Source organism: Silvania sp. (assembly GCF_051656365.1).
In the GTDB taxonomy this organism is placed as follows: domain Bacteria; phylum Pseudomonadota; class Gammaproteobacteria; order Enterobacterales; family Enterobacteriaceae; genus Enterobacter; species Enterobacter hatchlandensis.
This window is the reverse complement of sequence record NZ_JBOGBT010000095.1, coordinates 1-56,886: the sequence shown is the minus strand read 5'-3', so window position 1 is coordinate 56,886 and position 56,886 is coordinate 1. Positions and strand designations below refer to the sequence as shown.

56 protein-coding genes and 1 tRNA gene (1 of these 57 only partly in view) are annotated in these 56,886 nt (G+C 55.9%); 14 read left to right on the top strand and 43 right to left on the bottom strand.

All coding sequences use genetic code 11. From position 1 onward, the window contains the following. The 7 genes from nuoG to lrhA form a co-directional block, all read right to left on the bottom strand. Nucleotides 1-1,921, bottom strand: partial view of an NADH-quinone oxidoreductase subunit NuoG gene (nuoG, locus tag ACRDD5_RS19110; protein ID WP_438677683.1) — the 5' portion only. It extends 806 nt beyond the left edge of the window; 1,921 of the gene's 2,727 nt are visible here — the first part of the coding sequence; its start codon is at nt 1,919-1,921; its stop codon lies beyond the left edge, outside the window. A 57-nt stretch (nt 1,922-1,978) separates the two neighbouring features. Beyond that, the gene (nuoF, locus tag ACRDD5_RS19105; RefSeq protein WP_271282834.1) at nt 1,979-3,316 is read right to left on the bottom strand and encodes an NADH-quinone oxidoreductase subunit NuoF; all 1,338 of its coding nucleotides are present in this window, start codon (nt 3,314-3,316) and stop codon (nt 1,979-1,981) included. Then, the gene (gene nuoE / locus ACRDD5_RS19100) at nt 3,313-3,813 is read right to left on the bottom strand and encodes an NADH-quinone oxidoreductase subunit NuoE (protein WP_271268867.1); all 501 of its coding nucleotides are present in this window, start codon (nt 3,811-3,813) and stop codon (nt 3,313-3,315) included. Before nuoE ends, nuoF begins: the two co-directional genes overlap by 4 nt. Before the next feature lie 2 nt (nt 3,814-3,815). Next, a complete protein-coding gene (gene nuoC, locus ACRDD5_RS19095) occupies nt 3,816-5,618 on the bottom strand; it encodes an NADH-quinone oxidoreductase subunit C/D (RefSeq protein ID WP_438677682.1) in 1,803 nt (600 codons plus the stop codon). A gap of 88 nt (nt 5,619-5,706) precedes the next feature. Further along, on the bottom strand, nt 5,707-6,381 hold the full coding sequence (gene nuoB, locus ACRDD5_RS19090) for an NADH-quinone oxidoreductase subunit NuoB (protein ID WP_032612787.1): 675 nt from the start codon (nt 6,379-6,381) through the stop codon (nt 5,707-5,709). Nucleotides 6,382-6,396: 15 nt separating this feature from the next. Beyond that, on the bottom strand, nt 6,397-6,837 hold the full coding sequence (gene nuoA, locus ACRDD5_RS19085) for an NADH-quinone oxidoreductase subunit NuoA (RefSeq protein WP_438677681.1): 441 nt from the start codon (nt 6,835-6,837) through the stop codon (nt 6,397-6,399). A gap of 633 nt (nt 6,838-7,470) precedes the next feature. Beyond that, on the bottom strand, nt 7,471-8,409 hold the full coding sequence (lrhA, locus tag ACRDD5_RS19080; RefSeq protein WP_438677680.1) for a transcriptional regulator LrhA: 939 nt from the start codon (nt 8,407-8,409) through the stop codon (nt 7,471-7,473). A gap of 942 nt (nt 8,410-9,351) precedes the next feature. Between lrhA and ACRDD5_RS19075 the strand changes: the two genes are divergently transcribed. Next, nucleotides 9,352-10,566 (top strand): pyridoxal phosphate-dependent aminotransferase, encoded by a 1,215-nt coding sequence (locus ACRDD5_RS19075; RefSeq protein ID WP_271282838.1) that lies wholly within the window; start codon nt 9,352-9,354, stop codon nt 10,564-10,566. Between the two features lie 93 nt (nt 10,567-10,659). After that, nucleotides 10,660-11,259, top strand: coding sequence for a 5'-deoxynucleotidase (yfbR, locus tag ACRDD5_RS19070; RefSeq protein WP_271282839.1), 600 nt, complete (start codon nt 10,660-10,662; stop codon nt 11,257-11,259). 28 nt (nt 11,260-11,287) lie between these two features. Here the strand turns inward: yfbR and ACRDD5_RS19065 are convergent, their stop codons facing one another. From ACRDD5_RS19065 to yfbV, 4 genes are all read right to left on the bottom strand, one after another. Further along, on the bottom strand, nt 11,288-13,120 hold the full coding sequence (locus tag ACRDD5_RS19065) for an SLC13 family permease (RefSeq protein ID WP_271282840.1): 1,833 nt from the start codon (nt 13,118-13,120) through the stop codon (nt 11,288-11,290). Between the two features lie 77 nt (nt 13,121-13,197). Beyond that, nucleotides 13,198-13,857, bottom strand: a complete 660-nt coding sequence (locus ACRDD5_RS19060) for a sugar phosphatase (RefSeq protein ID WP_438677679.1) — start codon at nt 13,855-13,857, stop codon at nt 13,198-13,200. 11 nt (nt 13,858-13,868) lie between these two features. Then, entirely contained in the window at nt 13,869-14,363 is a 495-nt protein-coding gene (locus ACRDD5_RS19055) for a YfbU family protein (RefSeq protein WP_271282842.1), read from the bottom strand. Between the two features lie 93 nt (nt 14,364-14,456). Continuing rightward, the gene (gene yfbV, locus ACRDD5_RS19050; RefSeq protein WP_271282843.1) at nt 14,457-14,912 is read right to left on the bottom strand and encodes a terminus macrodomain insulation protein YfbV; all 456 of its coding nucleotides are present in this window, start codon (nt 14,910-14,912) and stop codon (nt 14,457-14,459) included. 336 nt (nt 14,913-15,248) lie between these two features. Between yfbV and ackA the strand changes: the two genes are divergently transcribed. Both ackA and pta read left to right on the top strand, forming a co-directional pair. Continuing rightward, complete coding sequence (ackA, locus tag ACRDD5_RS19045; RefSeq protein WP_271282844.1) at nt 15,249-16,451, top strand: acetate kinase; 1,203 nt, start codon at nt 15,249-15,251, stop codon at nt 16,449-16,451. 76 nt (nt 16,452-16,527) lie between these two features. Beyond that, a complete protein-coding gene (gene pta / locus ACRDD5_RS19040; protein ID WP_271282845.1) occupies nt 16,528-18,666 on the top strand; it encodes a phosphate acetyltransferase in 2,139 nt (712 codons plus the stop codon). A gap of 57 nt (nt 18,667-18,723) precedes the next feature. Here the strand turns inward: pta and yfcD are convergent, their stop codons facing one another. Genes yfcD through yfcF form a run of 3 tightly spaced genes read right to left on the bottom strand, consistent with a single transcriptional unit; the run spans nt 18,724 to nt 20,573 of the window. Then, nucleotides 18,724-19,266, bottom strand: coding sequence for an NUDIX hydrolase YfcD (gene yfcD, locus ACRDD5_RS19035; protein WP_271282846.1), 543 nt, complete (start codon nt 19,264-19,266; stop codon nt 18,724-18,726). A 55-nt stretch (nt 19,267-19,321) separates the two neighbouring features. Continuing rightward, nucleotides 19,322-19,873, bottom strand: coding sequence for a phosphodiesterase (gene yfcE / locus ACRDD5_RS19030; protein WP_438677678.1), 552 nt, complete (start codon nt 19,871-19,873; stop codon nt 19,322-19,324). 55 nt (nt 19,874-19,928) lie between these two features. Then, nucleotides 19,929-20,573: a glutathione transferase gene (yfcF, locus tag ACRDD5_RS19025; protein WP_438677677.1), complete on the bottom strand. Its 645-nt coding sequence runs from the start codon at nt 20,571-20,573 to the stop codon at nt 19,929-19,931. A 137-nt stretch (nt 20,574-20,710) separates the two neighbouring features. Between yfcF and yfcG the strand changes: the two genes are divergently transcribed. From yfcG to ACRDD5_RS19005, 4 genes are all read left to right on the top strand, one after another. After that, nucleotides 20,711-21,340, top strand: coding sequence for a GSH-dependent disulfide bond oxidoreductase (yfcG, locus tag ACRDD5_RS19020; protein ID WP_271282849.1), 630 nt, complete (start codon nt 20,711-20,713; stop codon nt 21,338-21,340). A gap of 61 nt (nt 21,341-21,401) precedes the next feature. Further along, on the top strand, nt 21,402-21,770 hold the full coding sequence (gene folX / locus ACRDD5_RS19015) for a dihydroneopterin triphosphate 2'-epimerase (protein WP_271282850.1): 369 nt from the start codon (nt 21,402-21,404) through the stop codon (nt 21,768-21,770). Between the two features lie 13 nt (nt 21,771-21,783). After that, nucleotides 21,784-22,677 (top strand): TIGR01777 family oxidoreductase, encoded by an 894-nt coding sequence (locus tag ACRDD5_RS19010; RefSeq protein WP_271282851.1) that lies wholly within the window; start codon nt 21,784-21,786, stop codon nt 22,675-22,677. Between the two features lie 57 nt (nt 22,678-22,734). Then, the gene (locus ACRDD5_RS19005; protein ID WP_438677676.1) at nt 22,735-23,244 is read left to right on the top strand and encodes a GNAT family N-acetyltransferase; all 510 of its coding nucleotides are present in this window, start codon (nt 22,735-22,737) and stop codon (nt 23,242-23,244) included. Nucleotides 23,245-23,283: 39 nt separating this feature from the next. On the opposite strand, the gene hisP is transcribed toward ACRDD5_RS19005, so the two are convergent. From hisP to pdxB, 15 genes are all read right to left on the bottom strand, one after another. Further along, complete coding sequence (hisP, locus tag ACRDD5_RS19000; protein ID WP_271282853.1) at nt 23,284-24,057, bottom strand: histidine ABC transporter ATP-binding protein HisP; 774 nt, start codon at nt 24,055-24,057, stop codon at nt 23,284-23,286. An 8-nt stretch (nt 24,058-24,065) separates the two neighbouring features. Further along, complete coding sequence (hisM, locus tag ACRDD5_RS18995) at nt 24,066-24,779, bottom strand: histidine ABC transporter permease HisM (RefSeq protein ID WP_271268886.1); 714 nt, start codon at nt 24,777-24,779, stop codon at nt 24,066-24,068. Next, nucleotides 24,776-25,462: a histidine ABC transporter permease HisQ gene (locus ACRDD5_RS18990; protein WP_438677675.1), complete on the bottom strand. Its 687-nt coding sequence runs from the start codon at nt 25,460-25,462 to the stop codon at nt 24,776-24,778. The genes hisM and ACRDD5_RS18990 overlap by 4 nt, the downstream gene beginning before the upstream one ends. 83 nt (nt 25,463-25,545) lie before the next feature. Then, nucleotides 25,546-26,328, bottom strand: coding sequence for a histidine ABC transporter substrate-binding protein HisJ (hisJ, locus tag ACRDD5_RS18985; protein WP_271282855.1), 783 nt, complete (start codon nt 26,326-26,328; stop codon nt 25,546-25,548). 242 nt (nt 26,329-26,570) lie between these two features. After that, nucleotides 26,571-27,353: a lysine/arginine/ornithine ABC transporter substrate-binding protein ArgT gene (argT, locus tag ACRDD5_RS18980; protein ID WP_271282856.1), complete on the bottom strand. Its 783-nt coding sequence runs from the start codon at nt 27,351-27,353 to the stop codon at nt 26,571-26,573. Nucleotides 27,354-27,647: 294 nt separating this feature from the next. After that, the gene (locus ACRDD5_RS18975) at nt 27,648-28,217 is read right to left on the bottom strand and encodes a UbiX family flavin prenyltransferase (RefSeq protein ID WP_271282857.1); all 570 of its coding nucleotides are present in this window, start codon (nt 28,215-28,217) and stop codon (nt 27,648-27,650) included. Nucleotides 28,218-28,306: 89 nt separating this feature from the next. Continuing rightward, entirely contained in the window at nt 28,307-29,824 is a 1,518-nt protein-coding gene (purF, locus tag ACRDD5_RS18970) for an amidophosphoribosyltransferase (RefSeq protein ID WP_271282858.1), read from the bottom strand. 36 nt (nt 29,825-29,860) lie between these two features. After that, nucleotides 29,861-30,349, bottom strand: coding sequence for a colicin V production protein (gene cvpA / locus ACRDD5_RS18965; protein ID WP_271268892.1), 489 nt, complete (start codon nt 30,347-30,349; stop codon nt 29,861-29,863). 199 nt (nt 30,350-30,548) lie between these two features. Next, nucleotides 30,549-31,247, bottom strand: a complete 699-nt coding sequence (gene dedD / locus ACRDD5_RS18960) for a cell division protein DedD (protein WP_438677674.1) — start codon at nt 31,245-31,247, stop codon at nt 30,549-30,551. Further along, entirely contained in the window at nt 31,237-32,505 is a 1,269-nt protein-coding gene (folC, locus tag ACRDD5_RS18955; protein WP_438677673.1) for a bifunctional tetrahydrofolate synthase/dihydrofolate synthase, read from the bottom strand. The genes dedD and folC overlap by 11 nt, the downstream gene beginning before the upstream one ends. A 69-nt stretch (nt 32,506-32,574) precedes the next feature. Next, nucleotides 32,575-33,480: an acetyl-CoA carboxylase, carboxyltransferase subunit beta gene (gene accD, locus ACRDD5_RS18950; RefSeq protein ID WP_271282861.1), complete on the bottom strand. Its 906-nt coding sequence runs from the start codon at nt 33,478-33,480 to the stop codon at nt 32,575-32,577. Nucleotides 33,481-33,634: 154 nt separating this feature from the next. Further along, on the bottom strand, nt 33,635-34,294 hold the full coding sequence (locus ACRDD5_RS18945) for a DedA family protein (protein WP_271282862.1): 660 nt from the start codon (nt 34,292-34,294) through the stop codon (nt 33,635-33,637). Nucleotides 34,295-34,330: 36 nt separating this feature from the next. Beyond that, complete coding sequence (gene truA / locus ACRDD5_RS18940) at nt 34,331-35,143, bottom strand: tRNA pseudouridine(38-40) synthase TruA (RefSeq protein ID WP_271282863.1); 813 nt, start codon at nt 35,141-35,143, stop codon at nt 34,331-34,333. Further along, the gene (locus ACRDD5_RS18935) at nt 35,143-36,156 is read right to left on the bottom strand and encodes an aspartate-semialdehyde dehydrogenase (RefSeq protein WP_438677672.1); all 1,014 of its coding nucleotides are present in this window, start codon (nt 36,154-36,156) and stop codon (nt 35,143-35,145) included. The genes truA and ACRDD5_RS18935 overlap by 1 nt, the downstream gene beginning before the upstream one ends. 67 nt (nt 36,157-36,223) lie before the next feature. Then, the gene (gene pdxB / locus ACRDD5_RS18930; protein WP_438677671.1) at nt 36,224-37,360 is read right to left on the bottom strand and encodes a 4-phosphoerythronate dehydrogenase PdxB; all 1,137 of its coding nucleotides are present in this window, start codon (nt 37,358-37,360) and stop codon (nt 36,224-36,226) included. A gap of 112 nt (nt 37,361-37,472) precedes the next feature. On the opposite strand from pdxB, the gene flk reads away from it, so the two are divergent. After that, nucleotides 37,473-38,477, top strand: a complete 1,005-nt coding sequence (gene flk, locus ACRDD5_RS18925; protein WP_271282866.1) for a flagella biosynthesis regulator Flk — start codon at nt 37,473-37,475, stop codon at nt 38,475-38,477. Nucleotides 38,478-38,526: 49 nt separating this feature from the next. Here the strand turns inward: flk and fabB are convergent, their stop codons facing one another. Continuing rightward, nucleotides 38,527-39,744 (bottom strand): beta-ketoacyl-ACP synthase I, encoded by a 1,218-nt coding sequence (gene fabB, locus ACRDD5_RS18920; protein WP_271282867.1) that lies wholly within the window; start codon nt 39,742-39,744, stop codon nt 38,527-38,529. A 156-nt stretch (nt 39,745-39,900) separates the two neighbouring features. Between fabB and mnmC the strand changes: the two genes are divergently transcribed. Beyond that, nucleotides 39,901-41,901, top strand: a complete 2,001-nt coding sequence (gene mnmC, locus ACRDD5_RS18915; protein ID WP_438677670.1) for a bifunctional tRNA (5-methylaminomethyl-2-thiouridine)(34)-methyltransferase MnmD/FAD-dependent 5-carboxymethylaminomethyl-2-thiouridine(34) oxidoreductase MnmC — start codon at nt 39,901-39,903, stop codon at nt 41,899-41,901. 45 nt (nt 41,902-41,946) lie between these two features. On the opposite strand, the gene ACRDD5_RS18910 is transcribed toward mnmC, so the two are convergent. The 6 genes from ACRDD5_RS18910 to prmB all read right to left on the bottom strand — a co-directional run bounded on the left by ACRDD5_RS18910 (nt 41,947) and on the right by prmB (nt 46,498). Beyond that, complete coding sequence (locus tag ACRDD5_RS18910) at nt 41,947-42,225, bottom strand: YfcL family protein (protein ID WP_271282869.1); 279 nt, start codon at nt 42,223-42,225, stop codon at nt 41,947-41,949. 9 nt (nt 42,226-42,234) lie between these two features. Further along, nucleotides 42,235-42,783 carry an elongation factor P hydroxylase gene (locus tag ACRDD5_RS18905; RefSeq protein ID WP_438677669.1) on the bottom strand — a complete coding sequence of 183 codons (549 nt, stop codon included), beginning with the start codon at nt 42,781-42,783 and terminating at the stop codon, nt 42,235-42,237. Then, nucleotides 42,783-43,592: a sulfite exporter TauE/SafE family protein gene (locus tag ACRDD5_RS18900; RefSeq protein ID WP_438677668.1), complete on the bottom strand. Its 810-nt coding sequence runs from the start codon at nt 43,590-43,592 to the stop codon at nt 42,783-42,785. The genes ACRDD5_RS18905 and ACRDD5_RS18900 overlap by 1 nt, the downstream gene beginning before the upstream one ends. Then, the gene (gene mepA, locus ACRDD5_RS18895) at nt 43,592-44,416 is read right to left on the bottom strand and encodes a penicillin-insensitive murein endopeptidase (RefSeq protein WP_438677667.1); all 825 of its coding nucleotides are present in this window, start codon (nt 44,414-44,416) and stop codon (nt 43,592-43,594) included. The genes ACRDD5_RS18900 and mepA overlap by 1 nt, the downstream gene beginning before the upstream one ends. 2 nt (nt 44,417-44,418) lie before the next feature. Beyond that, a complete protein-coding gene (gene aroC, locus ACRDD5_RS18890) occupies nt 44,419-45,504 on the bottom strand; it encodes a chorismate synthase (RefSeq protein ID WP_438677666.1) in 1,086 nt (361 codons plus the stop codon). A gap of 61 nt (nt 45,505-45,565) precedes the next feature. Beyond that, a complete protein-coding gene (prmB, locus tag ACRDD5_RS18885) occupies nt 45,566-46,498 on the bottom strand; it encodes a 50S ribosomal protein L3 N(5)-glutamine methyltransferase (protein ID WP_438677665.1) in 933 nt (310 codons plus the stop codon). Nucleotides 46,499-46,655: 157 nt separating this feature from the next. Here prmB and smrB point away from each other — a divergent pair, with 157 nt between their 5' ends. Further along, nucleotides 46,656-47,207, top strand: a complete 552-nt coding sequence (gene smrB / locus ACRDD5_RS18880) for an endonuclease SmrB (protein ID WP_271282875.1) — start codon at nt 46,656-46,658, stop codon at nt 47,205-47,207. Between the two features lie 45 nt (nt 47,208-47,252). Here the strand turns inward: smrB and sixA are convergent, their stop codons facing one another. From sixA to ACRDD5_RS18860, 4 genes are all read right to left on the bottom strand, one after another. After that, nucleotides 47,253-47,738 (bottom strand): phosphohistidine phosphatase SixA, encoded by a 486-nt coding sequence (sixA, locus tag ACRDD5_RS18875; protein WP_271282876.1) that lies wholly within the window; start codon nt 47,736-47,738, stop codon nt 47,253-47,255. A gap of 209 nt (nt 47,739-47,947) precedes the next feature. Beyond that, nucleotides 47,948-50,095 carry a fatty acid oxidation complex subunit alpha FadJ gene (gene fadJ, locus ACRDD5_RS18870; protein WP_438677664.1) on the bottom strand — a complete coding sequence of 716 codons (2,148 nt, stop codon included), beginning with the start codon at nt 50,093-50,095 and terminating at the stop codon, nt 47,948-47,950. After that, nucleotides 50,095-51,405, bottom strand: a complete 1,311-nt coding sequence (fadI, locus tag ACRDD5_RS18865) for an acetyl-CoA C-acyltransferase FadI (RefSeq protein ID WP_438677663.1) — start codon at nt 51,403-51,405, stop codon at nt 50,095-50,097. The genes fadJ and fadI overlap by 1 nt, the downstream gene beginning before the upstream one ends. 155 nt (nt 51,406-51,560) lie before the next feature. Continuing rightward, nucleotides 51,561-51,845 carry a YfcZ/YiiS family protein gene (locus ACRDD5_RS18860; RefSeq protein ID WP_438677662.1) on the bottom strand — a complete coding sequence of 95 codons (285 nt, stop codon included), beginning with the start codon at nt 51,843-51,845 and terminating at the stop codon, nt 51,561-51,563. A gap of 371 nt (nt 51,846-52,216) precedes the next feature. Between ACRDD5_RS18860 and fadL the strand changes: the two genes are divergently transcribed. Further along, nucleotides 52,217-53,497: a long-chain fatty acid transporter FadL gene (gene fadL / locus ACRDD5_RS18855; RefSeq protein ID WP_438677661.1), complete on the top strand. Its 1,281-nt coding sequence runs from the start codon at nt 52,217-52,219 to the stop codon at nt 53,495-53,497. A 48-nt stretch (nt 53,498-53,545) separates the two neighbouring features. Here the strand turns inward: fadL and mlaA are convergent, their stop codons facing one another. After that, a complete protein-coding gene (gene mlaA / locus ACRDD5_RS18850) occupies nt 53,546-54,298 on the bottom strand; it encodes a phospholipid-binding lipoprotein MlaA (protein WP_271280703.1) in 753 nt (250 codons plus the stop codon). A 316-nt stretch (nt 54,299-54,614) separates the two neighbouring features. Between mlaA and ACRDD5_RS18845 the strand changes: the two genes are divergently transcribed. Next, nucleotides 54,615-55,541, top strand: coding sequence for a formate/nitrite transporter family protein (locus ACRDD5_RS18845; protein WP_271280704.1), 927 nt, complete (start codon nt 54,615-54,617; stop codon nt 55,539-55,541). Between the two features lie 75 nt (nt 55,542-55,616). Then, nucleotides 55,617-55,688: transfer RNA gene (locus tag ACRDD5_RS18840), tRNA-Arg, on the top strand. A 164-nt stretch (nt 55,689-55,852) separates the two neighbouring features. Here ACRDD5_RS18840 and ACRDD5_RS18835 read toward each other — a convergent pair. Beyond that, entirely contained in the window at nt 55,853-56,035 is a 183-nt protein-coding gene (locus ACRDD5_RS18835; protein WP_438677660.1) for a hypothetical protein, read from the bottom strand. Nucleotides 56,036-56,127: 92 nt separating this feature from the next. Next, nucleotides 56,128-56,886, bottom strand: a 759-nt coding sequence (locus ACRDD5_RS18830; protein ID WP_438677659.1) for a type VI secretion IcmF C-terminal domain-containing protein, incomplete at its 5' end; no start/stop codon positions are given.

The window sequence follows — 56,886 nt, the reverse complement described above, 5'->3', positions numbered from 1 at the left end:
CATCGTAATAAGACGGATCGTAAACCTGGAAGAAACGCTGTGCGCGGCCTTCGTTGTTGATAACGGTACCGTCACTTTCCGCGAAGCTTGCCGCAGAGAGCACCAGATGCGCTTTGTCCATGATTGCCGTGCGCTGATGGTCGATAACCATCACCAGTGGCGCTTTCGACAGGGCGGCATCGACGCGGGCAGCAGAAGCATGACGATGCAGGTCGTTTTCCAGCACGATAACGGCATCAGCCGCACCGGATTCGAGTTCGCTCAGCGCCGCTTCCAGAGAACCGCCGCCAATCATTCCCAGACCCATGCTGTTTACCGCGCGGGCAATCATGGTCACGCCGACGTCTGCGCCACGGCCTTTCAGAGCTTTCGCAACGTTAGCTGCAGCCTGAACGACCTCAACGCTACCGGCATTCGTACCGGATACAATCAGCGGTTTCTTCGCACCGGCCAGCGCCTGTACGATCACATCGATCTTGTTCTGCAGGTCACGATCCAGGCCTTCAACCGCCGGGGCGCTGTTGTCCAGCGCATGGGCAATCGCAAAGCCAAGACGCGCCTGATCTTCAACCGGCGCGCAGTAGGTCCACGCCGCGATATCATCCAGACGAGTGTTATCGATATTAGTGACAAACAGCGGGTGTTTAGCACGCTGACCGATATTCATGATCGCCGCAATCTGCCAGTCAGCCACTTTCTGGGCCGCTGCCATTTCGCGCGCTTTGCCTTTCACCGCCTGACGAACCGCCAGCGCAACGCGGGCGCCGGTCTGGGTTAAATCTTCACCCAATACCAGAACCGCATCATAAGATTCGATTTCGCGCAGCGCAGGGGTATGAATACCGCCTTCGCGCAGCACTTTCAGTACCAGCTGCAGACGTTCCTGCTCGCCCTGAGCGATACCGGTGTAGAAGTTATCCGCACCCACCAGCTCACGCAGCGCAAAGTTGCTTTCAACGCTGGCGCGCGGGGAGCCAATACCGATCACTTTCTTCGACTGGCGCAGAATATCTGCTGCACCCTGCATCGCCTGCTCGGCGTTAAGGGTGATCAGGTCATCGCCACGGCGCTGAACCGGCTGACGCGGACGGTCTTTCAGGTTCACATAGCCATAGCCGAAACGACCACGGTCGCAGAGGAAGTAGTGGTTTACGGTACCGTTGTAACGGTTTTCGATACGACGCAGTTCGCCGTAGCGCTCACCCGGGCTGGTGTTACAGCCGAGAGAGCACTGCTGGCAAATACTTGGCGCAAACTGCATGTCCCACTTACGGTTGTAACGCTCGGAGTGCGTTTTATCGGTGAAGACGCCGGTCGGGCAGATTTCGACCAGGTTGCCGGAGAACTCGCTCTCCAGCACGCCGTCTTCCGGACGACCAAAGTAGACGTTGTCATGTGCGCCATATACACCCAGATCTTCGCCGTCGGCATAATCTTTGTAGTAACGCACGCAGCGGTAGCAGGCGATGCAGCGGTTCATTTCATGCGAGATGAACGGCCCCAGATCCTGATTGCGGTGGGTACGTTTGGTAAAGCGATAGCGACGGAAGCTGTGCCCGGTCATCACGGTCATATCCTGAAGATGGCAGTTACCGCCCTCTTCACACACCGGACAATCGTGCGGGTGGTTGGTCATTAACCACTCCACCACGCTTTCGCGGAACTGTTTGGCTTCCGCGTCGTCGATAGAAATAAAGGTTCCTTCGGTGGCTGGTGTCATACACGACATCACCAGGCGACCACGCGTGTCTTCCGCGTTTTGATATTGCTTCACCGCACACTGGCGGCAAGCACCGACGCTCCCCAGCGCCGGATGCCAGCAAAAATACGGAATATCAAGGCCGAGGGACAGACAAGCTTCTAGCAGGTTGTCCGCGCCGTTGACCTCGTATTCTTTGCCGTCTACATGAATCGTAGCCATTAGCATGCTTCCAGTTGGCTCGAATTAACTTCGAGCGTTAATCAAAATTCTTCGTCGTTACCAGCGCGCTTTCAGCAGGTTCGGCTGAATACCATTAATCAAATGGGTATTGCTGAACGGCTGCTTGATGCCTGCTTCGAATTCGTCGCGGAAATATTTAATTGCGCTTTGCAGTGGCTCAACGGCACCTGGCGCATGCGCACAGAAGGTTTTACCCGGCCCTAAGAATCGACACAGTTGCTCAAGTGTCTCGATATCGCCAGGCTGGCCTTCGCCACGCTCAATAGCACGCAGGATCTTCACGCTCCACGGCAGACCGTCACGACATGGCGTACACCAGCCGCAGGACTCACGGGCGAAGAACTCTTCCAGGTTACGCACCAGCGACACCATGCCGATCTCGTGGTCGACGGCCATCGCCAGCGCCGTACCCAGACGGCTGCCTGCTTTACCAATGCTTTCGAATTCCATCGGCAGATCAAGGTGGGCTTCGGTCAGGAAGTCTGTCCCTGCCCCACCCGGCTGCCAGGCTTTGAATTTCAGGCCATCGCGCATGCCGCCCGCGTAGTCTTCAAGAATTTCGCGTGCGGTGGTACCGAACGGCAGTTCCCACAGGCCCGGGTTTTTCACGCGGCCCGAGAAGCCCATCAGCTTGGTACCGGCATCTTTACTGGTCGAGATGCCCTGGTACCACGCCACGCCGTTATCAAGGATAGCCGGAACGTTGCACAGGGTTTCGACGTTGTTTACGCAGGTCGGTTTCCCCCACACGCCGGAGCTCGCCGGGAACGGCGGCTTGGAACGCGGGTTCGCACGGCGTCCTTCCAGGGAGTTAATCAGCGCGGTCTCTTCACCGCAGATATAACGCCCGGCGCCAGTGTGCACAAACAGTTCGAAGTCAAAACCGGTGCCCAGAATGTTTTTACCAAGCAGGCCCGCCTCGGTGGCTTCGGCAATCGCGCGGCGCAGGTTCTCTGCCGCTTCGATGTACTCGCCGCGCAGGAAGATGTAACCGCGGTAGGCTTTCAGCGCGAAGGCGGAGATCAGCATGCCTTCCACCAGCAGGTGCGGCAGCTGCTCCATCAACAGGCGATCTTTGTAGGTGCCCGGCTCCATTTCATCGGCGTTACACAGCAGGTAACGGATGTTCATGGATTCGTCTTTTGGCATCAGGCTCCACTTCAGTCCGGTGGAAAAGCCTGCACCGCCGCGCCCTTTCAGGCCAGCGTCTTTCACAGCGTTGACGATCTCATCAGGCGCCATGCCGCCCAGCGCTTTACGTGCGCCGGAATAGCCGTTTTTGCTCTGATATTCATCAAGCCATACCGGCTGTTTGTCATCGCGCAGACGCCAGGTCAGCGGATGCGTTTCAGCAGTACGCATTACGGTTTTCATTTGTACTGCTCCAGCAGGTCAGGAATCGCTTCCGGCGTCACATGAACGTGAGTATCCTCATCGATCATCATCGCCGGCCCCTTGTCGCAGTTACCCAGGCAGCAGGTTGGCAGCAGGGTAAAACGACCATCAAAGGTGGTCTGTCCCGGCTTAATATCGAGTTTTTTCTCGATAGCGGCCTGGATCCCCTGATAACCGGTGATATGGCATACCACGCTGTCGCAATAGCGGATCACATGACGGCCAACCGGCTGGCGGAAGATCTGGCTGTAGAACGTTGCCACGCCTTCGACGTCGCTTGCCGGAATACCCAGCACGTCCGCGATAGCATAGATTGCTCCATCTGGCACCCAACCACGCTGTTTCTGAACGATTTTCAGCGCTTCAATGGACGCCGCACGCGGGTCTTCGTAGTGATGCATCTCATGCTCAATCGCAGCACGTTCTGCGGCACTCAGCTCAAAAGCCTCGGTTTGTGGTTGTTGATTCTCGTGCATAATTAGCGGTCCACGTCTGACATAACAAAATCGATACTACCCAGATACACAATCAGGTCGGAGACCAGACTGCCGCGAATGGCGGCCGGGATTTGCTGCAGGTGCGCAAAGCTCGGGGTACGGATACGCGTACGGTAGCTCATGGTGCTGCCGTCGCTGGTCAGGTAATAACTGTTGATCCCCTTGGTCGCTTCAATCATCTGGAAGGATTCGTTGGCCGGCATCACCGGACCCCACGAAACCTGCAGGAAGTGCGTGATCAAGGTTTCGATATGTTGCAGCGTGCGCTCTTTCGGTGGCGGCGTCGTCAGCGGGTGATCCGCCTTGAACGGGCCTTCCGGCATGTTGTTGAGGCACTGCTCAAGGATGCGCAGACTCTGACGCAGCTCTTCCACTTTCAGCATTACGCGGGTGTAGCAGTCGGACACGCCGCCGCCAACCGGCACTTCAAAGTCGAAGTTTTCGTAGCCAGAGTAAGGACGGGCTTTACGCACGTCGAAATCAATACCGGTTGCACGCAGGCCAGCACCGGTGGTGCCCCACTCCAGCGCCTCTTTCGCGCCATAAGCGGCAACGCCTTTCGAACGGCCAATCAGGATCGAGTTACGCAGTGCGGCTTTCTCGTATGACGCCAGACGTTTTGGCATCCAGTCGAGGAACTCACGCAGCAGACGATCCCAGCCGCGCGGCAGGTCGTGCGCCACACCGCCGATACGGAACCAGGCCGGGTGCATACGGAAGCCTGTAATCGCTTCCACCAGATCATAAATTTTCTGACGGTCGGTAAAGGCGAAGAACACCGGGGTCATCGCACCAACGTCCTGGATAAACGTTGAGATGTACAGCAGGTGGCTGTTGATACGGAACAGTTCAGACAGCATCACGCGGATCACGTCTACGCGTTCCGGCACTTTAATGCCGGCCAGTTTTTCAACCGCCAGCACGTAAGGCATTTCGTTCACGCAGCCGCCGAGGTACTCGATACGGTCGGTGTACGGAATGTAGCTGTGCCAGGACTGCCGTTCGCCCATCTTCTCTGCGCCACGGTGGTGATAGCCCACGTCTGGCACACAGTCGACAATCTCTTCGCCGTCGAGCTGAAGAATAATACGGAATGCACCGTGCGCAGACGGGTGGTTCGGACCGAGGTTGAGGAACATGAAGTCCTCGTTTTCGGTACCGCGCTTCATGCCCCAGTCTTCCGGCTTGAAGGTCAGCGCTTCCATCTCCAGATCCTGCTTGGCTTTGGTCAGCTCAAACGGATCGAATTCAGTGGCGCGCGCCGGATAATCTTTACGCAGCGGGTGACCAGTCCACGTCGGCGGCATCATGATGCGCGTCAGGTGCGGGTGGCCATCGAAAGTCATGCCAAACATTTCCCAGGTCTCACGCTCATACCAGTTAGCGTTCGGGAACAGTTTGGTGACGGTCGGCAGATGCATGTCGTTTTCAGACAATGCCACCTTGAGCATGATATCCGTATTACGGTCTATTGAGATCAGGTGGTAGAAAACGGAAAAATCCGCCGCGGGTAAACCGTGGCGGTGCGTACGCAGTCGCTCATCCATGCCGTGTAGGTCAAACAGCATGACGTAAGGTTTAGGTAGTTTCTTTAGGAAATCAACCACTTCCAGTAATTGCTCACGCTTCACCCAAACAACGGGTACCCCGGTACGGGTGGCCTGAACAGTAAAGGCATCCGGCCCAAAACGGTTGCGCATTTCGCCAATGACCGGGTCATCGAGATGATCCCGTGTTTGCCAGGCGGCGTCTTGCGCGGTTAAGTCGGTCATAGTGTTCACCATTGCAAATGGTCCGTGGTGACTGTTGGGCGTGGCTTCGCGCTATTTGAATAGTGATATGCGAAGGTTATCTCCAGCCCACAGGCGCAAATTAAATTTCGTCTGGTGTACGCAGGTTGGTAACGGCAATACGTTCGCCGCGTTTACGCTCGCGCTCAGACTGCATGTTAGCGCGGTACACGCCCTGATCGCCCACAACCCAGGAGAGCGGACGGCGTTCTTTGCCAATCGACTCCTGCAGCAGCATCAGGGCCTGCATATAGGCCTCAGGACGCGGTGGGCAGCCCGGGATGTAAACGTCCACCGGAATGAACTTGTCTACGCCCTGCACGACGGAATAGATGTCGTACATGCCGCCAGAGTTAGCACAAGCGCCCATGGAGATAACCCATTTTGGCTCAAGCATCTGGTCATAAAGGCGCTGAATGACCGGCGCCATTTTGGTAAAGCAGGTCCCCGCCACCACCATCAGGTCAGCCTGACGCGGGGAGGCACGCAGTACTTCTGCACCAAAACGCGCAACGTCATGCACCGCAGTGAATGACGTCACCATTTCAACGTAGCAGCAAGAAAGACCGAAGTTATACGGCCAGATTGAGTTCTTGCGTCCCCAGTTGACCATATCGTGCATGGCATTCTCGAGCTTGCCCATGTACACGCTTTTGTTGACTTCTTGCTCCAGGGGGTCGGTTACGATCTCCTGCTTTTGCAGGGGGTAACGGTCATTCTCACCGTTAGGATCTATGCGGGTGAGCGTATAATCCATCTTATTGCCTCGCTGTTACTGCTGACGATTAGAGATACTGTTTTCCGGGTTGGTACGTTCACGGCGTGAGCGTACAGGTGTCCAGTCCAGCGCGCCGATACGCACCAGATAAACCAGACCGGCCAGTAACACTAAAATGAAAATTGCGGCCTCGACAAAGCCTACCCAACCACTTTCGCGGATAGAGACAGACCATGCGAACAGGTAAAGCGCTTCCACGTCGAAGATGACGAAGAACATGGCCACCAGATAGAATTTGGCAGACAGGCGTAAACGCGCGGTACCTACCGAATCGATACCCGATTCGAATGGCGTGTTTTTGTGCCTTGCGCGGGCGCGACCGCCCAGGAACCAGCCGCCGACAAGCATCAGGCAGCACAGGCCAATGGCAACGATAAGAAAGATTGCGAATGCCCAGTGATGAGCGATGACTTCTGTGGATGTTGACATACTCATTGCTTACTCATCAAAAGTGATACCTGTAAACCCTGCTCTTACTGGCAGATGGGCATCACATCGATTCATGGGGAGGAACAAATAACCGTACACTAACTGTCGAAAATGAGACATAGACAGCAAAATGATGAGGTTTTTTACTCCTTTCTATAACCTTTTGTCAACTTTAACAAAAGTTTCTTCACATTAAATTACATCGTTCGATCTTCATTAACATTTAATGCCCTTTTCCCCTCACGAGGCGTGAGGCGTGTTCCTGCGTTAGGGTGTTGAATCGTGTCCGTAATGTATTAATGCCAAGATTACCCTCTTAGTTTGACAGGATTTGCCGCTGATTCCTCCCCCCAAAGAGGAGTATTTTCTTGATCTGTGACACGCTTTTGTTAATTCAATCAAAAAAACGGCAACATCTTTGCTGCTTTTTTAACATGCCCATTGACATTGTACGGAGAGAAGCGCGTGGGGGAACCCAGACAGGGCGAATGACCATGCCATTGATAAACATGATTATTAATTGCAACTTAAGCCAAACCACTGGGACCAGATGATAAAAAAGAACCACTGGGCCGCAAATGAGCCTCAGTGATTCTTTTTTTGCAGAAGCAATTTGTTACCGAAATATTAGCGATTCGCTTACTCGAAATCGCGCTCGGTTACCAGGGAGTCATCCCCCCCTTCCGGGGTAACATTATTGTACTGCCACGGATTATGATAGTTATCCATCGCCGTGAAAATGGTCTGCGCCAGCTCGTTGTTGCTCAACGGGTTATGGCAGAGCATGTACTCCGTGTCAGGCAGCTGTGGCAATCCGTCCGCTTTACCTAATACGCGTAAGTCGGGACTCATCATCTCCACCGGGCGAGCGGTCACCCCAAGCCCCGCTTTTACTGCGGCGCGCACGGCAGGCAACGTGGAGGCCACGTACGCGAGTCGCCAGGGGATATTAGCGGCAGTGAGCGTGGATAACACGATATCGCGGAACGGACTGGGATCGTCCAGCAGAACCAGCGGTACGGGCTCACCGCGCTGTAACACAAACTCAGCAGCACAGTACCAGTGGGTCGGAGAGGTGCGCAGCGTCAGACAATCAAACTGCCCGGCACGGTGCGTGGTCACCACCAGATCGACTTCCTGTTCCTGAAGCATATCAACCATAAACGCGTTGCGCTTTACCCTGACATCCAGCGCAAGTTTCGGATAAACCGAACTGATGCGGTTTAGCAGGAACGGCAGAATGGTATCGGCGGACTCATCCGAAGCGCCTAAGGTTAAGACACCCTGCAGATTACTAAACATTAATGACGTACATGCTTCGTCATTAAAACGAAGAATTTTTCGGGCATAGCCCAGCAGCTGAATACCGTGTTCAGTTAACAGCTTATTGCGGCCATGACGGGCAAAAAGCTCTTTACCGACCAGTTGCTCCAGTCGTTGCATTTGTTGACTGACCGCAGATTGGGTACGGCAAACTGCCGCCGCCGCAGCAGCAAAGGTGTTCAGATCGGCGACCGCAACAAAGGTTCTCAGCAGATCGAGGTCGAGATTCAGTATCGGACGATTTGCAATATTCATGTCTTTTCACTTACAGGTTACTCGCGCGGAGCTGCCCCGAGGTTAAGCTGTGTGCGTAAAAGTAAAACAGTTCCTTCTGAACAAAACCCTCTGACGTCCCGGTCTGGCAGTGTGCCTGCATAAAGTAATCGTGCTGGGTATATCAGCGGTCAGAAACAACTTATCTGACGATATTTTTATTCTCAACAACACTCGAGATATATAAATGCTTGCTGGATAATGTAAATGCCGTAAAGGAACAGCATTTCCAGCGCCAACTTTATCGCAGTAAAGGCTACGCAGCAATGGTATTGCTTAACTTAGCAAGGCAGAGATAATTCTAGCAATAACAAGAAACTAATAAAAGGAACGACAGCGAGGCCAGCAACGGCTTCTTGCCCCGCCTGTCCTTGTGCGACATCTTAACCCAAATCCCTTTTGTTTATAAGTCTTATTGCATCTTATCTGATTTAACCTGATTGATAACTGGCTAAACTAATTTAATTTATATTAACGAAAGTTGCGAATTCATATTTATTAAGAAATAAATAATATTTTAATCAGGACTTATTGATTAATAATGCTTAACATTATTTTCAAACGCGTAACGTTTATTTAAAACGCGTTTTTAGATTACGCGTCACGCTCGCTTCAGCTTTTACGAAAGATTGCTACCAGAAACTGTAGCACCGCCGCGGTAAATCGCCCGGCCCGCACCATTTTTACAGTGAAAAATCCACAATAAACCACACTAATCAAAACATTCAACCATAAGAACGTCGCTACCCGGCATGGAAAATCCATGTTAACGAAAAATACAGATAAAAATATTGCCTGTAGTTTAACAGTATGCACAAAATGTTCTCCTGTTTACGCTTCAAAACCGGGCGATGCAGGAGTACATTGTTTCGTGCTGACTTCCACGGCAGGAAGTAGCAATAACAGCGAAAAGGTTAAAGGTTCATGTCACCCATCGAAAAATCCAGTAAGTTAGATAACGTTTGTTACGACATTCGTGGCCCGGTTCTTAAAGAGGCAAAACGCCTTGAAGAAGAAGGCAATAAAGTTCTTAAACTTAATATCGGCAACCCGGCGCCATTTGGTTTTGATGCACCGGATGAAATTCTGGTTGATGTGATCCGCAACCTGCCGACAGCGCAAGGCTACAGCGACTCGAAAGGTCTCTACACGGCGCGTAAAGCGATCATGCAGCACTATCAGGCGCGCGGCATGCGCGATGTGACGGTTGAAGATATCTATATCGGCAACGGTGTCTCTGAGCTGATCGTCCAGTCGATGCAGGCCCTGCTGAACAGCGGCGACGAAATGCTGGTGCCTGCACCGGATTATCCGCTGTGGACCGCCGCAGTATCGCTCTCCAGCGGTAAAGCGGTTCATTACCTGTGTGATGAATCGGCAGGCTGGTTCCCTGACCTGGACGATATTCGCGCCAAAATCACGCCGCGTACCCGCGGTATCGTGATCATTAACCCTAATAACCCTACCGGCGCAGTCTACTCAAAAGAGCTGCTGCTGGAGATTGTCGAGCTGGCCCGTCAGCATAATCTGATCATCTTTGCCGACGAGATTTACGACAAGATCCTGTACGACGCTGCGCAGCACCACTCTATTGCCGCTCTGGCACCGGACCTGCTGACCGTCACCTTTAACGGTCTGTCCAAAACCTACCGTGTTGCGGGCTTCCGCCAGGGCTGGATGGTACTGAACGGGCCGAAGAAACACGCGAAAGGCTATATCGAAGGGCTGGAAATGCTCTCCTCTATGCGCCTGTGCGCAAACGTCCCGGCACAGCACGCCATCCAGACGGCGCTGGGCGGGTATCAGAGCATCAGTGAATTTATCGTGCCTGGCGGGCGTCTGTATGAGCAACGTAACCGCGCGTGGGAACTGATTAACGACATTCCGGGCGTCTCCTGCGTGAAGCCGAACGGTGCGCTGTACATGTTCCCGAAAATCGACATCAAGCGCTTCAATATCTTTGATGACCAGAAGCTGGTGCTCGACTTCCTGCTGCAGGAAAAAGTGCTGCTGGTGCAAGGCACCGCGTTTAACTGGCCATGGCCGGACCATGTCCGTATTGTGACGCTCCCGCGTGAAGATGAGCTGGAAATGGCCATCAGCCGGTTCGGTCGCTTCCTCGGTGGATACCATCAGTAACAGGATAATCGGGCTGCCAATGGCAGCCCGATTTGCATCTCGTCTCCCCTCCCCTCACAATCAAACCTCGCTGTGCAAGACAAAAGGTAACTTATGAGTCAGAGTCATTTTTTCGCCCATCTTTCCCGCCTGAAACTCATCAACCGATGGCCGCTGATGCGCAACGTACGCACCGAGAACGTCTCTGAACATAGCCTGCAGGTGGCGATGGTGGCCCACGCGCTGGCGGCGATTAAAAACCGCAAGTTCAACGGTCAGGCCAACGCCGAACGTATTGCCCTGCTGGCGATGTACCATGATGCCTCAGAAGTGCTGACCGGCGATCTGCCGACCCCGGTCAAATACTTCAATTCGCAAATTGCGCAGGAGTACAAAGCGATCGAAAAAATCGCCCAGCAAAAACTGGTGGAGATGGTACCGGAAGAGCTGCGCGATATCTTTGAGCCCCTAATCGATGAGAACAGCTATAGCGAAGAAGAGCGCGCAATTGTTAAGCAGGCCGATGCCCTGTGCGCCTATCTGAAGTGTCTGGAAGAGCTCTCTGCCGGTAATCACGAATTTTTGCTGGCCAAATCCCGGCTGGAAAAAACGCTCGACGCGCGGCGCAGTGAGGAGATGGACTACTTTATGCAGGTCTTCGTTCCCAGCTTCCAGCTGTCGCTGGATGAGATCAGCCAGGATTCATCTTTATAGGTTGTTGCCCGGAAACCGGGCAACGCCCTTAAAACGGGAACAGCACCGGTATCAAGATCACGCATACCACCATCACCAAAAAGGTGAAAGGCACGCCAAGCTTCACAAAGTCGCTAAAGGTATACTTACCCGGTCCCAGTACCAGCGTATTGACGGGCGATGAGACCGGCGTCATAAAGGCCGCAGACGCGGCCATCGCGACCATCATGGCGAACGGATAGGGCGAGACGCCCATGGATTTCGCCATCGCCAGCGCGATGGGCGCCATCAGCACTGCGGTCGCCGTATTTGAGATAAACAGCCCGATGGTGGCGCACATCACGAACAGGCAGATCAGCATCATATAAGGGCCGTAGCCGCCGCCCAGATCCATCAACCCTTTCACCACCAAATCCACACCGCCGGTTTTTTGCAGCGCCAGCGCGAAGGGCATCATGCCGACGATCAGAATGATGCTCGGCCAGTGAATCGCCTTATAGGCACTTTCGGCATCGATACAGCGAAACTTGCCCATCAGCAGGCAGGCAATGATAGCGGCGACGGGATTGGGAATTTCATCCGTCAGCATCAGGGCGACCATCAGCACCAGACAAAAAATGGCGTGCGGTGCCTGGCTATGGGCCGGAGACGCGTCACTCACCTCAATGGGTAAATTGAGCACCACAAAGTCGCGCCCCGCCTGTCCCAGCTGGCCGATCAGTTTCCAGTTACCCACCACGAGGAAAATGTCCCCCAGTTGCAGAGGCTCGTCGACCACTGCCCCCTCCAGCGCCACGCCGTCACGTTTTAGTCCCACCACGTTCAGGCCATAGCGGGTACGAAAGCCGATTTCGCGCATCGTCTTGCCGAGCAGTTCAGATTCGGGGATCAGCGAGACTTCAGCCATGCCGACGTCCAGCGCCTGATCGGAGAAGTACTCGCCGCGCAGCACCATCGGTTCCAGAAGCTGCTCGCTGCAAAATTCGCGCAGGTCGACATCCGCCGATGACATATCAATTAGCAGCACGTCCCGGGCGCGGAACTCGGATACGCCGTTCACATTGACGATAACCCGGCGGAATCGACGCCAGCGCTCGACGCCAATAACGTTAGCGCCGTAGCGTTCGCGCAGCTTGAGATCGTCCAGCCGCTGACCAATCATCGGCGAGCCAGGACGGATAGCGAGGCGACGGGCCCGCCCGGTCAGACGATACTCTTTAATCAAATCGCGGAAGGTGCGCCGCTTCCAGCCATCGCGGGATTTATCCTGCCCTTCACTTTTCAGGGCAAAGCGGGTCAGCAGCATATAGACAATGCCCATCGCCAGAATCACCAGCCCCAGCGGGGTGACACTAAAAAAGCTGAACCCTTGCAGGCCTTCGCGCAGCAGCTCGCTGTTGACCACCAGGTTCGGCGGCGTCGCCACCAGGGTCATCATGCCGCTGATAAGCCCGGCAAAGCTCAGCGGCATCATCAGGCGCGAGGGCGAGATTTGCATCCGCATCGAAACGCTCAGCACCACGGGAATAAAGATCGCCACCACCCCAGTAGAGCTCATAAAGGCTCCCAACCCGGCGACGGTTAGCATCAGATAAACCAACATTTTGGTTTCGCTGCTGCCCGCCACCTTCACCAGCCAGGCACCCATACTGGTTGCCACGCCAGTACGCACCAGCCCGTCGCCGATGATAAACAGCGCAGCAATAAGAATAACGTTGGGATCGCTAAAACCGGAAAAGGCTTCCGGGAGCGTCAGGGTGCCGCTGAGGACAAAGGCCACGATCACCAGCAGCGCCACGGCGTCCATGCGCACTTTGCCGGTCGCAAAAAGGAGGATAGCGATGAGCAGCAAGCTCAACACCCAGGTAAGTTCACCGTTCAAAACAGGTCCTTGTCAGAAAAGAGTGCGAGAAATAGTGCCATAAAAAAGCCCCAGCAATGTGGGGCTACATCATGTGATTACACTTTCCGCGTGACGGTTACATTCCCGTCGGCGGAACGGCTTACCGCCAGCGCCTCCAGCGTGGTCAGTACAAAGTCGGCTTCATCCAGACGTGGGGAGTCGGCGGGCACATTAACGGCGATAACGTGGCTTCCGGCATTGAGGCCTGCCAGCACCCCGGCAGCGGCGTCTTCGACAACGACGCACGCTTCAGGGGCCAGCCCCAGCAGCTCTGCGCCCAGTAAAAAAGCGTCCGGCTCAGGCTTACCGCGCTTCACGCGTTCAGCGGTAACAAACACTTCTGGCATCGGCAACCCTGCGGCCTTGTGGCGCGCATGGGCCACAGGAACAGAGCCGGAGGTGACGATGGCCCACGGGATCGCGCTTTCATTGAGGTGTCTGAGCAGCGCCATCGCCCCCGGCAGCGCGGTAATGCCGTCGGTATCGGTGGCCTCTATTTGCTCCAGCCAGCGAAACTCCGCCTGGATATCCGCTTCACTTCGTCCGGATAAGAAGTGCCGTAAAGAGGTTATGGCCTGTTTGCCATGGATAAAATTCAGCACGTCCTGATGGTCGATGCCATGTCTGTCGGCCCAGTGGCACCAGGAGCGTTCTACAACTGGCAGGGAGTCCACCAGCGTACCGTCCAGATCAAACAGAAAACCTTTACACTGCACATCAACCTCCGTCAGGCATTAATAATTTGTTGGATCTCGTTGCTGCTCAAATGGTACTGGCGCGGACAGGCGTGCCATGCGCTAAGCATGCGCTGATATTTATCCCACATCGGCGTCTGGGCATTAAAGCCATGCGTACCGGCATCAAAATGGGTATAGCGCCCTTCCACGTTCACCATAAAGCGCACATAGCTCAGGTAGCGGGATTCGGTAGCCGCGTCATAGCCGAGGAAGGTCACGCGACGTTCATCAATGGTCTGGGCATCTTTCAGGTTCGCCCACGATACATGCAGCGCGTGATACATCTCCATAATGTCGATCACGGTGCGACAGGTCTCTTCTTTCAGCTCACCAAACTCGCGATCCAGCTCGCGCATCTGTAAGCCAAAGCCACGTTCGACGATAGTCTGCAGGCGGCGATAGCGCTCGGCGTTGTCGGGATCAAGCATAGTCATCATTTTGTACTGATTAGACAAAATCAGACGTTGAGCGTGGGTCATTTCCATCTTTCGACTCCTGTTGCGCAATGCAGCATTAAAAAAAAGACACGGTAACGGTTTGTTACTGTGCCTTTTTTTTGTGACCGTTTCGATGATCAATCACAAGTCATCGAGGAATGTTTTATCAAGTTGGTTAAATGCCCGCTTAAGGGTGTCGGCCAGCGCCTGGTAATCCGGTTTGCCTTCTACCGGCGCGAGGGCCTGGCCTGCATCCTGCAACCGGCCACGGACTTCATAAAACCAGTTTAAAACGGTGGGCGGCAACGGGGTGACGGAGCGTTTACCCAGCCACCATAATCCCTGCATCGGCAGACTCAGGGCAAACAAGGCGGTGGCGACCGCCGGCCCCAGCTGTCCGCCCAGGGCTATCTGCCAGCACAGGGTAAAGATGGCGATCGGCGGCATCAGGCGAATCGCATAACGGGTGGCGCGAATCGCACGGTTTTCAATAAAGACGGGCGCCAGGCGCTTTTCCATTGGCCACGTCTTCGAATAGTGCTGTCCACGACGAAACAGACTAAAGAAGCTCACGGAAGGGTTCACGGGTGTCGACATGGCTTACCTCAACTTCACATATAAAAATTAAAAAATTCGTGCAAATCCACAACTGGTCATGACAACGTTCAAAAACTTTTGTCAGCGCTACCCAGTATCGGGTATCCTGTGCCGGTCTGCAAAGGCCTTAGGCGAGAATCGTTAACTCGTCAAATTATCGCACATTATGCCATTGCCGGAAAAATGCGCAAAATGGCATAAAATCATATGTATTCCTTTCGTCATGCCGAAATGTACTTCCGGCATGATGTTAATCATAAATGTCAGCCTGATCTTGCGTTACGCTTTAAGACTCACTGACGTTTTTTTAGCCACGTATCAATAATAGGTACTTCCATGTCGAGTAAGTTAGTACTGGTTCTGAACTGCGGTAGCTCCTCACTGAAATTCGCCATCATCGATGCGCTCAACGGTGAAGAGTACCTCTCTGGTTTGGCCGAATGTTTCCATCTTCCTGAAGCACGTCTCAAGTGGAAAATGGACGGCAGCAAACAAGAAGCGGCTTTAGGTGCAGGCGCCGCTCACAGTGAAGCGCTGAACTTTATCGTTAACACTATTCTGGCACAAAAACCAGAACTGTCCGCTCAGCTGACCTCTATCGGTCATCGTATCGTTCATGGTGGCGAGAAGTACACCAAATCTGTAATCATCGATGAAACCGTGATTCAGGGTATCAAAGATGCAGCGCCATTTGCACCGCTGCACAACCCGGCTCACCTGATCGGTATCACCGAAGCGCTGAAATCCTTCCCGCATTTAAAAGACAAAAACGTGGCCGTGTTCGACACTGCGTTCCACCAGACTATGCCGGAAGAGTCTTACCTGTACGCCCTGCCGTACAACCTCTACAAAGAGCACGGCGTGCGCCGCTACGGCTTCCACGGCACCAGTCACTACTATGTGACTCAGGAAGCCGCGAAAATGCTGAACAAGCCAGTTGAAGAAGTGAACATCATCACTTGTCACCTGGGTAACGGCGGTTCCGTTTCTGCTATCCGTAACGGCGAATGTGTTGATACCTCCATGGGTCTGACCCCACTGGAAGGCCTGGTAATGGGCACCCGTACCGGTGACATCGATCCAGCGATCATCTTCTTCCTGCACGACAACCTGGGCATGAGCGTTGACCAGATCAACACCATGCTGACCAAAGAGTCTGGCCTGCTGGGTCTGACCGAAGTCACCAGCGATTGCCGTTACGTTGAAGACAACTACGCGTCTAAAGAAGATGCGAAGCGTGCAATGGACGTTTACTGCCACCGCCTGGCAAAATACATCGGCTCTTACACTGCGCTGATGGACGGTCGTCTGGACGGGATCGTATTCACCGGTGGTATCGGCGAGAACGCAGCAATGGTACGCGAGCTGTCCCTGGGCAAACTGGGCGTGCTGGGCTTTGATGTTGACCACGAACGTAACCTGGCCGCGCGCTTTGGTAAGTCTGGCTTCATCAACAAAGAAGGTACCCGCCTCGCGATGGTTATCCCAACCAACGAAGAGCTGGTTATCGCGCAAGACGCAAACCGTCTGACTGCCTGATTCCACACCGCCAGCCATGCTGGCGGTGCTGTTTTGTCGCCCGCCCGTTTTGGGCGGTAACGAAAGAGGATAAATCGTGTCCCGTACTATTATGCTAATCCCGACCGGAACCAGCGTAGGCCTGACCAGCGTCAGCCTCGGTGTGATCCGTGCGATGGAACGCAAAGGCGTTCGTCTGAGCGTGTTTAAACCAATTGCGCAACCACGTGCTGGTGGCGATGCTCCCGATCAGACCACCGCGATTATTCGCGCAAACTCGACTCTGCCAGCCGCTGAACCGCTGAAAATGAGTCACGTTGAGTCTCTGCTCTCCAGCAACCAGCAAGATGTGCTGATGGAAGAGATCATCGCCAACTATCACGCTAACGCGCAGGATGCGGAAGTGGTGCTGGTTGAAGGTTTGGTACCGACGCGCAAGCATCAGTTTGCCCAGTCTCTGAACTTCGAAATCGCCAAGACGCTGAACGCAGAAATCGTGTTCGTGATGTCCCAGGGTACCGATACCCCGGAACAGCTGAAAGAGCGTATTGAGCTGACCCGCAGCAGCTTCGGCGGCGCGAAAAACGCCAACATCACCGGCGTTATCGTGAACAAGCTGAACGCACCGGTTGATGAGCAAGGCCGTACCCGTCCTGACCTGTCCGAGATTTTCGACGACTCTTCCAAAGCGAAAGTGGTGAAAATTGATCCGGCTAAACTGCAGGAATACAGTTCTCTGCCAGTTCTGGGCGCAGTGCAGTGGAGCTTCGATCTGATCGCAACGCGTGCCATCGACATGGCGCGTCACCTGAATGCGACCGTAGTTAACGAAGGCGACATCAATACCCGTCGCGTGAAGTCTGTGACCTTCTGTGCGCGTAGCATTCCGCACATGCTGGAACACTTCCGTGCAGGTTCTCTGCTGGTGACCTCTGCTGACCGTCCGGACGTGCTGGTTGCAGCGTGCCTGGCGGCGATGAACGGCGTAGAAATCGGCGCGATCCTGCTTACCGGCGCCTACGAAATGGACCCACGCGTCAGCAAGCTGTGCGAACGCGCGTTTGAGACTGGCCTGCCAGTATTCATGGTCAACACCAACACCTGGCAGACCTCTCTGAGCCTGCAGAGCTTCAACCTGGAAGTGCCGGTTGATGACCACCAGCGTATCGAGAAAGTGCAGGAATACGTTGCTGGTTGCATCAACGCTGACTGGATTGAATCCCTGACCGCGACCTCCGAGCGCAGCCGTCGTCTCTCTCCGCCAGCCTTCCGTTACCAGCTCACCGAGCTGGCGCGCAAAGCCGGCAAGCGTGTTGTTCTGCCAGAAGGCGACGAACCACGTACCGTTAAAGCAGCCGCTATCTGTGCAGAACGCGGTATCGCGACCTGTGTGCTGCTGGGCAACCCGGATGAGATCACCCGCGTTGCAGCGTCTCAGGGCGTTGAGCTGGGTTCAGGTATCGAAATCGTTGATCCAGAAGTGGTACGCGAGAGCTATGTTGCCCGTCTGGTCGAACTGCGTAAGAGCAAAGGGATGACCGAAGCGGTTGCCCGCGAACAGCTGGAAGACAACGTGGTGCTCGGTACGCTGATGCTGGAGCAGGACGAAGTTGACGGTCTGGTTTCCGGTGCGGTACACACCACGGCGAACACCATCCGTCCACCGCTGCAGTTGATTAAAACCGCACCTGGCAGCTCGCTGGTTTCTTCTGTGTTCTTCATGCTGCTGCCAGAACAGGTTTACGTTTACGGCGACTGTGCGATCAACCCGGATCCAACGGCTGAACAACTGGCAGAAATCGCGATTCAGTCCGCTGATTCCGCGATCGCGTTCGGTATCGAACCACGCGTAGCAATGCTCTCCTACTCAACCGGTAACTCTGGTGCCGGTAGCGATGTAGAGAAAGTGCGTGAAGCGACGCGTCTGGCGCAGGAAAAACGCCCGGATCTGGTTATCGATGGCCCGCTGCAGTACGACGCCGCAGTAATGGCTGACGTAGCGAAATCCAAAGCGCCTAACTCCCCGGTTGCTGGTCGCGCTACCGTGTTCATCTTCCCGGATCTGAACACCGGTAACACCACCTACAAAGCGGTACAGCGTTCAGCCGACCTGATCTCAATCGGGCCGATGCTGCAGGGTATGCGCAAGCCGGTGAACGACCTGTCTCGTGGCGCGCTGGTTGACGATATCGTCTACACCATCGCCCTGACCGCGATCCAGTCTTCACAGCAGTAAGCAGCACCCCAACGCAAAAAGGCGACCTGATGGTCGCCTTTTTTATTGCTGCTGCGGTTAGGCTTCTTCGTGCTTAACCGGTTCGTTGCTGGCATTGCGGCTCATCCACAGGGCCAGCGCTTTCAGCGAGTCCGGGGTGAAATCGTCGCAACGCGCGGTGATCTCAGCAGGCGTCATCCAGCTGACCTCACTCACCTCTTCTTCCTGCAGCGCAAACGGTCCGTGGGAGACGCAGCTAAAAAGCCCACCCCAGACGCGACAGTGCTTGTCTTCAAAATAGAACTGCCCGTGCTCGGCGAACGGCACCCCGGCAATACCCAGCTCCTCTTCCGCTTCCCGGCGGGCGGACTCGAGTAACTGCTCATCGGCCTGCACCACGCCCCCGGCGGTGGCATCAAGCATGCCCGGCATAAAGTCTTTCGTTTCTGTACGGCGCTGGACCAGAATTTTGCCCATGCCATCGTGCACCACGATATAGGTTGCGCGATGACGCAGACGCTGCGCCCGCATCTGTTCGCGGCTCGCCTGCGCAATGACTTCATTGTCTTCGCTGACAATATCGACCCATTCAGTACTTGCCAAATGACTGTGCTCCACCATCGGGAAACCTTCTCTTTAAAGCGCTCTTGCGGCGCGTTTACTGTTGAGGAGTAAATTACGGATTAATCTCGGACTGCGCAATAACCTGGCCGTCATTCAGCGTCATAACGCACAAATGGTTCTCTTCCAGCATGCCGTAACTGGCGGGGAATCCGCCTTTAGGCAGGCTGACGGAACCGGGGTTGAAATGCATGATATCGCCCTGCTTCCCGGCGACCGGAATATGAGTATGACCATAAACCAGCACATCGCCAGCGTTCAGCGCCGGCAGGTTGTCCGGGCCGAACAGATGTCCATGGGTCACAAACAGGCGGCATTTTTCCAACAGGATCTGCTGCCAGGGGGCGGTAATCGGAAAGTGCAGCAGCATCTGGTCAACTTCGCTATCGCAGTTACCGCGCACGGCGATAATGCGCGACGCGATGGCGTTCAGCCGCTCGGCGACCTGCGCAGGCGCATAGCCTTCGGGCAGCGGATTGCGTGGGCCATGATTCAGCACATCGCCGAGGATTACCAGCCATTGTGCACCGCTCTGATTAAACAGAGAAAGCACCCGTTCGGTCGCCGGAAGCGAACCGTGAATGTCCGATGCAAACATCAGTTTCATCGATGACTCCATGTAGAGAAAAGCTGCCTCATCATACCCGAATCAGCCGTGCTTATCAGCCACCCCGCTTCGCCGAAAGCGCCGCATAGCGCTGGACGGAGGCGCGCTGCCACTGGAAGGTGGCATAGTCCACCAGCTGCAGTGGTACATCGTCACCGTTAAGCACCAGACGGTTGAGCATTAGCGCCAGATCGGCATCCGCAATGCACCATTCGCCGAACAAATTAGGGTTACCGTGAGCAAGCAACGCCGCCGCCGTGTCGCACAGTTGGCTGGCCGCGCGCTGTCCGGCTTCACTCAGGGCGGGTTTCTTCGCACCGCCAAACACCACGTCGGTTGAGCGCTCTTGCCGGATCGGCATCAGGTCGCTGCGCAACCACGCCTGAATCTGGCGCGCGCGGGCGCGTTTTTGCAGATCCAGAGGATAGATCCGCTCCCACTCCGGCGGGGCAAAGCGCTCCTCCAGATACTCCGCAATGGCGGAAGATTCGCTGAGTTCGAAGCCTTCAATTTCCAGCACCGGCACACGGCGGGTCAGCGCATAACCGCGCCACTCGGGTTGAAGATGCTCGCCACGGTTAAGGTCAACGCTCTTCAGGGTAAAGGGCAATCCTTTCTCCGCCAGCGCGACATACACGCTCATGACGTACGGTGAGTAAAAATCGGCATCTGACCACAGGGTAATCGCAGGTTGGCTCATAGCATCCTCATTGAGTGATGGGTGTGTAATCAAAATATAACCTCCAGGGCCGACTGTCACTTGATGAAAACTCACGATTTAGCACCACCACCTATACTCGATCCTATGCCGGGAAAACAGTCACCACAGGAGATGAAATGATTGACCTTTATTATGCCCCTACCGCAAATGGCCATAAGATCACGCTCTTTCTGGAAGAGGCCCAGCTTGACTACCGCATCCTGCGCGTCGATATCAGCAAAGGCGACCAGTTTCGTCCCGACTTTCTCGCCATTTCACCGAACAATAAAATCCCCGCCATTGTCGACACCCAGCCCAATGACGGCGGTGCACCGCTGAGTCTGTTTGAATCCGGCGAGATTTTGCTGTACCTGGCGGAAAAAACAGGCAAGTTGCTCAGCGGTGAGCTGCGCGAGCGCCATGTGACGCTGCAGTGGCTGGTCTGGCAGGTGAGCGAACTGGGCCCGATGATCGCGCAGAATTACCACTTCAATCACGCGGCGCCGCAGCCCATCCCCTACGCCATCGAACGCTTTCAGGTGGAGACGCAGCGGCTGTATAACGTGCTGAATAAGCGCCTGGAAAAATCACCGTGGCTCGGCGGGGATCACTACAGCATTGCCGATATCGCCTGCTGGCCGTGGGTCAATACCCATGTCAGCCATCGCGTCGATTTAGCCTCGTGGCCAGCGGTGAATAATTGGTTTGAGCGTATTCGTACCCGCCCGGCGACGGATCGCGCGCTGCAAAAAGCCCAGCAAATTTAAGCGCGTGCTGGCGGTTTACTCATGTATCATGATGACAAAAATGACACAGAGGAGGCCTGCAATGTCCCGACACAACGCTGTTATTCGCATTAAAAATTTACGCCTGCGCACCTATATCGGTATCAAGGATGAGGAGCGCGCTAACAAGCAGGATATTGTCGTCAATGTGGCGATCCACTATCCGGCTGACAAAGCCCGCGCCAGTGAAGATATCAATGACGCGCTTAACTATCGCACCATCACCAAAAACATCATTAACCATGTTGAGAGTAACCGGTTCTCTTTACTGGAAAAATTAACTCAGGATGTGCTGGATATCGCATGCGATCATCACTGGGTCACCTATGCTGAAGTAGAGATCGATAAACTTCACGCGCTGCGCTATGCCGACTCCGTCTCGATGACGTTAAGCTGGGAGCGCCAGGCGTAACCCTGGAGGCAGTATGAAGATCCTGGTAACCGGTGGCACCGGCCTGATTGGCCGTCATCTTATCCCGCGCCTGCAGGTGCTGGGCCACGAGGTCACGGTAGTCACGCGCAGCCCGGAGAAGGCGCGTCAGGTACTCGGGGCTGGCCTCGACATCTGGAAAGGGCTGACCGAGCATCAGGATCTTAACCCCTTTGACGCCGTCATTAACCTCGCGGGCGAACCGATCGCCGACAAGCGCTGGACCGAAGAGCAAAAGCAGCGGCTGTGCAACAGCCGCTGGAACATCACCCAGCGGCTGGTCGAGATGTTTCAGGCCAGCAGCGAGCCGCCATCGGTTTTTATCTCTGGTTCAGCGGCAGGATATTACGGTGATTTAGGGGAAGTGGTGGTAACCGAAGAGGAGCCGCCGCACAACGAGTTTACCCATAAGCTGTGCGCCCGCTGGGAGCAAATCGCCTGTGGCGCGCAGAGCGATCACACCCGCGTGTGCCTGCTGCGCACCGGCGTGGTGCTGGCACCCAAAGGCGGTATTCTGGCGAAGATGCTGCCGGTATTTAAGCTGGGGCTCGGCGGCCCCATGGGGACCGGCCGCCAGTATCTGGCGTGGATCCACATCGACGACATGGTGAATGGCATTCTCTGGCTGCTGGATAATGACCTGCGCGGCCCGTTCAATATGGTGTCACCTTACCCGGTCCGCAACGAACAGTTCGCTCATGCGCTGGGTCACGCTCTGCATCGCCCTGCCCTGGTCCGCGCGCCCGCTACCGCTATCCGCCTGATGATGGGGGAATCATCGGTGCTGGTGCTGGGTGGACAGCGCGCCCTGCCAAAGCGGCTGGAAGCGTCCGGGTTTGCGTTTCGCTGGTTTGATTTAGAAGAAGCCCTGGGAGATGTGGTAGGTTAAGTTTCCCAGGGTGGCTATGTTAAATTGATGCATCTGAACCACGGAAAAGGCGTCACGATGGCAACCATAACCACTCCCCGGCTTTCTCTTTCCCCTTTCGAGCCCTCTGACTGGGCTTTCTTTCGCCGGCTTCGTGAAGCGCCTGAGATCATGCGCTATATGGCTGCTATTGCTTCAGAAAAAGAGACCCGACGCCTGTTTGCCGCCCGCCTGACGGCGCAGCATACGTTTGTGATTCGCCGCCATGATGATGCCACACCGCTGGGGGATATCGGGCTGCAAATCAGCGCCCAGTTTCCGCAGGAGGCCGATATTGGCTATACGGTGATCCCTGCCGCACAAGGCCAGGGCATTGCCAGCGAGGCGCTGCGCGCCATGTGCGATTACGCCTTTATCCGGGCAGGTGTTACGGCAGTAAATGCGTACGTGCTGGCAGATAACGGCGGCTCGGTGCGGGTGTTAGAAAAAGCGGGATTTGTGCGTACCCAGGTGCTGGAAAAGGCGTATGAGATTAACGGCGTGCGTTATGACGACTGGGTATATCGGCTTGCGGGTAGCGCGGCCTGATTCCCTCTCCCGCAGGGAGAGGGAATCAACATAAAAAAACTACTTCAATGACCCTTTCAGGAACTGTTGCAGACGTGCGCTTTTCGGATTGGCTAACACGTCATCCGGATGCCCCTGCTCTTCGATTTTACCCTGATGCAGGAAGATAACGTGGTTCGAGACGTTACGGGCAAAGCCCATCTCGTGGGTGACCACCACCATCGTTTTCCCCTCTTCGGCAAGCTGCTGCATAATGCGCAGCACTTCACCCACCAGCTCCGGGTCCAGCGCAGACGTCGGTTCGTCGAACAGCAGCACTTCCGGCTCCATCGCCAGTGCGCGGGCAATGGAGACACGCTGCTGCTGGCCGCCGGACAGATGCACCGGGTATTTAATCTGCTGACGCTCGTCGATACCCACTTTCGCCAGATATTTTTCCGCACGCGTGCGGGCTTCCTGCTTGCTTAAGCCCAGCACCTGCACCGGGGCTTCCATCACGTTCTCCAGCACCGTCATGTGGCTCCAGAGGTTAAAGTGCTGGAACACCATGGTCAGGCGGGTGCGTAGCATCCGCAGCTGATGTTTATCTGCCACCTTCAGCTGGCCATCTTTGTCACGCACCAGATTGATATTCTCACCGCTGACCACAATCGAACCTTCGCTCGGCTTTTCGAGGAAGTTAATGCAGCGCAGGAAAGTACTTTTACCGGAGCCCGAGGAGCCGATAATACTGATCACATCGCCCGCGTTAGCCTGCAGCGACACCCCTTTCAGCACTTCATGTTCGCCGTAGCGTTTATGCAAATCGATAACGTTTAGTTTGTTCTCAGCCATCATAATTCTCAGTGCGTCGAAGGTTTGACATGCTGCAACCAGCGTTTTTCCGCTTTCCGGAAAAGGCTAATCAGGACATAGGAAATAATTAAATACAGCACTGCGGCAATGCCGAATGCGGTAAACGGCTGATAGGTCGCCGAGTTAATATCACGGGCGATTTTCAGCAGATCCGGCACGGTGGCGGTAAAGGCCAGCGCAGTGGAGTGCAGCATTAAAATCACTTCGTTGCTGTAAGCAGGCAGCGCGATGCGCAGCGCCGACGGCAAAATGATGCAGCGATAGAGTTTCACCGAAGAGAAGCCGTACGCGCGCGCCGCCTCAATTTCACCGTGCGGCACGGAGCGAATGGCACCTGCGAAGATCTCGGTGGTGTAGGCGCAGGTATTCAACGTCAGCGCCAGCACGGTGCAGTTCAGCCCGCTGCGGAAAAAGGCGTTTAGCAGATCGGTGCCTTTGACAATCTCCAGCGTGTACATGCCGGAATAGAACACCAGCAGCTGCACGTATAGCGGCGTACCGCGAAAAATATAGGTGAACAGCCAGATGGGAAAGCGAATGTAGTTGTTGCTGGAGACGCGGCCGATGGCAAGAAATATCGCCAGAACGCCGCCCATCACCACCGAGGAGATCAACAGCCAGAGGGTGATCGCCACGCCGGTAAAGCGGTAGCCGTCGGTCCACAGCAGTGATTTCCAGTACTCCTGAATAATCTCGATCACAGGTCAGCCCTCTTCACACCCACGGAATAGCGACGTTCAAGCAGCATCAGCACACCATTGGAGGCGGTGGTAAACACCAGATAAATCACCCCACAAACGATGGCGAAGTAGAACGGCTCCCAGGTACTTTTGCCCGCCAGCTGCGTGGCTTTGACCACGTCTTCCAGTCCCAGCAGCGAGACCAGCGCGGTGGCTTTGAGGATAACCTGCCAGTTATTACCAATCCCCGGCAGCGCAAAGCGCATCATGGCCGGAAACATGATTCGACGAAAGGTTTGCGAGGAGGTAAAACCAAAGGCGGTGGCCGCTTCGATATGCCCTCGTGGAACGGCGAGATACGCGCCGCGGAAGGTCTCGGTGAAATAGGCCCCGTAGATAAAGCCCAGAGTGATAATACCGGCCACCATCGGGTCGATATCAATCTGCGCCATCCCGATGGCATCGGTCAGGCTGTTGAGTGCGATTTGCAGACCATAAAAAATCAACAGCATCAGTACCAGGTCAGGCACGCCACGAATAAGCGTGTTGTACCCTTCAAACAGCAGCGCCATCGCCCGGTTGGCCGACAGTTTAGCCCCTGCACCCGCAAGGCCGATGAGCACCGCCAGCACCACAGAACTGAGTGCCAGCTCGAGGGTGACGATTGCGCCTTGTAAAATAACGCCAGAAAATCCGTACAGCATACCGCCTGCCCTGTCGTGAGTGGTGAAACCGTGTCTTTTCCCCTCCCGCAACAGGAGGGGTCGCACGTTATTTTGCGGGGCGATTAGCCGCCGTAAACATCAAAGTCGAAGTACTTCTTCGCCAGTTTTTCGTACGTGCCGTCGGCGCGCATCTCGGCAAACGCCTTGTTCAGCGCTTCGCGCAGTTCGTTATCTTCTTTGCGCAGGCCCATACCGGTACCCACACCGAAGAGCTTCTCGTCTTTAATGGACGGGCCGCCGAACTTGTAATCTTTACCGACCGGCTGCTTCAGGAAGCCTTCGCTGGCAGCGACTTCGTCCTGGAACGCGGCGTCAATACGGCCTGCGGTCAGGTCGGCGTAAATATTTTCCTGGCCCTGATAGGAGACAATTTCGATCCCCTTCGGTGCCCAGTGTTCATTGCCGAAGGTCTCCTGGGTGGTGCCCTGCAGCACGCCCACACGCTTGCCTTTCAGCGACTCCAGCGTCGGTTGAATGTCAGCCGATTTCGCTACCACCAGACGCGAGTCTGCTGCATAGAGCTTGTCGGTGAAGGCAATCTCCTGCTGGCGTTTTTCGGTGATGGAGAGAGAAGACATGATGGCGTCGATTTTTTTCGCTTTCAGCGACGGGATCAGCGCATCCAGAGGGTTTTCGACGAAGGTACACTCGGTTTTGATACGTTTGCACAGCTCTTTTGCCAAATCGATATCAAAACCCACCAGTTCGCCCTGCGCGTTCTTCGATTCGAAAGGGGCATAAGTTGGGTCAGTACCAATACGAACTTTTTGCGGAATCGCTGCGAATGCCGCAGTAGCGCTGGAAAATGCCAGAGCCAGAGAAAGTGACAAAACCAATTTTTTCATATCTATCCTCAACAGACTGTCTTCTTACGGGATTTTTACGCCGACGGGGGTAGGGGTAATGTGCCATTAATCGCGTCAGCAAGGCAAAAGATAATGCCCGATAAACGCAAAAAAGTGCATCATCCGTGCTTAACTATTCACTTTATAAGCAGAATGGCGCACGCATTGCACCATCCTGGTTCACAGTCAGCAGGATCGCACCATAACAGTGAGTCATTATGGTGCGCACCGCTCAGTCGTTGTTAGTCACCGTACACATTGAAATCGAAATATTTCTTCGCCAGTTTGTCGTAGGTGCCATCTTTACGCAGGTCAGTAAACGCTTTATCAAACGCCGCTTTCAGCTCGGTGTCATCTTTGCGCAGGCCAATCCCGGTACCGTCCCCGAAGTATTTTTTGTCTTTAACTGCCGGGCCGGCAAAGGCAAACTCTTTGCCCGCAGGCTGCTTCAGGAAGCCTTCGCTGGCAGCGACTTCATCCTGGAATGCCGCATCAAGACGACCGGCGGACAGATCGGAATAGATCAGATCCTGGTTCTGATACGCCACCACATCGATGCCCTTCTCACGCCAGTTGGCGTTGGCATACCCTTCCTGGGTGGAGCCCTGCAGCACCCCCACGTGCTTGCCTTTCAGCGAATCAATGGTCGGCTGGATTGGGGAACCTTTGGCGGCAATCAGACGGGAGTTCGCGGCGTACAGGGTTTCAGAGAAAGCAATCTCCTGTTGACGCTTTTCGGTAATCGAGAGCGAAGAGATAATCGCATCAATTTTCTTGGCTTTCAGGGACGGGATCAGCGCGTCAAAATCGCTGCCCACCCAGGTGCATTTCACAGAGATGCGTTTGCACATCTCATTTCCCAGGTCGATATCAAAACCAACGAAGTCACCCTTCGCATCTTTCGATGAGAATGGCGCATAGGTTGCGTCAGTACCGATACGTACGGTCTGTGGGAGCGCGGCATAGCTGCTTGCCGCTGCGCTTAATCCCACCAGCAAAGACAGAGCCAGAACCGTCTTCTTCATACATTACCCTCAAGTGTCATGATTTTATTATGTAATAGGTTGTGTTGTGTGCTGCAGGCGATCTCTTGCAGGTCTTATGCCAGATTGCGAACATCGCAAAATTACGGCGTTAAATATGTTAACGAAAGGTTGCAAGATTGCCTTAATGGTGAAAGATAGCAGGTCTGCCAAACGAACCGCAGTAGTCAGAAAGGAAAAAACGAATTAAATGTTGAGGATATGATCGCGGTTGCAGAATTGCCCTGAAACAGGGCAGCTTGCGGTTTTATGCACTCAGGCGGCGCATGCCGGGGCTCAGATGCCCTGCCAGCGGGCGAAGAGATCGGTCGGCAGCTGAATGTCAAACTGGTCAGTCACTCGATTCACGGTCTGATTAATCACATCATCCAGCGTCTGCGGACGATGATAAAACGCCGGAACGGGCGGCATGATCACCGCGCCCAGCTCGGCCGCCTGGGTCATCAGGCGCAGATGGCCTAAGTGCAGCGGGGTTTCACGTACGCACAGCACCAGTTGGCGGCGCTCTTTTAGCACCACGTCAGCGGCACGGGTGACCAGGGTGTCGGTATAGCTGTGGACGATGCCGGAGAGCGTTTTAATCGAACAGGGCAGGATCACCATGCCCGCGGTTTTAAACGAGCCAGAAGAGATACTGGCGGCGATATCACGGGCATCATGTACCACATCCGCTAACGACTGAACATCACGCAGAGAATAATCGGTTTCGAGGGAGAGGGTCTGGCGCGCCGCCTGGCTCATCACCAGATGGGTTTCAACGTCGGTGACGTCACGCAATACCTGCAGCAAACGCACGCCGTAAATCGCGCCGCTGGCCCCTGAGATCCCTACTATCAGTCGTTTCATGATTATCGCCCTTTCCATAACTGGGCAGACTGTGCAGGATTTTGGCGGGAGTTGCAAGCGAGGGCGGACGCCCTCGCCTGTAAAGATGATTAACCTTCGTTGTGCATCTCTAAGCTTTCGAGATCGTTCGCCATCTGCACGGCTTTCGCATCGTCGTTACGCAGGGAGTCGAGATAATCGAGATACTGTTGATCCACATCTTTGGTGACGTAGATGCCGTTAAACACCGAGCACTCAAACTGCTGAATGTCCGGGTTCTCGGCGCGTACCGCGTCGATCAGATCGTTCAGATCCTGGAAAATCAGGCCGTCAGCACCGATGATCTGACGAATCTCGTCCACTTCACGCCCGTGCGCAATCAGCTCGGTGGCGGTTGGCATATCGATACCGTACACGTTCGGGAAGCGAATTTCCGGTGCCGCTGAGGCCAGATAGACCTTCTTCGCACCCGCTTCACGGGCCATCTCGATAATCTGCTCTGAGGTGGTGCCACGCACAATGGAGTCATCCACCAGCAGCACGTTCTTATCACGGAACTCAGCGCGGTTGGCGTTCAGCTTACGGCGCACTGACTTACGGCGCAGCTGCTGGCCCGGCATGATAAAGGTGCGGCCAACGTAGCGGTTTTTCACAAAGCCCTGACGATAAGGTTTACCCAGGATCCGCGCCATCTCCAGTGCGATATCGCAGGAGGTTTCCGGGATCGGGATGACCACATCGATATCCAGATCTTCCCACTCGCGGGCAATCTTCTGGCCAAGCTTAGTGCCCATGTTGACGCGGGCGCTGTAGACAGAGATTTTGTCGATGAAGGAGTCCGGACGAGCAAAGTACACGTACTCGAACAGACACGGATTGCTGACCGGGTTTTCTGAACACTGACGGGTAAACAGCTGGCCTTTCTCAGTGATATAGACCGCTTCGCCAGGGGCGACATCACGCAGGAACTCAAAGCCCAGCGTATCCAGTGCCACGCTTTCAGAAGCCACCATATACTCGGTACGACCGTCGCCAATATCGCGCTTGCCCAGTACCAAAGGCCGAATACCGTTCGGATCGCGGAAGGCGACCATACCGTGGCCGATAATCATCGCTACGCAGGCATAGGCCCCGCGGATCTGACGATTGGTGGCGGCAACGGCAGCAAAAATGTTGTCTGCTTCCAGCGGATAGTGACGGAAGTTATCCAGTTCGCTGGCAAAGATATTGAGCAGAATTTCAGAATCAGACGTGGTGTTAATGTGGCGACGCTTCTCTTCAAACAGCTTCTGACGCAGCTCATGCGCGTTGGTCAGGTTGCCATTATGGGCCAGCGTAATGCCATACGGTGAGTTAACGTAAAACGGCTGAGCTTCAGAGGCGCTGGAACTGCCAGCGGTAGGGTAACGGACGTGACCAATACCCATGTTACCTTGCAGACGCTGCATGTGGCGGGCTTCAAACACATCATTTACCAGGCCGTTAGCCTTACGTAAACGGAAGCAGTTGTGTGCATCAATAGTGATGATACCCGCAGCATCCTGCCCACGGTGCTGAAGCACCGATAATGCGTCATAAATAGACTGGTTTACCGGCATGAAACCGGCGATACCGACAATACCGCACATTCGACATTTCCTCGTTAAGCCACATCTCAGAACAGGTTACGTTCTGGGCAAAAAACTCGACGAGCTTTGCAGATAGTCAAAGAACCATCTGATGATAAAGCTGAACTGCGGGATCAGCTGCGATGTCTGCCAGTCTGCGCTCTTCGAGAACCCGGTAAAGGTATCCAGGAAGAACAGTATCGCGGCAACAATCAGCACACCTCGCAATGCACCAAAACAGATCCCCAGAACCCTGTCGGTTCCTGACAGACCGGTTTTTTCAACCAGCTGGCCAATCACATAGTTGACGATGGCGCCAACCAGTAGCGTCGCGATAAACAGCACCGCGATGGCAATCCCATTTCGTACCAGTTCATCTTCAAAGCCCGTGAACCAGACAGACAGGTAAGTGTAGTAATGACTGGCAACAAAGAAAGCACAACCCCATGTCACCAGCGATAACGCTTCACGAACAAAGCCACGGATCAGGCTAACCAGACAGGAAAAACCTATCACCGCAATGATGGCGTAATCAATCCAGACCATATGTGTCCCACGATTAAACGCCCTGTCATCCAGTTCGGGGCGAATTCTAACAGAAAAAGAAAACGTTTGCGTAGGGATTTCCTTCCCCCGCGTAAATAAAAAAAGCGCTGAAAAAATGCTCAGCGCCGTTGACCGGTTGCGTCTCTCTGGACGCCTGCCTCTCCCTCACACCGGCCCTCTCCTGCCGGAGAAGGGGATATCAGTTCACGCTATAGTTCATCACTACGCCGCTCAGACCGGAGAGCTGGTTCAGCTCGCCGAGCGACCCTTTCAGTTTATCCCGGGAGGCATCCGGGCCGACGAGGATCCGGGTGATTTTACCCTGTACCGGGGTCGAAGGCGACGTGTAAACGCGGTATCCGGCTCCACGTAATTTTGCCACCACCTCGTTGACTTTATCGGCATTTTTGAGCGCACCGAGCTGAACCACATAGGCTTTGCCGGTGGGTGCTGGCTTCTCTTCCTGAACCGGCTTCGCAGGGGGTGTTTCAGCGGCGGCAGCAAGCTGTTCGCTGGCTCGGGTCTGCGGTTTTTCGACCGGTTTTGGCTTCGCAACGGGTTTGGCCTGCTGGGCAGGCTTAGGTTGTTCTGCCGGGAGCGTATCCATGTCGCGATTACTGTTCGCCGCAAAGCGCGCAGGATCTAACGATGGCGCAGCGGCATCGCCGGCCTGCACCTCTTCCGCTGCACCTTCAGGCGGCTGGATAGGCAGCGCCTGGGCTGCGGCGGGCATCATATCGGGCTCATCGCGATCGCCAGGTTTTGGCACCAGCGGGATCGCCGCGAACTCATCCTGGTAATGTTTTTTCTGCCCATCAAGCAGCCCCGGGAGAATAATCACCCCCAGCGCCACCAGCACAATGGTGCCTGCTAAACGGTTCTGAAACTTACTTGCCACCGGTTCTCCCCGCATCCATTACGTCCATGACATGTGCCACCGTATGGAAGGATCCACACACCAGCACGGTATCTTCTGGTCTGGCGTCCGCCATTGCGGCGCGCCATGCCTGCTCCACGTTGGTGAAGACTGCGCCCGTGCCGAGGTGTTCCATCAGCTGTTCGGCAGTCGCCCCGCGCGGGCCTTCCAGAGGTGCACAATACCAGCTATCGACCACACTCTCCATGCAGGCCAGCGTGCCGCCAATATCTTTATCATGAAGCATACCGATAACCGCCAGCACGCGCCCGGTTTTTGGCAGGGATTTGAGACGTCCCGCGAGGTATGCCGCGGCATGGGGGTTATGCGCCACATCCAGAATCAGACGCGGCGACTCGCTGACAATCTGAAAGCGTCCGGGCAGGAGCGCATCCTTAATGCCGTCGCGAATGGCCTGTTCGCTCACCGCGAGGCCGCTGGCCCGCAGCGCTGCCAGCGCCGTCGCCGCATTCGGCTGTGGCACCTGCGGCAGCGGCAGGTTTTCAAGCCGGCCCTGCGCATCCTCAAACTGCCAGCCGTTTTCTGCAACGCTATAGCGCCAGTCTACGTCGCGACGCAGCAGATTCGCGCCCTTCTCCTGCGCCACATCGCCGATGGTGTGCGGCATATCAGGCTCGCCGACAATCGCCGGTTTACCCGCGCGGAAAATCCCGGCTTTTTCACGGCCGATGCTTTCGCGATCCGGCCCCAGCCAGTCGGTATGATCCAGTGCGATGCTGGTGACCACTGCGACATCGGCATCCACCATATTGGTGGCGTCCAGACGCCCGCCTAAGCCCACTTCAAGGATCACCACGTCCAGTTGCGCCTGCTTAAACAGCCACAGCGCCGACAGCGTGCCGTATTCAAAATAGGTCAGGGAAATATCACCGCGCGCGGCTTCGATTTCTGCAAAGGACGCAGTGTGCGCGGATTCCGCCAGCTCTGTATTCTGCACGCGCACGCGCTCGGTGTAGCGCACCAGATGCGGGGAACTGTAAACACCCACTTTGTAGCCCGCGGCCATCAGCACCGTTTCCAGCGTCCGGCAGGTGGTGCCTTTGCCGTTGGTGCCCGCGACGGTGAAGACAAAGGGAGCCGGTTTCAGCACATCAAGGCGTGCGGCAACTTTGCTGATGCGCGCAAGTCCCATGTCGATGGTTTTGCTGTGCAGGTTTTCCAGATAAGAAAGCCACGCGGCCAGGGGCGACGTGGCTTGAGGAAGAGTGTTGTTTTCCATGTTGCGCGCTTTTCAGTTACGTTTAGAAAGCAAAAGGGCAGCGCCATCTGGCCCTGCCCTTTTCAGTTATCAGGCCTCGGGTTCCTGATCCGGTACCACCACGGCTTCGCGTGGCTCATCCGGACTCGGCGACGGCAGATTCATCAGCTTCGCCAGGACGCTTGCCAGTTTCAGGCGCAGCTCCGGACGGCGAACGATCATGTCGATAGCGCCTTTCTCAATGAGGAATTCACTGCGCTGGAAGCCCGGCGGCAGTTTCTCACGAACCGTTTGTTCGATAACGCGCGGCCCAGCAAAACCGATCAGCGCTTTAGGTTCAGCAATGTTCAGATCGCCCAGCATCGCAAAGCTTGCGGATACGCCGCCCATAGTCGGGTCAGTCAGTACAGAGATGTACGGCAGACCACGCTCCTGCATTTTTGCCAGCGCAGCAGAGGTTTTCGCCATCTGCATCAGCGACATGAGCGCTTCCTGCATACGCGCACCGCCGGAAGCAGAGAAGCAGATCAGCGGACAGTTGTCTTCCAGCGCCTGCTCAACGGCACGCACGAAGCGCGCGCCTACAACGGAACCCATTGAACCGCCCATAAAGGCGAATTCAAACGCGGCTGCGACAACCGGCATCTCATGCAGAGTGCCTTTCATCACCACCAGCGCGTCTTTCTCGCCGGTCTCTTTTTGCGCAGAGGCCAGGCGATCTTTGTATTTCTTGGAGTCGCGGAACTTCAGCAGATCTTTCGGCTCAAGTTCGCTACCCAGCTCAACCATGGAGCCTTCGTCCAGCAGACTGTGCAGGCGATTACGCGCCGACATGCGCATGTGGTGATCGCACTTCGGGCACACTTCCAGATTACGCTCCAGCTCGGCGCGGTACAGGACCTGGCCGCAGCTGTCACACTTGGTCCACACCCCTTCAGGAATACTCGCCTTACGGGTTGGGGTAATGTTGCTTTTAATTCGTTCAATCCAGCTCATTGATAACCTTTCTGCCTGAACCTGGTTCTATGCCAGCTTTGCTGTAAGGGGCGCATAATGCCATTTTTGCCCCCGACAGACCATGAATGTTGCACATTAAAACATAACAGCCCGAAACTTTGGACAAAAAAGTGGTCGAACCGCGGATGTGCTTTTATTTTGCCTGTTTTGCCGCCGCACGCCGATGACGAATAATTTCGATCACCCCCGGCAGAATGGAGACCACAATAATCCCTACGATCAGTAACTTAAGATTTTCCTGGATCATAGGTATGGTTCCGAAGAAATAGCCTGCGTAGGTAAAGCTGAGCACCCACAACAGCGCGCCGGTCACGTTATAGAGGGCGAACTGACGATAGGACATGTGACCCATCCCCGCAACAAACGGGGCGAAGGTCCTGACGATCGGCACGAAGCGCGCGAGAATAATCGTTTTGCCGCCATGCTTCTCATAAAACGCATGGGTTTTATCCAGATAGCTACGACGAAAAATCTTCGAGTCCGGGTTACTGAATAACCGCTCGCCAAACAGCCGACCTATAGTGTAGTTCACCGCATCGCCGAGGATCGCCGCAATGATCATCAGCACCACCATCAGATGGACGTTGATATCGTTGGTTTCCAGCGATGCCAGCGCCCCCGCCACGAACAGCAGGGAATCACCCGGTAAAAACGGTGTCACTACCAGCCCGGTTTCGCAAAACAGGATCAGGAACAGAATGGCATACACCCAGACGCCGTAATCAGCGACCAGCTCAGCCAGGTGAACATCGATATGCAGAATGAAATCAATTAGAAAGCGAATTAAATCCATATTGTCTAAACCTTTATTACCACGATTGCACAGCTATCAGTCCGCTAAAAACAGCGGGCCCATTGGCGGTTTCGGAAGGTTGAAACGATCCGGGTAATCCACCGAGACCAGATATAACCCTTCCGCTTTCGCCGTTGCTGCCGCCAGCGTTCTGTCCTTCGCTGCCAGCAACTCTGCAATCCAGCTCTCCGGCTGGTGTCCGGCGCCCACTTCCATCAGGCTGCCTACGATATTCCTGACCATATGATGTACAAAGGCATTCGCTTTGATATCGACCACCACGTATGCACCGTAACGCGTCACGTTAATGTGCATCACGTTACGCCACGGAGTGCGCGACTGGCACTGAACCGCACGAAACGAGGTAAAGTCATTTTCACCAATCAACGCCTGGGCCGCGCGCTGCATGCGGTCTGCATCCAGCGGCGCGTAATAATGCGTAACCCCCTGGCCCAGTACCGCCGGGCGAAGGCGCTGATTATAGATGATGTAGCGGTAGCGGCGCGCAGTGGCGCTGAAACGCGCATGAAAATCATCCGGCACATCTTTGACCCAACGCACCGCGATGTCACCAGGCAAATTCGCATTTACACCCAGCGTCCAGGCCGCGTCTTTACGCGCGGCGGTGGTGGTGAAATGCACAACCTGCCCGGTACCGTGGACGCCGGCATCGGTACGACCGGCGCACAATACACCGATCGGTTCGTTCGCCACCTGAGAGAGCGCTTTTTCCAGCTTTTCCTGAACGCTGCGCACTTCATTCTGACGCTGCCAGCCATAATATTTACTGCCGTCGTATTCGATCCCGAGGGCAATTTTATGCACTGGCTTTTGTTCCACGTCGGACATTAGTACAGGTACTCCTGCACCAGCTTCTCGGCAATTTTCACCGCCATCAGCGCGCCGCCGAAACGGACGTTGTCAGCCACTGACCAGAACTGGACCTGCTCCGGCATGCCGTAGTCGTTACGCACGCAGCCGACAGAAAGATGGGTGCTACCCGTCGCATCACCCACCTGCGTCGGGAATTCGCGCTCTTCAGACAGCACAATGTCCTCGCCGCGCGTAAAGGCGTCACGCGCCTCTTCGGCTGCCAGCGGGCGCAGCGCTTCAAAGTTCACCATCTGCGCGTGGCCGTAGAAGACCGGGGACTGCACGCAGCTTGCGGAGATCATCAGCCCTTCATCCTGCAGGATCTTGCGTACCTGATCGACGATACGGCGCTCTTCGCGCACGCTACCTTCGCGATCCGACAGCAGCGGCAGCATGTTGAACGCCAGTTGACGACCAAAGAAGTCCTCTTCATCAACCGGGATGCCGTTCAGCAGCTTCGCACTCTGCCCTGCCAGCGCATCCACCGCTTTTTTGCCGTGGGCAGAAGCCGACAGCAGGCTGGTGACGCTGATGCGAGAGAGTCCACCGTCATCGATCAGCGGCTTCAGGGCAACCAGCAGCTGGCTGGTCAGGCTGTCCGGGACGGCGATGATGTTGCGGTTGCGGTAATCGGCCAGCACGAACGGGTTGACGTCCGGCACCACCAGCGGCACGTCCGGCTCAAGGGCAAACAGGCCGCTTAAATCGATAACCAGGCAGCCCGCATTGGTGGCTTCTTCAATATAGGTGGCAGAGGCTTCCGCACCTGCGGCGAAAAAGGCCAGCTGCGCCTGCGTCCAGTCGAACGCGGCGGCATCCTGAACCCTTACGGATTTGCCTTCAAAACGCAGATGCTCACCGGCACTCTCGTTTCGCGCCAGGGCATAAATATCCCCCACCGGAAACTGACGCTCGGCAAGCGTTTCGAGCAGGGCTTCACCCACGGCGCCCGTAGCGCCCAGTATGGCAATGTTCCAGCCTTCAGACATGGTGGTTTACTCCAGCAATAAAAAAGCGTCCCCGCCGGGTTATCCGACAGGGAGCATTAAGAAGAAATTAACGTACCGGGTGATGAACGGCGTTGAAACCCAGCTTATGCAGTAATGATGCCGCGTCAGCGTCATCACACATCACATACAGGGAGGACCATTCGCGGCGCTCAAGATAGTGCTTACGCAGTTTGTCGAATTCACCGGGTTTACCCGCCACTTTTCGCAGCAGTGCGTCGTCGCGGCGCACATCATACACTAAATGCACCATTCGTTTCAGCGTTCCCTGATCGAGCGGGCCGTGCAGCGTAATGCGGCCAAAATCCGGGGTCGGCAGCAGGGTATCCAGCGCCACCTGCTGAGACTTGCCAATGAAGGTGCTGTAAGCCTCGAACACCTGGGTGGTGCCGCGCGCTTTCCCTTCCAGCGTGTAGCCCGCGATATGCGCGGTGCCGATATCGATTTTATCCAGCAGCGCGACGTTGAGATCCGGCTCGGGCTCCCAGACGTCCAGCACCACGCTGAGATCCTGTCCTGCGTCCAGCCGCTGAAGCAGCGCGGCGTTGTCGACAACCGGGCCACGGCAGGCGTTGATCAAAATAGCGCCCGGTTTCAGGCGGCTGATCAGCGCGTCGTCGGCCAGATGCAGGGATTTATACGGCCCATCTTTGAACAGTGGCGTATGGAAAGTCAGTACATCGCACTCGGCTACCAGTTGATCCAGGGTACGGAAATCGCCCTCGTCACCGCGATCGGCGCGCGGGGGATCGCACAGCAGCGTGCGAATGCCTAACGCCTCAAGGCGCTTTTGCAGACGCCCGCCAACGTTCCCGACGCCGATAATCCCCACGGTACGATCGGCAAGCGTGAACCCGTCGCGCTCGGCCAGCATCAGCAGTGACGAGAATACATACTCGACAACGGCGATGGCGTTACAGCCCGGCGCGGCAGAAAAGCCGATCCCCGCCTGCTTGAGCCACGCATCATCCACATGATCGGTTCCTGCGGTGGCCGTGCCGACAAACTTCACCGCTTTGCCCGCCAGCAGCGCCTCATTCACCTTGGTCACGGAGCGCACCATCAGCGCATCGGCGTCGTCCAGCTCAGCCAGCGGAATCGGGCGACCGGGGACAGCCCTAACCTCACCCAGGCGGCTAAACAGCTCACGGGCGTAAGGCATATTTTCATCAACGAGGATTTTCACGACTGAGTACCTGTTTGAGAGGAAGAAAACCTGTCAAGTGTGCCATAATCTGGCCGCCAGGCATATACGTAACCTGGTTTACGATGCGTAACGACCTTAAGGATTTTTGACGATGCAGCCCATTTCAGGTACGCCGCCGCGCCCTCCGGGTGAAGGCCCCGTAACGTCCAGCGTTGCGGGCGAACAGCCCCTATCCACGCAGCAGCGCACCGTGCTGGAGCGCCTGATTACCCGGCTGATCGCCCTGACGTCGCAGCAAAATGCGGAAGTGTGGGCGGGAGTCAAACACGACCTTGGGCTGAAGAGCGATGCGCCATTCCTGTCGCGCCACTTCCCTGCGGCAGAGCAGAATCTGAACCAGCGCCTGAGCAGTGCCCAGCAAAACCATACCACCCGGCAGGTCGTCTCCCAGTTGACGGAGTTGCTGAGCCAGGGCAATAACCGCCAGGCGGTCAGCGAATTCATTCGCCAGCAGTACGGGCAGACCGCGCTGAGCCAGCTGACGCCGGACCAGCTCAAAAACGTGCTGACGCTGCTGCAGAATAATCAGCTGTCGATCCCACAGCCGCAGCAGCGCCCGGCCACGGAGCGCCCGCTGCTGCCTGCCGAGCACAACACGCTGAAGCAGATGGTGACCAAGCTTGCCGCCGCAACGGGTGAGCCGACCAAGCTTATCTGGCAGTCAATGCTGGAGCTGTCAGGCGTGAAGGCGGGTGAGCTGATCCCGGCCAAACAGTTTACCCATCTCGCCACCTGGCTGCAGGCGCGACAGACGCTGAGCACCCAAAGCGCACCAACGTTGCACACGCTGCAGGCCGCATTAAGACAGCCACTGGAAGCGCGCGAGTGGGACAGTATTCAGGATTATGCCCGCCAGAACTGGCAGGCGACACCGCAGACGGCCCTGACCACCGCACAGGTTCAGAGCCTGCTGGGGGAGATTTTCCTGCGCCGCGCCGAGCGTGAGAATGCCACGTTAGAAGTTCGCAATATCCAGCCGATCTACAGCCCGCTGCTTGCCCCGGTGGTCGACTCACTGAAATCGATGTCGGCCCGTCCAGGGCTGATGTTTGTCGCGCTGCTGGTCGTGATGGTCGTCATCTGGATAGTCATCTGACAAACAAAAAGGGAGCCCTGAGGCTCCCTTTTTTCATCCGGCGTAAAAATTACGCGTTCAGCTTACGCATGACCAGCGTGGCGTTGGTGCCGCCGAAGCCGAAGCTGTTAGACATGACGGTAGTCAGTTCACGCTCGGTTGGCTCGGTGACGATGTTCAGGCCAGCAGCCTGCTCGTCCAGCTCCTCAACGTTGATGCTTGGGGCGATAAAGCCGTGTTCCAGCATCAGCAGGGAGTAGATGGCTTCCTGTACGCCAGCGGCGCCCAGTGAGTGACCGGTCATGGCTTTGGTCGCAGAGATGGCCGGGCTATTGTCGCCGAACACTTCGCGGATCGCACCCAGCTCTTTCACGTCGCCTACCGGAGTAGAGGTACCGTGGGAGTTCAGGTAGTCGATTGGGGTGTCGAGACCCTGCATCGCCATCTTCATGCAGCGCACTGCGCCTTCACCCGATGGAGCAACCATGTCTGCGCCGTCGGAGGTTGCGCCGTAGCCAACGATCTCAGCATAGATGTGTGCGCCACGGGCCAGAGCATGTTCCAGCTCTTCAACCACAACCATACCGCCGCCGCCTGCGATGATAAAACCGTCGCGTTTGGAATCATAAGTACGGGAGGCTTTTTCCGGGGTTTCGTTGTATTTGGTGGACAGTGCGCCCATCGCGTCGAATTCACAGGCCATTTCCCAGCCCAGTTCTTCGCCGCCGCCCGCAAACACGATGTCCTGTTTGCCCAGCTGGATCTGCTCTACCGCGTTACCGATACAGTGTGCGGAGGTAGCACAGGCGGAGCTGATGGAGTAGTTTACGCCGTGAATTTTGAACGGCGTCGCGAGGCACGCGGATACCGCTGAACCCATCGCTTTGGTCACAACGTACGGACCGACTGCTTTCAGGCCGCGCGGGCTACGCATGGCGTCCGCACCAAAGACCTGCGCTTTAGACGAACCGCCGGAGCCTGCAATCAGGCCAACACGTGGGTTGTTCTGATAAACGTCTTCGCTCAGACCGGCATCAGCAATCGCTTCCTGCATGGAGAGATAGGCGTAAATGGAGGCATCGTTCATGAAACGGACCACTTTGCGATCAATCAGACCGGTGGTGTCCAGTTTGACGTTGCCCCAGACGTGGCTACGCATACCAGAATCAAGAAACTCCTGAGAGAAGGTGATTCCCGAGCGTCCTTCACGCAGAGATGACAGGACTTCCTGCTGGTTGTTACCGATGCTGGAAACGATGCCCAGGCCAGTAATCACTGCACGTTTCATTCAATACCTCTGTAAGTCGCACTATGTAAGTTTCGAGTCGCACAATAGCGTACACTTGTACGCCGAACAAGTCCGATCAGCAATTTCTGCGGAAATTTGCACCAGCAGACGTACATCGTTAAGATCGCGGCACAGCCAGTCAGACGAGTAACTTACGTGAAACATAACGCCATACAACCTGCCAACCTCGAATTCAACGCTGAGGGTACACCTGTTTCCCGAGATTTTGATGATGTCTACTTCTCTAATGATAATGGACTGGAAGAAACACGTTATGTTTTCCTCGATGGGAACCATTTAAATTCCCGTTTTCCTGTCCATCCCCGCAGCCTGTTTGTGGTGGCGGAGAGCGGTTTTGGTACCGGTTTGAACTTTCTCACGCTCTGGCAGGCCTTCGACCGTTTCCGTCGCGAACACCCCGAGGCTACGCTGCAAAGATTACATTTCATCAGTTTTGAAAAATTTCCGCTGTCCGCTGACGATCTGCGTCTGGCGCACCAGCACTGGCCGGAACTGACCCCGTGGGCCGCGCAGCTGCAGAAACAGTGGCCGCTGCCGCTGGCGGGCTGTCATCGCCTGCTGCTGGATGACGGGCGCGTCACCCTCGATTTATGGCTCGGCGATATTAATGACCTGACCGACCAGCTGGATGATTCCCTCAATCAGCAGGTCGACGCCTGGTTCCTTGACGGCTTTGCGCCTTCAAAAAACCCGGATATGTGGAGCCCCAATCTGTTTGCCGCGATGGCCCGACTGGCAAGACCTGGCGCGACGCTCGCCACCTTTACCTGCGCCGGTTTTGTACGCCGTGGTTTGCAGGAAGCCGGTTTCACGGTGCAAAAAACGAAAGGCTTTGGCCGCAAACGCGAAATGCTGGTCGGAGTGATGGAACAGGATCTGCCCTCCCCTGCCCGCGCCCCGTGGTTTGCCCGCCCCGCCAGCGAGGTGCGTGAAACGGCGGTCATCGGTGGCGGGATCGCCAGCGCCCTGCTGTCGCTGGCGCTGCTGCGTCGCGGCTGGCAGGTCACGCTTTACTGTGCCGACGACGCACCTGCGACGGGTGCTTCCGGCAATCGTCAGGGCGCACTCTATCCGCTGCTGAGCGCCCAGGATGCTGCCCTTAGCCAGTTTTTCCCGACGGCGTTTACCTTTGCCCGTCGCCTTTACGATGCCCTGCCGGTGGCGTTTGACCATGACTGGTGCGGCGTCACCCAGCTTGGCTGGGATGAGAAGAGTCAGCACAAAATTAACCAGATGCTGTTACTGGGCCTGCCCGCGCAGATCGCCGCAGAGGCGAATGCCCGGCAGGTCGCAGACAGCATTGGGGTCGACACCGGCTGCGGCGGGATCCAGTATCCGCTCGGCGGCTGGCTGTGCCCGGCGGAGTTGACCGCTGCGGTCATCAATCTGGCGCAGTCGCACGGATTAACGGTGCACTATGGCCGCCAGGTGGAGTCGCTGGATCATTGCGAGGCGCAGTGGACGCTGCAGTTCAAAGAGGGCCCGCAGACACAGCACGCCAGCGTGGTTCTGGCGAACGGACATCGCATCAGCCAGTTTACCCAGACTGCGCACCTGCCAGTCTACCCGGTGGGGGGACAGGTAAGCCATATTCCGGCCGCCCCGCAGCTGAGTCAGCTTCGTCAGGTGCTCTGTTATGACGGCTACCTGACCCCGCAAAATCCGACCAACGGCCATCACTGCATCGGCGCGAGCTACCATCGCGGGCAGACACAGGCGCAGTACAGCGAAGAAGATCAGCAGCAAAATCGCCAGCGCCTGCTCAACTGCCTGCCGCAGGCGGCCTGGGCCACAGAAGTGGACGTCAGCGCGGGTGAGGCCCGGAACGGCATTCGCTGCGCCACCCGCGATCATCTGCCGATGACCGGCGCGGTGCCGGATTACGACGCAACGCTTGCGGCTTATCAGGATCTGGTCAACAACCGGGAGCAGGCGGTAAACGCTCCGGTGTATCCGAATCTGTTTATGCTCGGTGGACTGGGCTCGCGCGGGCTGTGTTCGGCACCCTTAACCGCCGAAATCCTTGCTGCGCAAATGAGTCACGAGCCGATCCCGTTGGATAGCAATACGCTGGCCGGGCTGAATCCGAATCGGTTATGGGTGAGGAAGTTGTTGAAGGGGAAAATGGTCAAATAGGAGATTGTCGGCCCGGTAAGCGCAGCGCCACCGGGCGATAACAGGTTACTTCAGCTTAGCCTGCTGGAACAGCGTATCCCACATGCCCAGCACTAACGTCTGGTCGCGGGGAGAGAGTTCACCGGCGAGGATTGCTTTTTCCAGGCTGCGGGTCACTTCCACATGCACCGCTTCAGGCGAGTGGTCGTCACCGGCTTCAAGCTCGGCAACGGCCAGCGTCAGGTGACCACGCAGATAACCGCTGGCAAACAGTTCATCGTCACTGGCGTGTTCCACCATGTCGTCAATTAATGCCAGAATGCGTGATTCAAATTCTGCGATCATCTTCTTTCCTCAGTTAAGATCTTCCGGCCACGGGAAGTGTTCCGCCGTGATGTCCGGCGTGTGGTAATACTGTTGTAACGCACGCATAAAGCGCGCCGGGCGTTCCGGGATGCCCTTCTCGAGATACTCCATCACCTGGGCATGGACGCGGCGCTGAAACAGGATACGGTCCGGCTCGCAGTCCCCTTCCAGATTGTCGCAGCTGACGTTAAACGGGTAACCCGCCGCCACGCAAAACAGCCAGTCAAAGGCTTGTGGCTTGACTTCGACATCTTCAAACTGCCCCTGGGTTGCCGCATCGCGGCCATCCGGGCAGTACCAGTAGCCAAAGTCCACCAGCTCGCGACGCGCTTTCCCGGCAATACACCAGTGGGAAATTTCGTGCAGGGCGCTGGCGTAGTAGCCGTGCGCAAAGACAATCCGGTGATACGGTGTATCGGCATCTGCAGGAAGATAGATCGGTTCGTCGTCGCCTTTAATCAGACGGGTATTAAAATCGTCGGCGAAGCAGTCGTCAAAAACCGCAATCAGCTGCTCGTATTTATGCGTACTGTTCATTAGTTCATCCCCAACCAGTGGAGGATCTCCTGTCCGTGGCTGTCATAAAGAAGTTTGGCACTCATCACCGCCGAGACAATGACAATCATTGGACGGATCAACTGTTGCCCTTTACTTAACACCAGGCGCGAACCTATTCGCGCGCCCATAAACTGTCCGGCCATCATCACGAAGCCGGTGGCCCAAATCACCTTGCCGCCGATGATAAACAGCAGCAGACCGCCCAGGTTTGAGGTGGCATTAAGCACCTTCGCGTGAGCGGTAGATTTGGCTAGATTAAAACCGGCCAGCGTAACAAACGCCAGCGCGTAAAACGACCCGGCGCCGGGGCCGAAAAAACCGTCATAGAAGCCTACGCAGCCACCCGCGATCAGGGCGAAGGGTAATCCGTGCAGGCGACGCTGCCGGTCTTCTTCGCCGAGTTTTGGCATCAGCAAAAAGTAGAGGCCAATACAGATAACGAGGATCGGCAAAACCTGGCGCAGGATGTCGGACTGGACGTGCTGCACCAGCAGCGCGCCGCTGGTCGAGCCGATAAAGGTCATCAGAATATTGAGCTTCTGATCGGCGAGGCTCACCACTTTGCGCCGCACAAAATAGATCGAAGCCGATAACGACCCGCCGCAGGCCTGCAGCTTATTGGTCGCCAACGCCTGTGCCGGAGTCATGCCAACCGCCAGCAATGCCGGAACGGTTAACAATCCGCCGCCGCCGGCTAAGGCATCAATAAAACCGGCCAGCATCGCGATCAAAAACAGTCCCGCCAACAGCAGCGGTGACACCATAAACAACTCAGTAAATTGGTCCATTACAGGGCATGCTCATCCAGTAGCGCCTGGCAAGAAGGCGGCAGCGGAGGCGGTGTCTTCTTCTCAGGCTTTGTCGATCCAGGTTTTGCGGGTTCAAACCAGCTTTGCAGCTCCGCGCCGCAGCCATCACCCGGCGGCGGTAACGGTTGGTCTTCGCACTCCATGCTGTTAACCGGGCAGCGCAGACGTACATGCATGTGCGCGCGATGCTGGAACCATGGGCGCACTTTACGCAGCCAGTCGCGATCGGTTCCGGCATCCAGGCACAGCTGCTGCTTGATGGCCGGGTTGACGAAGATCCGCGTCACGTCGTTGTCTTCTGCCGCCAGCTTAATCATGCTGGAGACGTCCCGAGACCACAGCGACGGCACCACACGCTTGCCATCACTGGCCACCAGGTCGAGCGCCTGCGGCTTCAGCAGCTGCGACGATGACCAGCGGGTTTTCGGCAATTGCAGGAAAATATCCACATCCAGCCCGGTCTGATGGCTGGCATGGCCGCCATTAAAGCGCCCACCTGCCGGCATCCCCATATCGCCAATCAGCATGGTGCCCAGCCCCAGGTTTTGCACCTGATTGCCCAGACGCTGAATAAACAGCACCAGATCCGGGTGACCAAAGTAGCGGCGCTGATCGGTGCGCATGATCTGGTAGGTGGTGGACTGCTGTGGCAGTGCCTGCGCGCCAACGATACAGCCATTCGAGAAGGTGCCAATCGACTGGGCGCTGCCCGTAACCGGGTGGGTGATTTTCTGCCAGGGCGTTGCCGCCACTGCGACCCCGCTGGCGAGTAGCGCCAGCAGAGCAATTGCGGTTTTTTTCATGGTTACCAGCGTGGTAGAGGGCTCGTCACATCTGCATTCTGCGCGCGCTGGCGCAGGAAGTGATCCATCAGCACGATCGCCAGCATCGCTTCGGCGATCGGCACGGCGCGGATCCCGACGCACGGATCGTGACGCCCTTTGGTGATCATCTCAACTTCTTCGCCATCGCGATTAATGGTGTGCCCCGGCACGGTAATGCTGGAGGTCGGTTTCAGCGCAATGTTGGCCACAATCTGCTGGCCGCTGCTGATCCCACCGAGAACACCGCCCGCGTGATTGCTCTGGAAGCCCTGTTTGGTGATTTCGTCGCGGTTCTGGCTGCCGCGTAGCGCCACCACGCCAAAACCGTCGCCAATCTCAACGCCTTTCACCGCGTTAATGCTCATCATCGCATGTGCAATATCAGCATCCAGACGATCAAAGACTGGCTCGCCCCAGCCCGGCGGTACGCCGTCGGCCACCACCGTCACTTTGGCGCCAATGGAGTCGCCCTCTTTCTTCAGGCCGCGCATCAGTTCGTCCAGCGCCTCCAGCTTTGAGGCATCTGCACAGAAGAACGGGTTCTGTTCGACCTGATCCCAGTCTTCGATCGCCAGCGGGATATCGCCCATCTGGGTCAGACAGCCGCGAATCACGATGCCAAATTTTTGCGCCAGATATTTTTTTGCGATGGCACCTGCGGCGACGCGCATGGCGGTTTCACGGGCGGAAGAACGTCCGCCGCCGCGATAGTCGCGAAAACCGTATTTTTGTTCGTAGGTGTAATCGGCGTGTCCCGGACGGAACACATCTTTGATGGCACCGTAATCCTGGGAGCGCTGATCGGTGTTCTCAATCAGCAGGCCAATGCTGGTGCCGGTAGTGCGGCCTTCGAAGACGCCTGACAGGATTTTGACCTGATCCGGCTCGCGACGCTGAGTGGTGTAGCGCGACGTGCCCGGACGACGACGGTCGAGATCGTGCTGTAAATCGGCCTCGGTCAGTTCAATACCTGGCGGCACGCCATCAACGATGCAGCCCAGCGCCAGCCCGTGCGACTCACCAAACGTCGTTACACGGAATAATTGTCCAATACTGTTTCCTGCCATCACGGCTCCGTTTTCGTTGTTCTGTGTTTGAGCAATGTGAAACGGGCCGAAGCCCGTTTGATTAATCTTTGTAAATGCTGAAGTGTTCACGCGCGTCGATAAGCTGCGCCTTGGTCAGCATGAAGACGCCGTCGCCCCCGTTGTCGAACTCGAGCCAGGTGAACGGAACATCCGGATATTGCTCCATCAGATGTACCATGCTGTTACCGACTTCACAAATCAGAATGCCGTTGTCGGTCAGATAATCCGGGGCGCATGCCAGGATACGGCGGGTCAGCTTCAGGCCGTCGGATCCGGACGCCAGACCCAGTTCAGGTTCATGGCGATATTCGTTCGGCAGGTCGGACATATCTTCGGCGTCAACGTACGGCGGGTTGGTGACGATCAGTTCGTACTGCACTTTTGGCAGCTCGCGGAACAAATCCGAGCGGATCGGCGTCACCTGATGGATCAGGCCGTGCTCTTCAATGTTGTGCTCAGTCACCGCCAGCGCGTCGGTGGAGATGTCCACCGCGTCCACTTCCGCTTCCGGGAAGGCGTACGCGCAGGCAATCGCGATGCAGCCGCTGCCGGTACACATATCCAGAATATGCTGCGGCTGATGGTCAATCAGGCCCGCGAAGTGGTTGTTGATAAGCTCCCCAATGGGTGAGCGCGGCACCAGCACGCGTTCATCCACAAAGAATTCATGACCACAGAACCAGGCTTTGTTGGTGAGGTATGCGACCGGGATGCGTTCGTTAACGCGACGGATCACACGCTCAACGATGCGGTGTTTTTCGCTTGAGGTCAGGCGCGCAGCGCGCATGTCTTCCGGAATATCCAGCGGCATATAGAGTGACGGCAGCACCAGCTGTACCGCCTCATCCCATGGGTTATCGGTGCCGTGACCGTACCAGATATTGGCCGCGCTGAAACGGCTGACCGCCCAACGCAACATGTCCTGAATGGTTTGCAGTTCATTTACCGCTTCATCGACAAAAATTTTATCCACTATTTTCTCCAGGGCATGCTCGCTAAATTTTCGGCGGCTAGTTTGCCACGAAGACGGCGATAAATCAGCACTGTCGCTTACTGCCCGCAGTTAAAAAATGCGTTTTGCCGTACGACGACTCAGGTACACTGTCGGAAAATTGAGATGAGACAGGCCCATGAAAAAGAAAACATCGCTGAGCGAGGAGGATCAAACGCTGTTTCGTCAGCTCATGACGGGAACGCGCAAAATCGCCCAGGACACCATTGTGCATCGTCCGTTACGCAAAAAAGTGAGTGAAGTGCCGGCCAAACGGCTGATGCAGGAGCAGGCCGATGCCAGCCACTATTTTTCAGATGAGTTTCAGCCGCTGCTGAATACCGAAGGGGCGATGAAATATGTGCGCGCGGACGTCAGCCATTTCGAGCTGAAAAAGCTGCGTCGCGGGGATTATTCGCCGGAGCTGTTTCTCGATCTGCACGGTCTGACGCAGCTGCAGGCAAAACAGGAGCTGGGCGCGCTGATTGCCGCCTGCCGTCGGGAACATCTGTTCTGCACCTGCGTGATGCACGGCCACGGAAAGCACATTCTCAAGCAGCAAACGCCGCTGTGGTTGGCTCAACATCCACACGTGATGGCTTTTCATCAGGCACCCAAAGAGTACGGCGGAGATGCCGCCTTGCTGGTGCTGATTGAAGTAGAAGAGTGGCAGCCGCCTGAGCTGCCCTGACAGGCTGGCGGGTGGCTTATGCTACCCGCCATGTCGTGCGTCACGTCAGATGGCTTTCGCCATCTTTAGATTGCAGGGGCTCATCTGCCAGTTAAATACGCCCTTGCCGGTTTCGTCGAGGGTGACGTTGGCAATGGCGGAGGTGCTGAACATTGGCGGCGTTTCACCCGGGCAGAGTTCAGACACCAGGTAGCCGACCAGCGGCAGGTGAGAGATCACCAGCGCAGAGGCGACACCTTCACTGCTCAGCGCCTGAAGATACGCGCTGACAAGCCCAACATCGCCGCAAGGGGTGAGCTCGGGCAGGATATCGGCACCGACAGGCAGGTTCATACACTCCCCTACCACATCCAGCGTCTGTTCAGCGCGTAAAAACGGGCTGACGAGGACACGCTCAATATCCACTTTTTGCCCTTTCAACCAGGTTGCCATTTGACGAGATTCGTCGCAGCCACAAGGCGTAAGAGGACGTACAGAGTCACTGGCAGCATCGAGTGCCGCGTCACCGTGACGCATGATAAAAACTTGCATATTGCACCGCTTTTGTTGACCAGGATCACCAGCGTTACTACCTGCGTGAACCAAAAACGAGGTAGAAAACCTGATGGCCGGGCATTGTGCCTGATCCATCCGTTGAATGAAACGCTGTTTTTTACCTCAACGGCGTAAGTATAGTCAATGTCCGTTTATAAATTAGACAAGACCGGGTCATTCAACGGCGGATTTACTCTTATTTGACCTTAATTTACGAGGTCAGGTTCCTTTGCTGGCCAAAATCGCAGCCCCTGATCCGCCATTTGCAATAAAGGTTCACACGGCGTAAAGCGCGGACCATATTGCACAGCCAGTCGCTGCAAGATCGCAACAACTTCACCCGCGCCCAGACTATCCATATAGCGGAACGGGCCACCCAGGAAAGGTGGAAAACCAATGCCAAAGACGGCGCCAATGTCGCCATCGCGGGCATTTTTAATTACACGTTCATCAAAGCAGCGTGCTGCTTCATTAAGCATCATCATCACGCAGCGTTCGGCACACTGTGCTGCAGTGAGTTTGCCCTCACTGACGGGCTTAATAAGCCCATAGATCGCCGGGTCAACCTGCTTCTTGCTTTTACGCCCTTTTGGATCGTAAAGATAGAAACCGCGTCCATTTTTTCTGCCTTTGCGATCGTCATTCAAAATCGCTGCAACGATGTTTGCAGGGGCGCTAAAGCGTTCACCGTAAGCGCTTTCCAGCACAGGTATAATTTTAGTGCCGGTGTCAATTCCCACCTCATCCAAAAGTTGGATTGGGCCAACCGGGAAACCAAACTTCACCAGCGCATTATCAATGTGATCGACTTTCTCGCCTTCGGTCAGCAGGCGCATGGCTTCATTAATATAGGGTGCCAGGATGCGGTTAACGTAGAACCCGGCTTTGTCTGCCACCACTACCGGCGTTTTACCCTGCAGCTTGGCCAGTTTAACGATGGTGGCCACGGTTTGCGGGCTGGTGCCCGCGTGCGGAATCACCTCCACCAGCGGCATTTTTTCTACCGGGCTGAAGAAATGCAGCCCAATCACCTGCTCAGGTCGCGCGGCCTGAGCCGCAATATCACCGATCGGCAGTGAAGAGGTGTTAGAGGCAAAAATGGTGTGCGGCGCGCAGTGCATCTCGACCTCGGCCACCATCTGCTGCTTGAGGGCCAAATCTTCAAATACCGCCTCAATCACCACATCGCGATGACGGAATCCACTGTAGTCTGTCGTGCCTGAAATCAGCGCCAGCTCCCGGTCGCGGTCGCTGGTTTTAATATGGCGGCGCTTGACCTTCTTATCAAGCAGCTGCCAGCTGTACTGCAGCGCATGGTTGATGCCTTTCGGGTTGATATCTTTGATGCGCACCGGCAATTTGCCTTTGCTGGCGGTCACGAAAGCGATCCCGCCGCCCATCAATCCGCCGCCCAGCACCCCAAGCGTCTGAAGAGGGGCCGGTTCGGCGTCGCTGCCGGGATCTTTCTTCACGTCGGTACTGGCAAAGAAGATGCTGCGCAGCGCCTGCGACTGAGGCGTCATCGCCAGCTCGCCAAAGGCTTTGGCTTCTGCCGCGTAACCGCTGCTGCTGCCCTGCGCCAGACCGGTTTGGACCACCTCGAGAATACGGGTTGTCGCCGGGTAGTTACCCAGCGTTTTTTGTTCGGTTTTTTTGCCGACCAGCGGGAACAGCAGCGCGCGCCCCAGCGGGCCTGCCAGCACCCGCTCGCGCACCGGTAAGCGACGGCGGGTCGGTTTGTCCTGCTGGGCCATTTTAACCGCCGCCTGCAGCAAAATGGCCTGCGGCACCACCTCATCCACCAGCCCGACCTTCAGAGCCTGACGCGGACGCAGCTGTTTGCCGGTCAGGATCATATCCAGCGCGGTGCTGACACCGACCAGACGCGGCAGACGTTGCGTGCCACCGGAACCCGGGAGTAGTCCCAACTGAACTTCCGGCAGGCCTAGCACCGTTTTGCCATCATCGGTACAGATTCGCCCGTGACAGGCCAGCGCCAGTTCCAGACCACCGCCCAGGCAGGCACCATGAATCGCCGCAATCACCGGGACAGGCAGCGCATGGATTTCCGCCATGATCTGCTGGCCTTGACGGGCCAGATCTTCGGCCTCCTGCGCGCTGGTGGCGCGAGCAATCATATTGATATCCGCCCCGGCAATGAAGTTGTCCGGTTTGGCGGAGATAAACACCAGCCCGCGAATATCTTTATTCTCGCGAACCTGCTTGAGGATCGCCCGAACCTGCGCGCCAAATTCGGCTTTCAGAGTATTCATTTTTTCGCCCGGCGCGTCGATGGTGACCACCGCCACGTTGTCCAGCCGCACATGCAGGGTAAACGCCGTTGTCATCTCCATTATTCTGCCTCCAGAACCATTGCCGCACCCAGGCCACCCGCCGCGCAAGCGGTGACGAGGCCAAAGACGCCGCCACGACGGCGCAGCTCATGCAGTGTCTGGGTGATCATCCGCGCCCCGGTCGCGGCAAACGGGTGCCCGTAAGCAATGGAGCCCCCCAGCACGTTAAATTTACTGTCATCCACTTCACCCGTGGCGTGGGCGCGGCCCAGCACATCGCGGGCAAAGCGCTCGCTGGCCAGCAACTGCAGGTTTGCCAGGGTCTGCGCGGCAAAGGCTTCGTGCATGTCGATAAGCGTCAGATCGCCCAGCGTCAACCCGGCGCGCTCCAGCGCCAGCGGCGTGGACCAGGCGGGCCCAAGTAGCATGTCCTGCCAGACGTCTATCGCGGTAAAGGCGTAGCTGCGCAGATAGCCGAGCGGCGTCAGGCCTAATTCTTTGGCGCGGGATTCGGTCATCATGATCACCGCTGCCGCGCCGTCGGTGAGCGGCGTACTGTTTGCGGCGGTCACCGTGCCGTGCTTGCGGTCAAATGCCGGGCGCAGTTTGGCGTAATCCGCCAGCGTCGAGGTGCCGCGGATATTGTTGTCTTCACTTAAGGGTTCGCGGTATGGCGGGGTATAAGCCGTCATCACCTCGCCCGCTAGCTTGCCTTCGGCCCAGGCCTGGGCCGCGCGCTGGTGGGAACGGTGCGCCAGCGCATCCTGCTGTTCGCGGGTGATGCCGTAGGTTTTCGCCATCTGTTCGGCGGTATCGCCCATCCGTAAGCCGGTGGAGTATTCCGCGACGGCCGGTGGCACCGGGAGTAAATCGCGCAAGCGCAGGCGTGAAAAGAGCGACAGGCGCTGCCCGGTGGTGCGGGCTTTGTTGACGTCGACCAGCACGCGGGCGAGCTTTTTACTGACGCCTATCGGCAATACGGAAGAGGAGTCGGCGCCCCCGGCAATCCCGGCGCGAATGGTGCCGGCGATCAGGCTTTCGGCGACGTTCGCCACCGCCTGGAAACTGGTGGCGCAGGCGCGGCTGACGCTGTAGGCATCAGTGTGGACGTTCATGCCGGTGCCCAGCACGATTTCACGGGCGATGTTTGGTGCTTCCGGCATCTGCACCACCTGGCCAAAGACCAGCTGTTCAATCACCTCGGGAGGTATTTCGCTGCGAGCCAGCATCTCCCCCACGACCATTTTGCCCAGATCGACGGCCGGTATGCCATGAAAGGCCGTTGCCTGGCGGGCAAATGGCGTACGTAATCCACTGACAATGGCAATGCGATCGCCCTGACGGGTGATTAGCGGTAATGCCTGACTCATAACGCTCCCCTGTGTCTAACAAATGCGCAAAGTGGTCTGACCTGATAACAGTCTTAACCAAATTTTTACATTAGCCAATCAGGGAGAAGAAAAATTGCGAGCGAACACACAAGAGAACAAAAGAAACGCCTCTGGAATCAGAGGCGTTAAAGGGGTTAGCGCAGGCCGAGCTGGAAAATAAGGGATTCAGCTTCGCAGGAGAACGCGAAGTCGATGTCCAGGCGAACGCCACTCTCCACTTCGGTGAAGGTCGAGGTGATCTCGCACGGCTCGGACTCCACACCACGCGCCTTCGCGGTCAGCGTTGCCAGCGTCTCTTCTGCTTCTGCACGGCTTGCGAACTCACGGCTGTAAGAGGCGGTGCAATCGGTGTTGTCCACGATGGTGCCCACATCCATACAGCAGCAAACCGGGGTTTCATCAGCACTGCATTTACTCATAGTAGATTTCCTCTGTAGTCGCGCTCGGCGCGAGATAAACACGATGCTGATATTTTACGCGCCGACTGAGGGGGGCTCCAGTCGTTAATGACGTAAAAAGAGGTAAGTGAGTAATATCACGCTTAAAAATGATCTAAAACAAAAATCACCCGTCCGCATTATCGAAACTGGTCACAATTTTGCCAGCCAGATCCCGTTTCGATAAACAGATTAGAAAAAATTAATAAACATACTTGCAACATCCCATCTGGTCAGACCTATACTCTCGCCACTGGTCTGATTTCTAAGTGTTACAACAGACCCTACACTTCGCGCTCCTGTTACTCCGTGTAACAAAGATTGAATAAAAATAACTCAATGAGGTTATGGTCATGAGCCAAAAAACCCTGTTTAAAAAAACTGCGCTGGCAGTCGCAGTGGCAATCGTCTCCACCTCCGCCATGTCAGCGGGTTTTCAGCTTAACGAATTCTCCTCCTCTGGCTTGGGCCGTGCCTATTCCGGGGAAGGTGCAATTGCTGATGACGCAGGGAACGCAAGCCGTAACCCAGCACTGATCACCATGTTTGACCGTCCGACCTTCTCTGGCGGTGCCGTCTTTATTGATCCAGATGTAGACGTTTCCGGCCGCTCGCCGTTCAGTGGCCGTAGCCTGGATGCCGATAACATCGCGCCAACCGCATGGGTACCTAACCTGCACTTTGTTGCGCCGATTAACGAACAGTTTGGTTGGGGGGCCTCTGTTACCTCTAACTACGGTCTGGCGACCGAATTCAACACCAATTACCCTGCTGGCGAATACGCCGGTAATACCGATCTGACCACCGTTAACCTCAACCTGAGCGGCGCTTATCGTCTGAACGAAAGCTGGAGCTTCGGTCTGGGCGTTAACGCCGTTTACGCCGATGCGAAAATTGAGCGTTATGCCGGTGAACTCACCTCACCGCTGCCAAAAACCAGCAACAAAATCGCCAGCATGAAAGGCGACGAATGGGGCTTTGGCTGGAACGCGGGTATTTTGTATGAAGTGGATAAAAATAACCGCTATGGCTTATCCTACCGTTCAGAGGTCAAAATTGATTTCGACGGCGATTACAAAAGCGGCCTCGTGACCGCAGTAAATGGCCGACCTGGCGCGGGTGTCACTGTGCCCTGGGGAACATCCGGCCAGACAATTCCAGGTGCGTTGACCCTGAATCTGCCTGAAATGTGGGAGATCTCAGGTTACAACCGCATTGCGCCGCAGTGGGCTATCCATTACAGCATGGCGTACACCAGCTGGAGTCAGTTCCAGGAGCTGAAAGCCACGGGCAATAACGGTCAGACGTTGTTCTATAAAGAAGAGAGCTTCCACGACGCGTACCGTATCGCGCTGGGTACCACCTACTATATGGATGATAGCTGGACGTTCCGTACCGGTATCGCGTTTGATGACAGCCCGGTTCCGGCTGACAATCGCTCGATCTCCATCCCGGATCAGGATCGCTTCTGGCTGAGCGCCGGTACCACCTACGCGTTCAATAAAGATGCATCTGTGGACGTGGGCGTGTCTTACATGCACGGTCAGAAAGTCACCTTCAATGAAGGCCCGTATGAATTCACGTCAGAAGGTAAAGCCTGGCTTTACGGCATGAACTTCAACTACGCGTTCTGATAACGTCGTAATATAAAAAAAGGTGAGCGCGATGCTCACCTTTTTTATTTATTCCGCATCAATCTCAGAGAGATTATTCTCGATCGCTTTCGCGTTCGGATTTTCTTCCGGTTTCAACTTACCGCCGTTGGCAATAAAGTCGTGGTTCTGGAAGTAGGCTTCTCGCACCAGGATGTACGGATCGGAAGACTGACGCAGCAAGCCGTCGGAATCCAGCAGTTGCGCACGCGACTCCACGCCTTCCAGGGTCCATTTACCCACCGACAGCGGCCAGGTCAGCCATGACAGTACCGGGTAGAGGGTATCGGCCATATCGCCGCCGTCATCACGCAGGGTGAAGCTGCCATAGAACGGCAGGTGCACATACGGGCCGTAACCCACATCGTAATGACCTAACGTACTGCCGAAGCGGTGCGGCTGTTCGCGCTGCAGCTTTGGATTCGCCATTCCGGCCACGTCAATAAAGCCGCCCATCCCCAGCAGAGTATTCAGGAAGAAGCGCGTAAAATGCACCATCCCCTGATAGGGATCACCCTGCAGGAAGAAGTTCGCCATCACCGCCGGCTCTTCCAGGTTGCTGGTGAAGTTGCTCAAACCGTTACGGGCAGGCTGGGGAACATAATCACGCCATGCAACCGCAACCGGGCGCACCAGATAAGGATCCAGCACGTTATAGTTAAAGTTGTACATGGAGCGGTTAAATCCTTCCAAAGGATCGGAGCGCCCCTGTTGCTCGCCGGAGCTGGCACAGCCCACAAGCAATGTGGTGCCCAGCGCAAGCGCCGACAGCCGAAGTTTCATATCTTTCTCCCTGTTAAGTATGGCTCTCTTCAAAAGCCATCCGTAACGGAGCTTTTGCGCTCCGCCTGTAAACATGCAAGTGATTGTATCAGCACGTTTACTGATGTTCACGAACACAATCGCGGGCAGCGTTCACCGCTTTTATGATCTCAGAATAGCCTGGCTTACCGTTTTCGGTTGGCTGGCAATTTTATACGCGCTTTGCCGCTAAAGTATCGCCTTTATTGCCTTATGAAGAATTTAAGAGCATCCCCAAGGGAGACAGGATAAAAACCGCTACGCTTAAGGTTATCTGCTCCGCTGTGGAAATACCGTAATGGACGAACTAAAAGACGAAAAGATCGATAAACATACCGAAGAGCTGGAAGTCGAAAGTGAAGAGAAAAGCCGGGGCAAGAAAATAGAAGTGGATGAAGATCGTCTCCCCTCGCGCGCCATGGCTATTCATGAACATATTCGCCAGGACGGCGAGAAAGAGCTGGAACGCGATGCGATGGCGCTGTTCTGGTCGGCTATTGCCGCCGGGCTATCAATGAGTGCCTCCCTGCTGGCGAAAGGCATTTTTCACGTCCAGTTTGAAGGCATCCCTGGCGGACTGGTACTGGAGAACCTGGGCTATACGTTTGGCTTTGTGATCGTGATTATGGCGCGCCAGCAGCTGTTTACCGAGAACACCGTCACCGCCGTGCTGCCGGTGATGCATAGCCCGACCTGGGGCAATTTTGGCCTGCTGATGCGCCTGTGGGGCGTGGTGCTACTGGGCAATATTATCGGCACAGGCGTCGCGGCATGGGCGTTTGAATATATGCCCATCTTTGACGAACCCACCCGCGATGCGTTTGTGAAGATCGGGATGGGGGTGATGGAGAACAGTCCGTCAGAGATGTTCTCAAACGCCATTATCTCCGGCTGGATCGTCGCCACCATGGTATGGATGTTCCCGGCAGCCGGTTCGGCAAAAATCGTGGTTATCATCTTAATGACCTGGCTTATCGCGCTGGCCGATACCACCCATATTGTGGTGGGTACGGTAGAAATTTTATATCTGGTGTTTAACGGCACCCTGCACTGGAGCGAGTTCTTCTGGCCGTTTGCGCTGCCCACCCTGGCGGGCAATATTTGCGGCGGGACCTTTATTTTTGCCCTTCTTAGCCATGCGCAGATCCGTAACGACATGTCCAACAAGCGCAAGGCCGAGATGAAAGCCAGGGAGCAAGAGGCAAAAGACAAAAAATCCGCTTGAGTGGCGACACTTTAAGCAATCAGGCGGCGATGCGCTTAACGCCCTGTATAAATGGCGTTATACTCGTGCCGCTTCGTCCCCTTAGTTAAATGGATATAACGAGCCCCTCCTAAGGGCTAGTTGCAGGTTCGATTCCTGCAGGGGACAAATCCCGAGCGCGTTATCCCGCCATTTTCAGCCAATAGCATTCCCGGCTACGATCCTAAGTCTCTCTTTTCGCTACTCTCCCGCCCACCAGCAGGTTCCAGAAAAATCATCGGAGAAAGTAAATGAAGAGATTCCTGATTGTTATGGCCTTAATCGCCCCGTGCTCAGCCATTGCCGGGGTTGTCTTTCACCCGGTAGAACGCGCTGCCGTGGTGGCGAATTCCGCCCACCCGGTGGCTGCCGCTACGGTAACCGCCCAGGCAAGAAACCACCGCGCAGCGCGAGTGGATGCCGTGAGCTGCAACGACGGTCGCTGCGTGCAGCACGGCAACGTCGTTCGCTAACACCCTGGAGCTCCAGAATTCTGGGGCTCAATTTAATTACTGACAGCCCAGACGACATACTCACTCTAAGACTTTCACTACGACTGGATATTTCATCATCTCCACTCCCCGTCCATGTCACTGTTTCCCCTGTTGGCCATCAGCACCTGAGCCATAGCCGTGCTGTCGACGTTGAATATCTGATCCGGCAGCGTGAAGCCACGTAATGCCAGTAACGCCAGTGGACCACTGCCCAGTTGTGAGCGCAGCACCCACTGCAGGGTTCGACCATCAGGCGCGGTGAAGCTTATCATCCACTGGCTGCTATCAAGCTGCTGACGTTTACCCTGCTCCAGCCAGCGAATGAAGCCCCAGGTTCCGCTGTAGTCCCCGAACAGACGTGCTCCGGCATTAACGGTGCTCCAGCTCAGCATGGTCCCTGGCTTGTAAGTATCCCCCGGCCAGCGGAAGGACTGCCAGTCAGCCATCTGGTTAAAGTAGTGCAACTTTTGTCCATCAATGGTCAGTTGCGTTTCCACCACCTGCGTTACAGGACGGGCCTGCAGTTCGAAATTGATGCCCTGACTGCCGTCGGTAAACAGGATATCTGACAGCTGACTCAGCTGGTTAATGGCCCGCAGGAAGGCCGGGTTAAAGCTCAGGCCCTGGCTGTTAACTTTATCCGGTACCCACTGGCTGCCCTCTTTATGCAGCACACCGCTGAGTTCCGTCGCCAGGAAGCGCTCAATACGTCCGCTGTCCTTGCGCACAAATTCAGCCAGCATTGGCAAAGATGCATCACTGTTGCTGACAGCAAACGGGAAACGTCCGTCAAATGCCGTGTGCCAGTTCGCCACGACCGAGCGGTGCCATTT

What these genes read in the sequence shown, in the direction of transcription:
- nuoF (WP_271282834.1), bottom strand. Translation starts at nt 3,316, where the DNA reads ATGAAAACCGTAATGCGTACTGCTGAAACGCATCCGCTGACCTGGCGT.
- nuoE (WP_271268867.1), bottom strand. Translation starts at nt 3,813, where the DNA reads ATGCACGAGAATCAACAACCACAAACCGAGGCTTTTGAGCTGAGTGCC.
- nuoC (WP_438677682.1), bottom strand. Translation starts at nt 5,618, where the DNA reads ATGGTGAACACTATGACCGACTTAACCGCGCAAGACGCCGCCTGGCAA.
- nuoB (WP_032612787.1), bottom strand. Translation starts at nt 6,381, where the DNA reads ATGGATTATACGCTCACCCGCATAGATCCTAACGGTGAGAATGACCGT.
- nuoA (WP_438677681.1), bottom strand. Translation starts at nt 6,837, where the DNA reads ATGAGTATGTCAACATCCACAGAAGTCATCGCTCATCACTGGGCATTC.
- lrhA (WP_438677680.1), bottom strand. Translation starts at nt 8,409, where the DNA reads ATGAATATTGCAAATCGTCCGATACTGAATCTCGACCTCGATCTGCTG.
- ACRDD5_RS19075 (WP_271282838.1), top strand. Translation starts at nt 9,352, where the DNA reads ATGTCACCCATCGAAAAATCCAGTAAGTTAGATAACGTTTGTTACGAC.
- yfbR (WP_271282839.1), top strand. Translation starts at nt 10,660, where the DNA reads ATGAGTCAGAGTCATTTTTTCGCCCATCTTTCCCGCCTGAAACTCATC.
- ACRDD5_RS19055 (WP_271282842.1), bottom strand. Translation starts at nt 14,363, where the DNA reads ATGGAAATGACCCACGCTCAACGTCTGATTTTGTCTAATCAGTACAAA.
- yfbV (WP_271282843.1), bottom strand. Translation starts at nt 14,912, where the DNA reads ATGTCGACACCCGTGAACCCTTCCGTGAGCTTCTTTAGTCTGTTTCGT.
- ackA (WP_271282844.1), top strand. Translation starts at nt 15,249, where the DNA reads ATGTCGAGTAAGTTAGTACTGGTTCTGAACTGCGGTAGCTCCTCACTG.
- yfcD (WP_271282846.1), bottom strand. Translation starts at nt 19,266, where the DNA reads ATGGTGGAGCACAGTCATTTGGCAAGTACTGAATGGGTCGATATTGTC.
- yfcE (WP_438677678.1), bottom strand. Translation starts at nt 19,873, where the DNA reads ATGAAACTGATGTTTGCATCGGACATTCACGGTTCGCTTCCGGCGACC.
- yfcF (WP_438677677.1), bottom strand. Translation starts at nt 20,573, where the DNA reads ATGAGCCAACCTGCGATTACCCTGTGGTCAGATGCCGATTTTTACTCA.
- yfcG (WP_271282849.1), top strand. Translation starts at nt 20,711, where the DNA reads ATGATTGACCTTTATTATGCCCCTACCGCAAATGGCCATAAGATCACG.
- folX (WP_271282850.1), top strand. Translation starts at nt 21,402, where the DNA reads ATGTCCCGACACAACGCTGTTATTCGCATTAAAAATTTACGCCTGCGC.
- ACRDD5_RS19010 (WP_271282851.1), top strand. Translation starts at nt 21,784, where the DNA reads ATGAAGATCCTGGTAACCGGTGGCACCGGCCTGATTGGCCGTCATCTT.
- ACRDD5_RS19005 (WP_438677676.1), top strand. Translation starts at nt 22,735, where the DNA reads ATGGCAACCATAACCACTCCCCGGCTTTCTCTTTCCCCTTTCGAGCCC.
- hisP (WP_271282853.1), bottom strand. Translation starts at nt 24,057, where the DNA reads ATGGCTGAGAACAAACTAAACGTTATCGATTTGCATAAACGCTACGGC.
- ACRDD5_RS18990 (WP_438677675.1), bottom strand. Translation starts at nt 25,462, where the DNA reads ATGCTGTACGGATTTTCTGGCGTTATTTTACAAGGCGCAATCGTCACC.
- hisJ (WP_271282855.1), bottom strand. Translation starts at nt 26,328, where the DNA reads ATGAAAAAATTGGTTTTGTCACTTTCTCTGGCTCTGGCATTTTCCAGC.
- argT (WP_271282856.1), bottom strand. Translation starts at nt 27,353, where the DNA reads ATGAAGAAGACGGTTCTGGCTCTGTCTTTGCTGGTGGGATTAAGCGCA.
- ACRDD5_RS18975 (WP_271282857.1), bottom strand. Translation starts at nt 28,217, where the DNA reads ATGAAACGACTGATAGTAGGGATCTCAGGGGCCAGCGGCGCGATTTAC.
- purF (WP_271282858.1), bottom strand. Translation starts at nt 29,824, where the DNA reads ATGTGCGGTATTGTCGGTATCGCCGGTTTCATGCCGGTAAACCAGTCT.
- cvpA (WP_271268892.1), bottom strand. Translation starts at nt 30,349, where the DNA reads ATGGTCTGGATTGATTACGCCATCATTGCGGTGATAGGTTTTTCCTGT.
- folC (WP_438677673.1), bottom strand. Translation starts at nt 32,505, where the DNA reads ATGGAAAACAACACTCTTCCTCAAGCCACGTCGCCCCTGGCCGCGTGG.
- accD (WP_271282861.1), bottom strand. Translation starts at nt 33,480, where the DNA reads ATGAGCTGGATTGAACGAATTAAAAGCAACATTACCCCAACCCGTAAG.
- ACRDD5_RS18945 (WP_271282862.1), bottom strand. Translation starts at nt 34,294, where the DNA reads ATGGATTTAATTCGCTTTCTAATTGATTTCATTCTGCATATCGATGTT.
- truA (WP_271282863.1), bottom strand. Translation starts at nt 35,143, where the DNA reads ATGTCCGACGTGGAACAAAAGCCAGTGCATAAAATTGCCCTCGGGATC.
- ACRDD5_RS18935 (WP_438677672.1), bottom strand. Translation starts at nt 36,156, where the DNA reads ATGTCTGAAGGCTGGAACATTGCCATACTGGGCGCTACGGGCGCCGTG.
- flk (WP_271282866.1), top strand. Translation starts at nt 37,473, where the DNA reads ATGCAGCCCATTTCAGGTACGCCGCCGCGCCCTCCGGGTGAAGGCCCC.
- fabB (WP_271282867.1), bottom strand. Translation starts at nt 39,744, where the DNA reads ATGAAACGTGCAGTGATTACTGGCCTGGGCATCGTTTCCAGCATCGGT.
- ACRDD5_RS18910 (WP_271282869.1), bottom strand. Translation starts at nt 42,225, where the DNA reads ATGATCGCAGAATTTGAATCACGCATTCTGGCATTAATTGACGACATG.
- ACRDD5_RS18905 (WP_438677669.1), bottom strand. Translation starts at nt 42,783, where the DNA reads ATGAACAGTACGCATAAATACGAGCAGCTGATTGCGGTTTTTGACGAC.
- ACRDD5_RS18900 (WP_438677668.1), bottom strand. Translation starts at nt 43,592, where the DNA reads ATGGACCAATTTACTGAGTTGTTTATGGTGTCACCGCTGCTGTTGGCG.
- mepA (WP_438677667.1), bottom strand. Translation starts at nt 44,416, where the DNA reads ATGAAAAAAACCGCAATTGCTCTGCTGGCGCTACTCGCCAGCGGGGTC.
- aroC (WP_438677666.1), bottom strand. Translation starts at nt 45,504, where the DNA reads ATGGCAGGAAACAGTATTGGACAATTATTCCGTGTAACGACGTTTGGT.
- smrB (WP_271282875.1), top strand. Translation starts at nt 46,656, where the DNA reads ATGAAAAAGAAAACATCGCTGAGCGAGGAGGATCAAACGCTGTTTCGT.
- sixA (WP_271282876.1), bottom strand. Translation starts at nt 47,738, where the DNA reads ATGCAAGTTTTTATCATGCGTCACGGTGACGCGGCACTCGATGCTGCC.
- fadJ (WP_438677664.1), bottom strand. Translation starts at nt 50,095, where the DNA reads ATGGAGATGACAACGGCGTTTACCCTGCATGTGCGGCTGGACAACGTG.
- fadI (WP_438677663.1), bottom strand. Translation starts at nt 51,405, where the DNA reads ATGAGTCAGGCATTACCGCTAATCACCCGTCAGGGCGATCGCATTGCC.
- ACRDD5_RS18860 (WP_438677662.1), bottom strand. Translation starts at nt 51,845, where the DNA reads ATGAGTAAATGCAGTGCTGATGAAACCCCGGTTTGCTGCTGTATGGAT.
- fadL (WP_438677661.1), top strand. Translation starts at nt 52,217, where the DNA reads ATGAGCCAAAAAACCCTGTTTAAAAAAACTGCGCTGGCAGTCGCAGTG.
- mlaA (WP_271280703.1), bottom strand. Translation starts at nt 54,298, where the DNA reads ATGAAACTTCGGCTGTCGGCGCTTGCGCTGGGCACCACATTGCTTGTG.
- ACRDD5_RS18845 (WP_271280704.1), top strand. Translation starts at nt 54,615, where the DNA reads ATGGACGAACTAAAAGACGAAAAGATCGATAAACATACCGAAGAGCTG.